Origin of the sequence: Arsenicicoccus sp. UBA7492 (genome assembly GCF_002479615.1) — a bacterium.
Classification (GTDB): Bacteria; Actinomycetota; Actinomycetes; order Actinomycetales; family Dermatophilaceae; genus Arsenicicoccus; species Arsenicicoccus bolidensis.
The window spans coordinates 164,175-221,845 of record NZ_DLOE01000048.1; the positions used below are offsets into that span (position 1 = coordinate 164,175).

General features: G+C 73.6%; 50 protein-coding genes, 1 pseudogene and 1 riboswitch (2 of these 52 cut by a window edge). Of the genes and pseudogenes, 26 read left to right on the top strand and 25 right to left on the bottom strand.

Going from position 1 to position 57,671, the window contains the following annotated elements; genetic code table 11:
- Nucleotides 1-133: the end of a hypothetical protein gene (locus B4E97_RS14985; protein WP_286960509.1), read on the top strand. Its footprint begins 236 nt before the window's first position; 133 of the gene's 369 nt are visible here — the last part of the coding sequence; its start codon lies off the left edge, out of view; the stop codon is at nt 131-133.
- Between the two features lie 128 nt (nt 134-261).
- Here the strand turns inward: B4E97_RS14985 and B4E97_RS14990 are convergent, their stop codons facing one another.
- The 5 genes from B4E97_RS14990 to B4E97_RS15010 form a co-directional block, all read right to left on the bottom strand.
- The gene (locus B4E97_RS14990) at nt 262-1,179 is read right to left on the bottom strand and encodes a TIGR01777 family oxidoreductase (RefSeq protein WP_286960510.1); all 918 of its coding nucleotides are present in this window, start codon (nt 1,177-1,179) and stop codon (nt 262-264) included.
- A gap of 81 nt (nt 1,180-1,260) precedes the next feature.
- Nucleotides 1,261-3,126, bottom strand: coding sequence for a 2-oxoglutarate dehydrogenase, E2 component, dihydrolipoamide succinyltransferase (gene sucB, locus B4E97_RS14995; protein WP_286960511.1), 1,866 nt, complete (start codon nt 3,124-3,126; stop codon nt 1,261-1,263).
- A 61-nt stretch (nt 3,127-3,187) separates the two neighbouring features.
- The gene (gene lpdA, locus B4E97_RS15000; protein ID WP_019284718.1) at nt 3,188-4,564 is read right to left on the bottom strand and encodes a dihydrolipoyl dehydrogenase; all 1,377 of its coding nucleotides are present in this window, start codon (nt 4,562-4,564) and stop codon (nt 3,188-3,190) included.
- A 154-nt stretch (nt 4,565-4,718) separates the two neighbouring features.
- Complete coding sequence (locus B4E97_RS15005; RefSeq protein ID WP_286960514.1) at nt 4,719-5,882, bottom strand: putative zinc-binding metallopeptidase; 1,164 nt, start codon at nt 5,880-5,882, stop codon at nt 4,719-4,721.
- Between the two features lie 213 nt (nt 5,883-6,095).
- Nucleotides 6,096-7,598, bottom strand: coding sequence for a leucyl aminopeptidase (locus B4E97_RS15010; RefSeq protein WP_029209933.1), 1,503 nt, complete (start codon nt 7,596-7,598; stop codon nt 6,096-6,098).
- A gap of 157 nt (nt 7,599-7,755) precedes the next feature.
- Between B4E97_RS15010 and gcvT the strand changes: the two genes are divergently transcribed.
- Together gcvT and B4E97_RS15020 are read left to right on the top strand one after the other, a co-directional pair.
- On the top strand, nt 7,756-8,874 hold the full coding sequence (gene gcvT, locus B4E97_RS15015; RefSeq protein WP_019284720.1) for a glycine cleavage system aminomethyltransferase GcvT: 1,119 nt from the start codon (nt 7,756-7,758) through the stop codon (nt 8,872-8,874).
- 124 nt (nt 8,875-8,998) lie between these two features.
- Nucleotides 8,999-9,901, top strand: a complete 903-nt coding sequence (locus B4E97_RS15020; protein WP_029209934.1) for a DMT family transporter — start codon at nt 8,999-9,001, stop codon at nt 9,899-9,901.
- Between the two features lie 98 nt (nt 9,902-9,999).
- On the opposite strand, the gene B4E97_RS15025 is transcribed toward B4E97_RS15020, so the two are convergent.
- From B4E97_RS15025 to B4E97_RS15050, 6 genes are read right to left on the bottom strand one after another with little or no spacing between them, the layout of a single operon-like run.
- Nucleotides 10,000-10,815 carry an adenosylcobinamide-GDP ribazoletransferase gene (locus B4E97_RS15025; RefSeq protein ID WP_239263333.1) on the bottom strand — a complete coding sequence of 272 codons (816 nt, stop codon included), beginning with the start codon at nt 10,813-10,815 and terminating at the stop codon, nt 10,000-10,002.
- Entirely contained in the window at nt 10,812-11,375 is a 564-nt protein-coding gene (locus B4E97_RS15030; RefSeq protein ID WP_286960517.1) for a bifunctional adenosylcobinamide kinase/adenosylcobinamide-phosphate guanylyltransferase, read from the bottom strand. The genes B4E97_RS15025 and B4E97_RS15030 overlap by 4 nt, the downstream gene beginning before the upstream one ends.
- On the bottom strand, nt 11,372-12,196 hold the full coding sequence (locus B4E97_RS15035; RefSeq protein WP_029209937.1) for an ECF transporter S component: 825 nt from the start codon (nt 12,194-12,196) through the stop codon (nt 11,372-11,374). The genes B4E97_RS15030 and B4E97_RS15035 overlap by 4 nt, the downstream gene beginning before the upstream one ends.
- Nucleotides 12,193-13,890, bottom strand: coding sequence for an ABC transporter ATP-binding protein (locus B4E97_RS15040; RefSeq protein WP_286960520.1), 1,698 nt, complete (start codon nt 13,888-13,890; stop codon nt 12,193-12,195). The genes B4E97_RS15035 and B4E97_RS15040 overlap by 4 nt, the downstream gene beginning before the upstream one ends.
- Complete coding sequence (locus B4E97_RS15045) at nt 13,887-15,005, bottom strand: energy-coupling factor transporter transmembrane component T (RefSeq protein WP_286960522.1); 1,119 nt, start codon at nt 15,003-15,005, stop codon at nt 13,887-13,889. The genes B4E97_RS15040 and B4E97_RS15045 overlap by 4 nt, the downstream gene beginning before the upstream one ends.
- Before the next feature lie 29 nt (nt 15,006-15,034).
- Entirely contained in the window at nt 15,035-15,850 is an 816-nt protein-coding gene (locus tag B4E97_RS15050; RefSeq protein ID WP_286960523.1) for an SCO2322 family protein, read from the bottom strand.
- Between the two features lie 386 nt (nt 15,851-16,236).
- On the opposite strand from B4E97_RS15050, the gene B4E97_RS15055 reads away from it, so the two are divergent.
- The 7 genes from B4E97_RS15055 (at nt 16,237) to cobM (ending at nt 23,927) form a co-directional block, all read left to right on the top strand.
- Nucleotides 16,237-17,439 (top strand): hypothetical protein, encoded by a 1,203-nt coding sequence (locus B4E97_RS15055; RefSeq protein WP_019286979.1) that lies wholly within the window; start codon nt 16,237-16,239, stop codon nt 17,437-17,439.
- A 146-nt stretch (nt 17,440-17,585) separates the two neighbouring features.
- The gene (locus B4E97_RS15060; RefSeq protein WP_286960526.1) at nt 17,586-18,764 is read left to right on the top strand and encodes a GTP-binding protein; all 1,179 of its coding nucleotides are present in this window, start codon (nt 17,586-17,588) and stop codon (nt 18,762-18,764) included.
- Between the two features lie 2 nt (nt 18,765-18,766).
- On the top strand, nt 18,767-19,171 hold the full coding sequence (locus tag B4E97_RS15065) for a cobalamin biosynthesis protein (RefSeq protein WP_286960527.1): 405 nt from the start codon (nt 18,767-18,769) through the stop codon (nt 19,169-19,171).
- A gap of 64 nt (nt 19,172-19,235) precedes the next feature.
- Complete coding sequence (locus B4E97_RS15070; RefSeq protein WP_286960528.1) at nt 19,236-20,327, top strand: cobalamin biosynthesis protein; 1,092 nt, start codon at nt 19,236-19,238, stop codon at nt 20,325-20,327.
- On the top strand, nt 20,324-21,823 hold the full coding sequence (locus tag B4E97_RS15075; protein WP_286960529.1) for a cobyric acid synthase: 1,500 nt from the start codon (nt 20,324-20,326) through the stop codon (nt 21,821-21,823). The genes B4E97_RS15070 and B4E97_RS15075 overlap by 4 nt, the downstream gene beginning before the upstream one ends.
- Nucleotides 21,820-23,052, top strand: a complete 1,233-nt coding sequence (gene cbiE / locus B4E97_RS15080) for a precorrin-6y C5,15-methyltransferase (decarboxylating) subunit CbiE (RefSeq protein WP_286960531.1) — start codon at nt 21,820-21,822, stop codon at nt 23,050-23,052. Before B4E97_RS15075 ends, cbiE begins: the two co-directional genes overlap by 4 nt.
- The gene (gene cobM, locus B4E97_RS15085) at nt 23,049-23,927 is read left to right on the top strand and encodes a precorrin-4 C(11)-methyltransferase (RefSeq protein ID WP_286960534.1); all 879 of its coding nucleotides are present in this window, start codon (nt 23,049-23,051) and stop codon (nt 23,925-23,927) included. Before cbiE ends, cobM begins: the two co-directional genes overlap by 4 nt.
- Here the strand turns inward: cobM and B4E97_RS15090 are convergent.
- Nucleotides 23,912-24,550 carry an SGNH/GDSL hydrolase family protein gene (locus B4E97_RS15090; protein WP_286960536.1) on the bottom strand — a complete coding sequence of 213 codons (639 nt, stop codon included), beginning with the start codon at nt 24,548-24,550 and terminating at the stop codon, nt 23,912-23,914. The genes cobM and B4E97_RS15090 overlap by 16 nt on opposite strands.
- 270 nt (nt 24,551-24,820) lie before the next feature.
- Entirely contained in the window at nt 24,821-25,933 is a 1,113-nt protein-coding gene (locus tag B4E97_RS15095; protein WP_286960537.1) for a cobalt-precorrin-5B (C(1))-methyltransferase, read from the bottom strand.
- Between the two features lie 25 nt (nt 25,934-25,958).
- On the opposite strand from B4E97_RS15095, the gene B4E97_RS15100 reads away from it, so the two are divergent.
- The 3 genes from B4E97_RS15100 to B4E97_RS15110 all read left to right on the top strand — a co-directional run bounded on the left by B4E97_RS15100 (nt 25,959) and on the right by B4E97_RS15110 (nt 27,859).
- Complete coding sequence (locus B4E97_RS15100) at nt 25,959-26,717, top strand: cobalt-precorrin-6A reductase (protein ID WP_286960538.1); 759 nt, start codon at nt 25,959-25,961, stop codon at nt 26,715-26,717.
- A complete protein-coding gene (locus B4E97_RS15105; protein ID WP_019286989.1) occupies nt 26,714-27,205 on the top strand; it encodes a hypothetical protein in 492 nt (163 codons plus the stop codon). Before B4E97_RS15100 ends, B4E97_RS15105 begins: the two co-directional genes overlap by 4 nt.
- Before the next feature lie 171 nt (nt 27,206-27,376).
- On the top strand, nt 27,377-27,859 hold the full coding sequence (locus tag B4E97_RS15110; protein ID WP_286960540.1) for a hypothetical protein: 483 nt from the start codon (nt 27,377-27,379) through the stop codon (nt 27,857-27,859).
- Between the two features lie 87 nt (nt 27,860-27,946).
- Here the strand turns inward: B4E97_RS15110 and B4E97_RS15115 are convergent, their stop codons facing one another.
- Genes B4E97_RS15115 through B4E97_RS15125 form a run of 3 tightly spaced genes read right to left on the bottom strand, consistent with a single transcriptional unit; the run spans nt 27,947 to nt 30,456 of the window.
- Nucleotides 27,947-29,269 (bottom strand): LssY C-terminal domain-containing protein, encoded by a 1,323-nt coding sequence (locus B4E97_RS15115; RefSeq protein ID WP_286960541.1) that lies wholly within the window; start codon nt 29,267-29,269, stop codon nt 27,947-27,949.
- Entirely contained in the window at nt 29,266-30,135 is an 870-nt protein-coding gene (locus B4E97_RS15120) for a hypothetical protein (protein WP_286960542.1), read from the bottom strand. Before B4E97_RS15120 ends, B4E97_RS15115 begins: the two co-directional genes overlap by 4 nt.
- A gap of 12 nt (nt 30,136-30,147) precedes the next feature.
- Complete coding sequence (locus B4E97_RS15125) at nt 30,148-30,456, bottom strand: hypothetical protein (RefSeq protein WP_286960543.1); 309 nt, start codon at nt 30,454-30,456, stop codon at nt 30,148-30,150.
- Nucleotides 30,457-30,704: 248 nt separating this feature from the next.
- Here B4E97_RS15125 and B4E97_RS15130 point away from each other — a divergent pair, with 248 nt between their 5' ends.
- Nucleotides 30,705-32,702 (top strand): phosphatidylglycerol lysyltransferase domain-containing protein, encoded by a 1,998-nt coding sequence (locus B4E97_RS15130; RefSeq protein WP_286960545.1) that lies wholly within the window; start codon nt 30,705-30,707, stop codon nt 32,700-32,702.
- A gap of 35 nt (nt 32,703-32,737) precedes the next feature.
- Nucleotides 32,738-34,024, top strand: a pseudogene (locus tag B4E97_RS15135) (lysine--tRNA ligase).
- 27 nt (nt 34,025-34,051) lie between these two features.
- On the opposite strand, the gene B4E97_RS15140 reads toward B4E97_RS15135, so the two are convergent.
- The 4 genes from B4E97_RS15140 to B4E97_RS15155 all read right to left on the bottom strand — a co-directional run bounded on the left by B4E97_RS15140 (nt 34,052) and on the right by B4E97_RS15155 (nt 37,775).
- Entirely contained in the window at nt 34,052-34,972 is a 921-nt protein-coding gene (locus B4E97_RS15140) for an NADPH:quinone reductase (RefSeq protein ID WP_239263290.1), read from the bottom strand.
- A gap of 50 nt (nt 34,973-35,022) precedes the next feature.
- Nucleotides 35,023-35,676, bottom strand: a complete 654-nt coding sequence (locus B4E97_RS15145) for a class I SAM-dependent methyltransferase (protein WP_084412277.1) — start codon at nt 35,674-35,676, stop codon at nt 35,023-35,025.
- Nucleotides 35,677-35,801: 125 nt separating this feature from the next.
- On the bottom strand, nt 35,802-36,341 hold the full coding sequence (locus B4E97_RS15150; RefSeq protein WP_286960547.1) for a DinB family protein: 540 nt from the start codon (nt 36,339-36,341) through the stop codon (nt 35,802-35,804).
- An 87-nt stretch (nt 36,342-36,428) separates the two neighbouring features.
- Nucleotides 36,429-37,775 carry a DUF222 domain-containing protein gene (locus B4E97_RS15155; protein ID WP_286960548.1) on the bottom strand — a complete coding sequence of 449 codons (1,347 nt, stop codon included), beginning with the start codon at nt 37,773-37,775 and terminating at the stop codon, nt 36,429-36,431.
- Between the two features lie 281 nt (nt 37,776-38,056).
- Between B4E97_RS15155 and B4E97_RS15160 the strand changes: the two genes are divergently transcribed.
- Complete coding sequence (locus B4E97_RS15160; RefSeq protein ID WP_019286999.1) at nt 38,057-38,356, top strand: hypothetical protein; 300 nt, start codon at nt 38,057-38,059, stop codon at nt 38,354-38,356.
- A 124-nt stretch (nt 38,357-38,480) separates the two neighbouring features.
- On the opposite strand, the gene cobJ is transcribed toward B4E97_RS15160, so the two are convergent.
- Genes cobJ through B4E97_RS15175 form a run of 3 tightly spaced genes read right to left on the bottom strand, consistent with a single transcriptional unit; the run spans nt 38,481 to nt 41,982 of the window.
- The gene (cobJ, locus tag B4E97_RS15165) at nt 38,481-40,040 is read right to left on the bottom strand and encodes a precorrin-3B C(17)-methyltransferase (RefSeq protein WP_029209954.1); all 1,560 of its coding nucleotides are present in this window, start codon (nt 40,038-40,040) and stop codon (nt 38,481-38,483) included.
- On the bottom strand, nt 40,040-40,669 hold the full coding sequence (locus tag B4E97_RS15170; RefSeq protein ID WP_029209955.1) for a precorrin-8X methylmutase: 630 nt from the start codon (nt 40,667-40,669) through the stop codon (nt 40,040-40,042). Before B4E97_RS15170 ends, cobJ begins: the two co-directional genes overlap by 1 nt.
- The gene (locus B4E97_RS15175; protein WP_029209956.1) at nt 40,666-41,982 is read right to left on the bottom strand and encodes a nitrite/sulfite reductase; all 1,317 of its coding nucleotides are present in this window, start codon (nt 41,980-41,982) and stop codon (nt 40,666-40,668) included. The genes B4E97_RS15170 and B4E97_RS15175 overlap by 4 nt, the downstream gene beginning before the upstream one ends.
- A gap of 134 nt (nt 41,983-42,116) precedes the next feature.
- Nucleotides 42,117-42,198, top strand: a riboswitch (cobalamin riboswitch).
- Between the two features lie 47 nt (nt 42,199-42,245).
- On the opposite strand from B4E97_RS15175, the gene cobN reads away from it, so the two are divergent.
- Genes cobN through B4E97_RS15220 form a run of 9 tightly spaced genes read left to right on the top strand, consistent with a single transcriptional unit; the run spans nt 42,246 to nt 55,911 of the window.
- Nucleotides 42,246-45,974, top strand: coding sequence for a cobaltochelatase subunit CobN (gene cobN / locus B4E97_RS15180; protein WP_286960551.1), 3,729 nt, complete (start codon nt 42,246-42,248; stop codon nt 45,972-45,974).
- Nucleotides 45,971-48,190 (top strand): VWA domain-containing protein, encoded by a 2,220-nt coding sequence (locus B4E97_RS15185; protein ID WP_286960553.1) that lies wholly within the window; start codon nt 45,971-45,973, stop codon nt 48,188-48,190. The genes cobN and B4E97_RS15185 overlap by 4 nt, the downstream gene beginning before the upstream one ends.
- On the top strand, nt 48,190-48,804 hold the full coding sequence (cobO, locus tag B4E97_RS15190; protein WP_029209959.1) for a cob(I)yrinic acid a,c-diamide adenosyltransferase: 615 nt from the start codon (nt 48,190-48,192) through the stop codon (nt 48,802-48,804). Before B4E97_RS15185 ends, cobO begins: the two co-directional genes overlap by 1 nt.
- Nucleotides 48,805-48,827: 23 nt before the next feature.
- Nucleotides 48,828-50,207: a cobyrinate a,c-diamide synthase gene (locus tag B4E97_RS15195; RefSeq protein WP_240483907.1), complete on the top strand. Its 1,380-nt coding sequence runs from the start codon at nt 48,828-48,830 to the stop codon at nt 50,205-50,207.
- Nucleotides 50,204-51,403, top strand: coding sequence for an aminotransferase class I/II-fold pyridoxal phosphate-dependent enzyme (locus B4E97_RS15200; RefSeq protein WP_286960556.1), 1,200 nt, complete (start codon nt 50,204-50,206; stop codon nt 51,401-51,403). Before B4E97_RS15195 ends, B4E97_RS15200 begins: the two co-directional genes overlap by 4 nt.
- The gene (gene cobT / locus B4E97_RS15205; RefSeq protein WP_286960557.1) at nt 51,400-53,175 is read left to right on the top strand and encodes a nicotinate-nucleotide--dimethylbenzimidazole phosphoribosyltransferase; all 1,776 of its coding nucleotides are present in this window, start codon (nt 51,400-51,402) and stop codon (nt 53,173-53,175) included. Before B4E97_RS15200 ends, cobT begins: the two co-directional genes overlap by 4 nt.
- On the top strand, nt 53,172-54,254 hold the full coding sequence (cobA, locus tag B4E97_RS15210) for a uroporphyrinogen-III C-methyltransferase (RefSeq protein WP_286960559.1): 1,083 nt from the start codon (nt 53,172-53,174) through the stop codon (nt 54,252-54,254). The genes cobT and cobA overlap by 4 nt, the downstream gene beginning before the upstream one ends.
- 38 nt (nt 54,255-54,292) lie before the next feature.
- The gene (locus tag B4E97_RS15215) at nt 54,293-54,514 is read left to right on the top strand and encodes a hypothetical protein (RefSeq protein WP_019287012.1); all 222 of its coding nucleotides are present in this window, start codon (nt 54,293-54,295) and stop codon (nt 54,512-54,514) included.
- A 2-nt stretch (nt 54,515-54,516) separates the two neighbouring features.
- On the top strand, nt 54,517-55,911 hold the full coding sequence (locus B4E97_RS15220; protein WP_286960560.1) for a serine hydrolase domain-containing protein: 1,395 nt from the start codon (nt 54,517-54,519) through the stop codon (nt 55,909-55,911).
- Between the two features lie 84 nt (nt 55,912-55,995).
- Here B4E97_RS15220 and B4E97_RS15225 read toward each other — a convergent pair whose 3' ends face one another.
- Together B4E97_RS15225 and B4E97_RS15230 are read right to left on the bottom strand one after the other, a co-directional pair.
- Nucleotides 55,996-56,832, bottom strand: a complete 837-nt coding sequence (locus B4E97_RS15225) for a methyltransferase domain-containing protein (RefSeq protein WP_286960562.1) — start codon at nt 56,830-56,832, stop codon at nt 55,996-55,998.
- On the bottom strand, nt 56,829-57,428 hold the full coding sequence (locus B4E97_RS15230) for a DUF3043 domain-containing protein (protein WP_286956635.1): 600 nt from the start codon (nt 57,426-57,428) through the stop codon (nt 56,829-56,831). Before B4E97_RS15230 ends, B4E97_RS15225 begins: the two co-directional genes overlap by 4 nt.
- A gap of 109 nt (nt 57,429-57,537) precedes the next feature.
- Between B4E97_RS15230 and def the strand changes: the two genes are divergently transcribed.
- Nucleotides 57,538-57,671, top strand: the start of a protein-coding gene (gene def / locus B4E97_RS15235; RefSeq protein WP_286960563.1) for a peptide deformylase. 535 nt of this gene lie beyond the right edge of the window; the window shows 134 of its 669 coding nt (coding positions 1-134); it begins with the start codon at nt 57,538-57,540; its stop codon lies off the right edge, out of view.

Genomic DNA, 57,671 nt, shown 5'->3' on the forward strand with positions numbered 1-57,671 from the left:
CGACGAGACGGGGCTCTACGCCGTGGGCGCGATCCTCATGGCCCTCGGCACGGGCGTCGGGTTGTCCGCCGTGGCGGCGATCGCCTCGATCGTCGGGCGTCGCAGCGGGGTCGGCAGTCACGCTCGAGGCTGAGGGCTGAGGGCTGAGGGCTGAGGGCAGAGGGCAGAGGGCAGAGGGTAGAGGGCTGAGGGCTGAGGGCTGAGGGCTGAGGGCTGAGGGCTGAGGGCTGAGGGCTGAGGGCAGAGCCTGAGGCGCCTGGGTCAGGCGCGGACCGTGAGGTCGTGCCAGGGACTCGCCACCTGGCGCACGGCATCCTCGACCCGGGCGTGGCGCCATACGAAGCCGGTCTGCTCGAGCACCCCTGGTCGGATCAGCTGGCTGCCGAGGATGTCGTCGGCCAGCTCGCCCAGCGCGAGCCGCAAGGCCGTCGCGGGCGCGGGGACGAACGCAGGACGGCCGAGGGCACGAGCCAGGGCCATCGCGATCTCGCCCTGCCGGGCGCTGCCCGGGGCGACGAGGTTGACCGGACCATGGACCCCGGTGTCGATCAGGTGCAGGAGCGCCCGCACCTCGTCCTCCATCGAGATCCACGGCCACCACTGGCGCCCGCTGCCGATGGGTCCCCCGAGCCCGAGGCGAGCCAGGGGGAGGAGCGGGCCGAGGGCACCGCCCTCGGCCGACAGGACCAGACCGGTGCGGGCGAGCGTGACCCGACGACCGTTCGTCTGCGCCGCGCAGGCCTCGAGCTCCCAGGCCTTGACGACCTCGGCCAGGAACGTGTGGCCCGGGGCGCTCGCCTCGGTCAGCTCCTCCTCGCCGCGGTCGCTGCCATAGATCCCGACCGCGGAGGCGTTGATGAGCGGCACCTGGTCGCCGAGACGGTCGAGGTGCCGCACGAGCGTCCGCGTTGTGCTCGTGCGGCTGGTGAGGAGCTCCCGCTTGTAGCGCGAGGTCCAGCGCCGGGCCACCGGTGCACCCGACAGGTTGACCACGGCGTCGAGGGGCTCGACCCCGTCGAGGTCGATGTGCCCGGCGGTCGGGTCCCATCGGATCTCGTCGGCGCTCGACGGCGGGCGGCGCACCAGCCGGATCACCTGGTCGCCCCGGGCCACCAGGGCGGTGCGCAGCTCGGTGCCGATCAGGCCGCTGGCGCCGCTGACCAGGATTCGTCGTGCCACGGGGTGCCTCCAGGTGTCAGGTGCAGAGATGGCTGCGGGCCGTGACCACCGGTGGTGATCACGGCCGGCAGACCGGATGGGTCAGAGCCCGAGCGAGGACTCGAACCGGCCCTCCTCCAGGCGCGCCTTGAGCGCCGAGAGGAACTTGCCGGCGAGCGCACCGTCGACTGCGCGGTGGTCGTAGGTGAGCACGAGGTACATCATCGAGCGGATCGCGATCGCGTCGTTGCCCTCGGCGTCGGTGACGACGGCGGGCCGCTTGACGATGGCGCCCGTGCCGAGGATGCCGACGTTGGGCTGGTTGATGATCGGCGTGTCGAGCAGCGAGCCGTTGCTGCCGATGTTGGTGATCGTGAAGGTCGCGCCACCCAGCTCGTCCGGCCCCACCTTGTTGGTGCGGGTGCGGTCGGCCAGGTCGGCGATCTTGCGGGACAGCCCGGCGATGTTGAGGTCACCGGCGTCCTTGATCACCGGCACGAGCAGGCCGCGCTCGGTGTCGACCGCGATGCCCACGTGCTCGGCGCCGTGGTAGACGAGGCTGTCGCCGTCGATGCTGGAGTTGAGCTGCGGGAAGGCCTTGAGGGCCTCGATCGCGGCCAGCGTGATGAACGGCAGGTAGGTGAGCTTGACGCCCTCGCGCTGCTGGAACTCACCCTTGGCGCGGGCCCGCAGGGACACGACGCGGGTCATGTCCACCTCGATGGCGGCCGTGAGCTGCGCCGAGACGGACAGGGACTCGACCATGCGCTGGGCGATGACCTTGCGCAGGCGCGGCATCTTCTCCGTGGTGCCACGCTTGGCGGCCGACGCGGGGTCGGCGGTCGGCACGGCGGTCGGAGCGCCACCACCGGCCGCGGGGGCCGGGGCTGCTGCCGGCGTGGCGGCCGCGGCGGGGGCAGCCTCCGGCTCGGAGGCCTCCTTGGCGGCGTCGAGGACGTCCTGCTTGCGGATGCGGCCACCCACGCCCGTGCCCTTGAGGCTGGACAGGTCGACGCCGTTGTCGGCGGCGAGCTTGCGGACCAGCGGGGTCACGTATGCCGAGGCGTCGGCGTCACCCTGGGACTCGGCGCGAGGCGCCGCGGCCTTGGGCTCGGACGACTGCTGCTGGGGGGCGTCCTGCTTCGGCTGCTCCTTGGGCTTCTCCTCGGCCTTCGCCTCCTCCTTGGGAGCCTCCTCCTTGGGAGCCTCCTCCTTGGGGGCGTCCTCCTTGGGCGACTGGCCCTCGGAGCCATCCCCGTCAGAGGAGTCGCCGCCGGAGGCCTCGCCACCGACGATCGCCAGCTCGGCGCCGACCTCGGCGGTCTCGTCCTCCTGGACGAGGATCTTGGTGAGCTTGCCCGCGAACGGAGAGGGGATCTCGGTGTCGACCTTGTCGGTGGACACCTCGAGGAGCGGCTCGTCGACCTCGACGTCGTCGCCCTCGGCCTTGAGCCACCGGGTGATAGTGCCCTCGGTGACGGACTCGCCGAGCGCCGGCATGGTGACCTTGTCGCCCCCGGAGACGGATCCGCCGGACGAGCCGCCGGAGCCGGAGCCCGACGTGTCGCCGGAGTCGCTCTCGTCGGCCGGCTCCTCCTGCTCGGTGGAGGGAGCGGCCTGGGTGGTCTCCTCGACCGTCTCCTCCGTCTCGGGCTGCGAGGACTCGGAGTCCTTGGCCTCCTCGGCGGCGGACTGGTCCTCGTCGCCGGAGTCGTCCTTGGCGGGGGCGTCGCCGTCACCGATCACGGCGAGGTCTGCACCGACCTCGACCGTCTCGTCCTCCTCCACCAGGATCTCCTGGAGGGTGCCCGCGGCGGGGGAGGGGATCTCGGTGTCGACCTTGTCGGTCGAGACCTCGAGCAAGGGCTCGTCAACCTCGACCGAGTCACCCACGGACTTGAGCCAGCGGGTCACGGTGCCCTCGGTCACCGACTCGCCAAGTGCGGGCATCGTCACGCGTTCAGACATGTGTGAGGTTCTCCTTCGGTGAGCCGTTGACGTTCGAGAGCCACCCTACTGCGACAAGGCGCTAGGAGTGCGCGTGGAGCGGCTTGCCCGCGAGAGCGAGGTGAGCCTCCCCGAGCGCCTCGTTCTGGGTGGGGTGGGCGTGGACCAGCGAGGCCACGTCCTCGGGCAGTGCCTCCCAGCCGTAGATCAGCTGGGCCTCGCCGACCTGCTCGCCCATGCGGGCGCCGATCATGTGCAGTCCGACGACCGGCCCGTCCTTGCGTCGGACGAGCTTGACGAAGCCCTGCGTCCCGAGGATCTGGGACCTACCGTTGCCGCCGAGGTTGTACTCGTAGGCCTCGACCTCCCCGAAGGCCTCCTCGGCCTGCTCCTGGGTGTAGCCCACCGACGCGATCTCGGGGTCGCAGTAGGTGACGCGGGGGATGCCCCGCTCGTCGATGCGCGCCGGCTCGAGCCCGGCGATGGCCTCGGCGACGTAGATGCCCTGGGCGAACCCGCGGTGCGCCAGCTGCAGCCCGGGCACGATGTCGCCGACGGCCCAGACGCCCTCGACGGACGTGCGGCAGTCCTCGGCCAGCACGTAGCCGCGGTCCGTCGCCACGCCGATCTGCTCGTAGCCGAGGCCGTCGGTGACGGGGCCCCGGCCGACGGCCACGAGCAGCAGCTCTGCCTCCAGCTGGTCGCCACCCTCGAGCGTCACGGTCACCTGGGCGTCGTCCTGCGTCGCGGACTCGAAGCGGGCGCCGGTGCGGACCGCGATCTTGCGCTTGCGGAAGGATCGCTCCAGCTGCTTGGAGATCGCCGGGTCCTCGGCCGCGACGAGCCGGGGGAGCGCCTCCACGATCGTCACCTCGGAGCCGAAGCTGCGCAGCGCCGAGGCGAGCTCGACGCCGATGACGCCTCCACCCAGCACGATGGTGCGGGCGGGCACCTCGTCGAGCCGCAGCGCCTGCTCGCTGGTCATGACCCGCCCCCCGATCTCGAGCCCGGGCAGCGTCTTGGCGTAGGACCCCGTCGCGAGCACGAGGTTGCGGCCGGTCAGGCGCCGTCCGTCGACCTCGACCGCGTCCGCCGCGACGACCCGTCCGGTGCCCTCGACATACGTCAGGCCGGCCGCCTTGACCAGGCCCTGGAGACCCTTGTGGAGGCGGTTGACCACGCCGTCCTTGTAGGCGTGGACGGCGGGCAGGTCGATCGACTCGAACGTCGCCCGCACCCCGAACTGAGCGCTCTCGCGGGCGCTGTCGGCCACCTCGGCCGCGTGGAGCAGGGCCTTGGTGGGGATGCAGCCGAGGTGCAGGCAGGTGCCGCCCAGCTTGGACCTCTCGACCAGGGCCACGGACAGGCCCAGCTCCGCGGCGCGCAGCGCGCAGGCGTAGCCCCCGCTGCCCCCTCCGAGGATGACGATGTCGTAGGTGTCCTGCTGCTGGTCAGCCATGGTGCGCTCCCTTGCGTCTCGGCCGTCGTTGGTCGGGATGGCCTCGAGGCGCTCGTGACGCCGCCGCAGCCGCCGTCATCCTCTCACCCACGCGTCTCCAGGGCGCAAGCGGAGTCGCGACTCCCGAGGCCGAGGCCGACGTCGAGGCCGACGCTCAGCCACGCGACGCCAGGGCACGCCAGGGCCCGCAGACCCTCGCGTCCAGGCGACCGTCCCGCGCCTCGGCGTCGAAGAACGCGCGCTTGGCCAGCCCCGCGGTGGACGCACCCTCCACGGGGGCGTCACGTGACGTGCCGTGGAGGCACCAGTAGGCGTAGCTCTCGGCGAAGTCCTCGGTGGGGTGCGTCGCCGCGTAGGCAGACACGAAGGACTCCGGGCCGGTGGCGTGGAAGGCCTGCAGCTCGTCCGCGGAGGGCTGACGGTGGTCGGCATACAGCCTGGAGATGCGGCTGCGCTGCTCGGCCGAGTAGGTGCCGGCGTAGAACGCCACGAGCGGGGTGCCGGCTGCCGCGCAGGTGCCGGCGTTGTCGATCACCCAGGGGCACCGGGGGTCGCGGGAGGGGCGGGTCCGGTCCGGGTAGAGGCTGACCACGTGCCCGACCTCGTGCGCCATGGTGAGGAGCTGCTCCTGCGCTCCGAGGCCGGTGGCGAACGCCAGCCGGTAGCGCGTCGGGTCGCTCGGGTTGGGCTCGAAGAAGCCTGTGCGGATCCCTCCCTCGCGGGAGGGGTCCTGGAGCACCTCGGGCGGGTAGTCGTAGAGCACGACCTGGTCCAGGGCGACGAGATGGGCCGCGGGTATGCCGGACCGCAGGACCTCCCACCGCCACCGGTCGCAACGATCGGCCGGGCCGAGGCCGTCGAGGGGGCTGAGGCGTCCGTCGCGAACGGCGTAGACGCGCTGCAGCCTGGCGCCCTTGCCGAGGCTGGCGGGGTCGGTGCTGTAACCCGTCCGCGCGGGGAGGCGAGGCGGCCGCGCACCCCTCGCCCGCGAGGACACGTCGGTGCAGGACGCCGGCAGCGGCCAGGTCAGCCTGGTGGCGCCCCGCACGTCCTCGGGAGTGGCGGCGCTGCCCGGGTCCACGTGCTTCGGCGCCGCCACGGTCGGCACGACCGGCACCTCGCGCGGGATGTCGGTGCGCGAGCGGAGCACGGCCTGCGGCGCGCGCCGGCCGTCGGCTCGGGCCTGGACCAGCTCCGGCAGCAGACCCCCGGCGAGGGTGCGGAGGCCGGACGCGTCGCGCGCCACGGCAGGCAGGACGACAGGCAGGACCACGGTCAGCACCAGGGCGAGGGCTGCGACGGCCCCGGTCGTCGCCACCGCGCGCAGCCGACCTGCAGGGCGCGGCTGCGAGGCGCGTCGTGGCTGGTCGGAGCGGTGGGGCACAGACGCATCTCACCGCAGCCCGGCGCCCCTTGGCACCGCGTCGCAGCAGGTCGGCATCCGTCCTGCCGAGCACTATCGCGCAGAGGGACGGCGCCCGTCACCAGCGTGACCGGGCGCCGTCCATCCGGGTGACGGGGCGCGTGAGCGTCAGTCGGCGCTCAGCACCTCGGCGAGACGGACCAGGGTGGCGACCCCGAAGCCCGTGCCGCCCTTGGGGGCGACGCCCCGAGGAGCCTGCTCGTTGAAGGACGGTCCGGCGATGTCCACGTGGGCCCACGGGATGCGGTCACCGCCGACCTCGGGGACGAACTCCTTGAGGAACAGTCCGGCGGTGAGCATGCCGCCGGCCGGGCCCGCCTTGTGCGCGATGTCCGCGACCTCGGTGTCCAGGGCCTTGCGGTATGCCGGGGGCAGGGGCATCGGCCACAGGTCCTCACCCATGTCGTCGCCGGCGCTGCACACGCGGGTGCGGAAGTCGTCGTCGTTGCCCATGACGGCGGCCACCTCGTGCCCGAGGGCCACGACCTGGGCGCCGGTGAGGGTCGCGATGTCGACGATCGTGTCGGGGCCCTCCTCGCCGGCGGCGCACATGGCGTCGCCGAGCACCATGCGCCCCTCGGCGTCGGTGTTGAGGATCTCGACGGTCATGCCGTTGCGCATGGTCACGACGTCCGAGGCGCGCTGCGCGGTGCCCGAGGGCATGTTCTCGGCCAGCCCGAGCCACCCGGTGACCTGGATCGGCAGACCCAGCTCGGCGATCGCGAGGACCGCGCCGGCGACCGCGGCGGCACCGGCCATGTCGGACTTCATGTTGGCCATGTTGTTGGCGGGCTTGATGTCCAGGCCACCGGAGTCGAAGGTCATGCCCTTGCCGACCAGCGCCAGGTGGTGCTTGGCCTTGGCCGGCTTGTAGGACAGGGACACGAGCCGCGGCGCGTGCGCCGAGCCCTGGCCCACCCCGACGATGCCGCCGAACCCGCCCTTGGCCAGGGCCTTCTCGTCGAGCACCTTGATCTTGACCTTGGACCCGGTGGTGCGCTCGCGGACGCTGTCGACGAAGGTCTGCGGGTAGAGGAGGTTGGGGGCCGTGTTGACCAGGTCACGGGCGTAGCCGACGGCCTCGGCGACCGCCGCGGCCCGCTTGACGGCGGCCTTGACGGCGGAGTCGCGTCCGCGGTCGGCCACGACGGTGATGGTCTCGATGACGGTCGGTGCGCTCGAGGTGCCGCGCTGCGCCGTGAAGCGGTAGGCGCCCAGGGCGGCTCCTTCGGCCACGGCGCCCACGGCCGTCGCCGAGCTGCCCGGGAAGGCGACGGCGACGGTGCCGGCGTCCTTGACGGCGCGGGTGGCGGTGGCGGCGGCGCGGCGCAGGGCGGCCTCGTCGACGAGCTTCTTCTTGGCTGGCTCGGCGCCGAGACCGGCGACCACGACGCGCGGGGCCTTGACCCCGGGCACGGCGGGCAGGACGACCGTCGAGTCGGGGGCGCCGGTGAACCCGAGCGTGGGCAGGGCGCCCGCGAGGTAGGACGTCGCAGCCTCGGAGAGGCCGGACGGGAGGACGGGTGACGCGTCGCCGCTGAAGGCACCGAGGACGAGGACGTCGACGGCGAGGTCTGCGGCGGAGCGCGCGGTGACGGTGAGCGAGGTCACGACAGCTCCTGTGGGGGATGGACGGTGCACGAGACGTGCGGGGTCGGTGGTGCGGATGGCAGGGAAGGACAGGACAGGACCGGCCCGAGGGAGGCCTTCCCGACAACCTAGCCTCCCGGCGCGGTGGACGCCCACCGCCCCTTGTAGTGTCGGCCCCATGACGGAAACTTCACTGAAGAAGTCCCCCCTCCACGAGAAGCACGTCGCGCTCGGCGCCAAGATGGCCGACTTCGGCGGGTGGCAGATGCCCATCGAGTACCCCGGTGGCGGCGTGATCCGCGAGCACACCGCGGTCCGGGAGCGCGTCGGGATCTTCGACGTCTCGCACCTCGGCAAGGCCAGGGTCGTCGGCACGGGCGCCGCCGACTTCTGCAACGCCTGCTTCACCAACGACCTGCGCAAGGTCGAGCCGCCCAAGGCGCAGTACACGATGTGCTGCGACGAGGAGAGCGGCGGGGTCGTCGACGACCTCATCCAGTACGTCAAGAGCGACGACGAGGTCTTTCTCATCCCCAACGCCGCCAACACGACCGAGGTCGTGCGCCGCATGCGGGAGAAGCTCCCCGAGGGTCTCGAGCTGACCAACCTGCACGAGGAGTACGGCGTCATCGCCGTCCAGGGACCCCGGTCCGAGGACGTGGTCAAGGCGCTCGGCCTGCCGACCGACCTGGAGTACATGTCCTTCGCCGAGGCGCAGTGGAACGGTCGTCCGGTGATCGTGTGCCGCACCGGCTACACCGGCGAGAAGGGCTACGAGCTGCTCCCGACGTGGGACAACACCCCTGCCGTCTGGGACGCCCTCGTCGAGGCCATGGAGCCCTTCGACGGTCTGCCGTGCGGGCTGGGTGCCCGCGACACCCTGCGCACCGAGATGGGGTACGCCCTGCACGGCCACGAGCTGTCCATGGACATCACCCCCAACATGGCGCGGGCCGGCTGGGCGGTCGGCTGGGGCAAGGAGTCGTTCTGGGGCAAGGAGGTCCTCGCGGAGCAGAAGGCCGCCAAGGACTGCCGGTTGTCCTGGGGGCTGCTGGTCACCGGCAAGGGGATCCCGCGCAAGGACTGCGTGATCAGAAGTGCGGGCGGCGAGGACGACGCAGTGATCGGTGTGGTCACCTCCGGCACGATGTCGCCGACCCTCAAGCAGGGCATCGCGCTGTGCCTGCTCGACCGGGGCGCCAAGGAGGGCGACGAGGTCGTCGTCGACGTGCGCGGCCGCGAGGTGGCGGCCACCGTCACCAAGCCGCCGTTCGTCCAGGGCGGCGCCGCGAGCTGATCGCCATACGTCACCTGCGAGGGCCTCTTGCCGTATGGCGAGAGGCCCTCGTCGCACGTCGCCGCCAGGAGCGTCGGCCGGACGGATCGCCGGACACGCACCGTGGGTCGCTAGCGTGAGCGGCGTGCTGCGCGGATACCTGCTCGTCCTGACCTCCGCCGTCGGCTTCGGGATCAACCCGTTGCTCGCGACGGCGGCCTATCGCGCGGGCGTCGACGTCCCCACGGTGCTCTTCTACCGCTTCGCGGTGGCCGCGCTCGTGCTGTGGGGGCTGTGCGTGGGCCGGGGGCTGGTGCGGCCGCTCCCACGTCGCGCGCTGGCGGGCCTGGGCGTGGCGGGGTTCGCGTACGTCCTGCAGGCCGCGACCTACTTCTATGCGGTGCAGCAGATCTCGGCGGGGCTGGCGGCACTGCTCCTCTACCTCTACCCCTGCCTGGTGGCGCTGGTCACGGCCCTGGCGGCACGCGTCGTGCCGTCGCGCGGCGTGGTCCTGTCGCTCGTGCTGTCCTTCGCGGGGATCGGGCTCGCCCTCGGCCGGGTGACCGGCGCGGGCAGCCTCTCCGGCGTGCTGGCAGGGGTGGCGACGGCGCTGTGCTACACGGCCTACGTGCTGCTCACCGACCACCTCGGCGCGACCGTCCCCCCGCTGCTGGCGAGCGCCTGGGTGTGCACCCTCGCGACCGGGTTCATCGTCGTCGCGACCGCTGCCACGGGCACCTTCGCCCCGGCGTTGGCCATGCGGTCCCCCTGGGCGGTGGCCGGGGTGGGCCTCGTCGGCGGGGCGCTCGCGATCGCGACCTTCTTCGCGGGGGTGGCGGCGGTGGGCGCGACCCAGGCGTCCATCGTGTCGACGGTCGAGCCGATCATCTCGGTCGTGGGCTCGGCGGTCCTGCTGGGAGCGGCGATGACCGGCTGGCAGTGGCTGGGTGCTGCCACGGTGCTGGCGGGGGCTGCCGTCGCCGTCCTGGCGCACGCCGAGCAGGAGCCCGAGATCGAGGCGCGCGAGGGATCGGCCGCACCGGGCTGACCACCGCCGGGCTGACCATCGCCGGCCTGACACGCGACGGCCTGACATATGGCGGCCTTACCTCCACGGGCCTGACCTGGCGCGATCCTCCACCGGTCTCAGACCAGGATGGCGGCCAGCACCAGCGCGAGGGTGAGCGACACCTCGATCGCGGCGCCGAGGACGTCGCCCGTGATGCCGCCGAGGCGGCGCACGGCCCGCTCCACCACGAGCCAGCAGCCCACGAGTCCCGCTGCGACGCAAGCAGGTCCGTGCCACCAGGCCGAGGCGGGACCCGAGGTCCAGGACGCCAGGACGGCCAGCGCCGACAGGACCGCCAGCGCCGCCCCGGCCTGCCACCGTGCGACGCTGCCGGCCACCATGTCGCCGAGGCCGCCCGGGCGCGCGCTCGGCACCCCGCGCAGGCACCCCCACGCAAGGACGTGCCGACTGACGACCAGGGCGACGGCGCCGAGCGCGATGCCGTGCCAGGTCGCGGCGAGCGCTCCGAGGCTCGCGGCCTGCAGGAGCAGGCAGAGCGCGATGGCGGTGGCACCGGACGGGCCGACGTCGCCGGTCTTCATGACCGCCAGGGCGCGCTCGCGGTCATAGCTCGACGACAGCCCGTCCGCGTAGTCCGCCAGCCCGTCCTGGTGCATGGCCCTGGTGAGGAGCACGAGCAGCGCCACGGCGACGCCCCCGGTGACGAGGCTCGGGGCGTCCGCCCAGCGCGCCACGAGCGCCCACCCGACCCACGACGCGAGCAGGGGGAGCGTGGCGAGCGGCGCGACGAGCATGGCGACGCCGGCCACGGGGCGGTCCACGCGGCGTGGTGGGGGCACGGGCACCGCGGAGAGCATCCCCCAGGCCAGGCGCACCCCGTCCGTCCACGTCCCGCTCGCGGGAGCCCCCGTGCCGCCGGTCGCCCCGCTCACGGGACCACCGGCGCCGCCGACAGGTCGAGCACGCGCCCGGCCACCACGAGCACCACCCGGTCCGCGATCGCGGACACAGCGGCATTGACCCGCCCCAGCTCGTCGCGGAACATCCGGCCCGAGGCGTGCTCGGGCACGACGCCCCACCCGACCTCGTTGGTGACGAGGACGACGTCGACCCCGGCGCGGGCGTCGGCGCGGGCTCTGGCAAGAGCACCGACGAGCGACTCACGCGCCAGACCGACGGCCTCGGCGGCCGCCACCGGGTCGTCCCACGCCTGCGCGTCGTCGACGAGCCGGGTCACCCAGGTGCCGAGGCAGTCGATCAGCAGCGGGGTGCTCGCCCCGGCCACCACTGCGGCGAGGTCGGCCGACTCGACCGTGGTCCAGCAGGCAGGGCGGTGCTCGCGGTGCGCGGCGACCCGGCGGGCCCACTCAGCGTCGCCGTCGACGGGCACGAGGCCGGGCGCCACGTAGGCGACGGGCCGCGAGGCGGGGACGAGGCTCTCGGCATACCGGCTCTTGCCGGACCGGACCCCGCCGGTGACGAGGGTGATCATGCTGCCTCCTGCGGGATGGGGACGTCCTTGTCGACGAAGGTGGGCGACGCGTCGAAGCGCGCCCGGCGCACCGCCCGCCGCAGCACGCGGTCGATGGCAGGCCCGGCCCACCACACGAGCACGGCGGTCAGGATGCCCCGGGGCAGGTCCCAGCCGAGCGAGGTGAGGACGTAGAACGTGGCGTAGTGCGCCACGTTGGTCGCGAGGTCCCCGCCGGGCACGAAGCCGGCGCCCTCGGGGGCCATGGTGGTGGCGAGGAAGGGCCAGAACCAGAGGTTCATGACCACGCCGTAACCCAGCCCCGCCACCAGGCCGTAGACCGCGAGCAGGCTCCGCCGACCCCACCGTCCGAGGCGGGCGGTGGGGAGCAGCCCGGCACCGAGCGCGACCCAGCCGGCCGTGATCATCTGGAACGGCACCCACGGACCGATGTTGCCCGTGAGCAGGCCCCCGGTGAGCAGGGCGAGCGCGCCGACCACGAAGCCGGGGGCCGGGCCGAGCACCGCGCCGGCCATGACCAGCAGGAAGAACATGGGCTCCAGCCCGGCCGTCCCCGCGGACAGGACCCGCAACCCACCCCCGGCGGCGCACAGCACGCCCATCACGGCGACCGTCTTGGCGTCGAGGCCGTCGGCGGTGACCTCGGCCAGGCAGACGAGCGCGAGCAGGCCGAGGAGGGCCGCAAAGACCCAGGGCGCGTCATGGGCGTGCGCGAGCACCTCGGGGGAGCTCGTGACGAACGGCCACAGGAAGGCCGCGGCGCACACCACGCTGACGAGCAGCAGCGTGAGGGCCGAGGTGGGGCGCAGCCGGAGGTTCACGAGCGCCCCCGTATGACGCCCGCGCGGGTCGCCAGGTCCGTGGCCGCCGGGACCGTGAGCACCGACAGCGGGTGCAGGACCTTGGCCACCTGCGGGGCGAACGCGGTGGAGGCCGAGAGCACCTCGTCGGCGGGGCCGTCGGCCACGACCTCGCCCTCGGCCAGCAGCACGACGCGGTCCGCGACGTCAGCAGCGAGCTCGACGTCGTGCGTCGCGAGGACGACGGCGTTGCCCTCGGCGGCCAGCTGGTCCAGGACCGCGACGAGCCGGGCCTTGGCGGTGTAGTCGAGCCCCCGGGTCGGCTCGTCGAGCAGGACCACGGGGGGCGCGCCGGTGAGGACCACGGCGAGCGCCAGCAGCAGTCGTTGGCCCTCGGACAGGTCACGGGGGTGGCGGTCGTCGAGGTCGGCGGGCTCGCTCGGCCCCAGCAGGCGGGACAGCAGGGCCCGGCAGGTCCCCGGCACGGCGCCGAAGTCGGTGTCGGCCTCGCGGCACTCCCGCGCCACGGTGTCGGCGTGCAGCAGCGTGCCGGCGTCCTGGGGGACCAGCCCGACGTGCCGCACCAGCTCGCGGGCCCGAGCGCCCGCGGGGTCCAGGCCGTCGACCCGGACGCGCCCCCGGGACGGACGGAGGGTGCCGGTGAGCACCCGGAGCAGGGTGGACTTGCCGACGCCGTTGCGGCCCATGAGGGCCAGCACCTGACCGGCGTGCGCGTCGAGGTCGACGCCGGCGAGGACCGGTCGGCCGTCCCGCACGACCGCGAGGCCGTCGACGGCGACGAGGGGCTCGCCGGGGGTCCGGTGGCCGACCGCAGACCGTGCTGCTGCGGTGGCCGGTCGCCCGGCCTTGATCAGTCGGGCCGGCGCGGTCTGTCGGGCCGCGGCCTCGAGACGGTCGCGCAGCGGACGCACGGCCCGGCGGGCGTCGCGCACCGACAGCGGCAGCGGCGACCAGCCCAGGGCCCGTCCGAGCCCGACGACGGGTGGGTGCACGACAGATCGGCCCATCGCCGCCGCGGGAGCCAGCACGTCCGAGCACGCGGACCCCTCGACGAGCACGATGCCGTCGGCGTGGTGCACGACGCGCTCCAGGCGGTGCTCGGCGACCACCACGGTCATGCCGAGGTCGTGGACCAGCCGGGTCACCGACGACAGGACGTCCTCGGCGGCGACGGGGTCGAGGGCGGAGGTGGGTTCGTCGAGGACGAGGACGCGGGGGCCCGCCGCCAGCACGGCACCGATGGCGACCCGCTGCTGCTGTCCACCGGACAGGGTCCGCAGACCCCGGTGGCGCAGGTCGGCGAGGCCGAGCAGGTCGAGCGTCTCCTCCACGCGGCGGCGCATCGCGGTGGGGGACAGGCCGATCGCCTCCATGCCGTAGGCCAGCTCGTCCTCCACCGTGTCCGTGACGAACGATGCGGCGGGGTCCTGCACGACCATCCCGACGATGTCGGCCAGGTCGCGGGGCCGGTGGGTGCGGGTGTCCCGACCGGCGACCTGCACCCGCCCGGAGACGGTGCCGCCGCTGAAGTGCGGGACCAGCCCGTCGAGGCTGCGCAGCAGGGTGGACTTGCCGGATCCGGTCTCGCCGACGACCAGCACCAGCTCGCCCTCGTCGACGTGCAGGTCGGCGTCGCGCAGCGCCGGGCGGCTCGCGCCGTCGTAGGTCACGGTCCAGCCCTCGACGCTGATCACGCCGCCACCTCCTGCCGCGGGCGCTCGGGCTGCCCGGGCCGGGCTGCGGGAGCCTCGGTCCGCGGCAGGGGAGGCGCGGCGACGGCGGCCAGAGCGGCGCACGCGACCGCGACGAGCGCCGGGACGACCAGGGGTGGGGCGGTGAGCGGGACGGTGGGCATCGTGAGGCCCGGCACCTGCCGCGTCGCCAGGGTGATCAGGGTCAGGGCCGGTATGGCGCCCGCCAGCGTCACGCCCCACTCGGGCCATCCCCAGGGGTCGCGGCGGTAACGGGTCCGGGTGTCGTGGCGGGAGCCGAGGAGCAGGGCCCCCGCGCTGACCAGGACGCCGAGGACGAGCAGCGGCCAGCCGAAGGCGGACGCCGCCGACCCGTCGAGGAGGCCGTAGAGGCCGGCGACCAGGCCGATCAGCCCGACGACGGTGACGACGCCGGACCAGCGAGGGGTGCCGCCCGCCCGGGTGTGGCGGCCGTAGCCGCGGGCCTCCATCGAGGCCGCCAGGTCCAGGGAGCGGTCGAAGGCCGCCTCGAGCACGGGCACCATCGTGCGGGCCAGCTCGCGGGGCCCGCGTCCGTCATGGCCGCGCAGGCGACGGGCGGTGCGGACGGCACGGGCGTCCACGACCATCCGCGGGGCGAAGGACAACGCGACCACGACGGCGGTGCCGACGTCGTAGAGGGTGGCCGGGACGTAGCGCAGCAGGCGCCGCGGGGAGGCCAGGGCGTTGGCGGCGCCGATCGCGGCCAGCATCGCGGCGAGCTGCAGCCCCTGCCAGAGGGCCGCCAGCACGCCCTCGAGCGTGACGGGGCCGCCCAGCCGGAGGCTGCCCGCCGCCTCCGGGAGCGGGACCTCGGGCAGGGTGACGAGCACGACCTGCCCGGTGACCCCGCCGCCGAGGACGATCGACAGGCCGACCCGCAGCCCGATGGCGACGAGCCCGAGCACGAGGAACATCGTCAGGGGCGCGTCGGCGTGCGGGTCCTCGCGCAGCGCCACCACGAGCACGGCGACCGCGACGACGGCGAGCAGGAGCAACGGGTTGTCCGTGCGGGAGGCGGCCGTGGCGAGCCCGGCGGCCCACAGCCACCACGCGACGGGATGGACCCGTCGCGGCACGCGTGCTCGCCCGGACGTCACGGGGTCCGTCAGCGCCCGTCCGTGCGGCGCCGGCGCGCCATGGCCCACGCCGCGGCCGCCAGGAGCGCCAGGACAGCGAGCACGCCGACGACATACGCGGTCGTGCTGGAGGACGAGCTCGATGACGCGGGTGCGGCGGCGGACGAGGAGGCGGCCGCGCCCGAGGCAGAGGTCGAGCCTGCAGACGAGGCCGGGCGGACGTCGATGGTCACCGGCTGGTCGGCGGCCTTGGCGGCGGCGGGCACGTCCTTGACGGTGTCGCTGCAGCCGCTCGCCGGGTAGCCGTCGATGCCGCAGACCATGGCCTTCTCGACGCGGGGCTTGGCGGCCGCCGCCAGGACCTGGGCCCCGGTCGCCGCCGTGGGCACCGCCACGCAGGTGGCGTAGGGGGCCGGCATGGTCGCGCCCTGCTCCCGTGCGTCCGCCGCGCGACCGAAGTCCACGACCACGCCCACGCGCTTGCTCCCGGACACGGCCGGGGTCGAGCCGCAGGCCTGGTCGAACGTCACGACCGCCCGCGGCAGCCGCGGGGTGCTCGTGTCGCCCAGGGCGAAGCGGTAGCCCTCGACCGACCCGTCGGCCGGCGTCGTGCCGTCGGGCCCCTTGGTCGCGAAGCCCCACGTGCCGCTGGTCAGCTGGTAGTAGCCCCAGAAGCGGTAGGAGTCCGCCGCGTGCGCGGGCGCCGCGAGGGCGACCGTCGACACGAGCGCCGACAGCAGCGTTGCCAGGAACAGGGCGAGCACCGCGGTGAACGGCGTGGCGACGTTCCCACGTGCCCTGCGGGCACGGCCGGCACGAGAGATGGAGCGGGACGTGGGGGACACGGGCGACCTTCCTTGGCGGGCGTGGGCCGCCTCGGAACTGCCCGGGACGAGCTCCACCCGCATGCCACGGCGGATAGACGGAGCCGACGCGCAGGACGGGCGGTCCGGCTGCTCCAAGCCACGGATGGCGCCAGGAGGTCACGGTTGCGGGTCAGCGCCGGAGTCTCACCGGCTTCCCCGCCCTGCGGTGTTCGGTGCCCGCAGCCTACCAACGGGAACCCTGACCCGGCCCCGGGGGTTGGTAGGGGTGGACCGGCAACGACCAGGGTCGCGACAGGGTGGACCCTGGCCGGATCGGGTTTCGCCGGCCCGGATCGACGAGTAGGTTCGAGTCAGTGGCCGGCCCGCCAGGGCCGCCGACACCAGGATCCAAGGGGGACACCAGGATGGACACGCGCAGCAGGATCATCGCCGGCCTCGTCGCCGCGCCGCTGGCGATCGGGACGCTCGCCGCCTGCGGGGCAGGCACGACCGGCAGCGACGCCAAGGCGGCCGCGGCGGTCGGGTCGGACGCCAAGGGAGCGTTCTTCTCCGCCTACGACAAGACCGGTGACAGCAAGCGCCAGCGCGTCACGACCAAGCTCGAGGCGAGCCCGGACACGATCATCAAGCTCGCGTCGAGCATGGGCAGCGGCAGCGGCGGGTCCACCAGCACGCCGAGCGTCTCGCCCAAGATCGCCCAGCTGATCTCCGGGTCGTCCATCGTTGTCGACATGCAGTCGACGGGGGCGGCGCTCAAGGACGAGACCGACCCGACCAAGATCAACACCGCGATGTCCTGGAAGACGGACTCGGACCTGTTCAACCTCAGGACCGCCGCGCAGGACACCTTCGTCAAGCTCGACCTGGCCAAGATCGCCGACCAGACCGGCGCGTTCTCCATGGCCGACGTGCAGGGCGCGCTCGGGCAGGCGCCGACCTGGATCAAGGACGCGGTCAACGGCAAGTGGGTGGGCTTCGACAAGGGCACCGTGGAGCAGCTGGCGAAGTCGAGCGGCGGCGCCGCAGCCACCACCAACCCGACCCAGCTGACGCCGGACCAGACCAAGCAGCTGACCGCCGCCGTCAAGAGCAACCTCGACACCAACAGCACGTTCACCAGCGAGGGTGACACGGTCAAGGTGCAGGTCAAGATCCAGCCCTTCCTGACCCAGATGTTCCAGGACGGCAAGCGGATCGCGCCCAAGCAGTTCACCGACCAGATGGTCAAGGACGCCACCAAGAGCCTCGGCGAGTTCAAGGCCGGCTCGGTCCTGGCCTTCGACGCCACGATCGCCGACGGTCGCTTCACCGCCGTCAAGGGCGACGTGATGCAGGTCCTGAACTGGTTCGACGAGACCAAGGCCAAGGACGCCAAGAGCAAGAAGGAGCTGCAGGACCTCAAGGCCAAGAACCTGCACCTGACCCTGGTCTCCCAGATCTCCGAGCTCGACCGTGACGTCACCAAGCCGGAGGGCGCCCGCATGGTCACCAAGGCCGAGCTGGAGCAGCTCGGTGGCATGGGTGGCTCGATGGGGAAGTCGTCGTCCGGCTCGGGTTCGGGCTCGGGCTCGGCGTCCGCGGTGCCGTCGGCCCCGGCCGCAGGCTGACCAGGTCGGCGCGCGCACCACAGACCGCAGCACCCGCCGCGACACCAGCGCGAGAGCCCGTCCCCGGCGAGGGGGCGGGCTCTCGGCATACGGTCCGGTCCGTCGACCGACGACCGCAAGTCAATGAGAGTGATTATCATGACCGTATGACGACCAGCCCCACCACCGCCCCGACGCTCCCCGTGACCGTGCTGTCCGGATTCCTCGGAGCAGGCAAGACCACGATGCTCAACCACGTCCTCGGCAACACCGAGGGCCTGCGGGTCGCGGTGATCGTCAACGACATGAGCGAGGTCAACGTCGACGCCGCGCTCGTCGCGGACGGCGCGGGGTTCTCCCGCACCGAGGAGCGCTTGGTCGAGATGACCAACGGGTGCATCTGCTGCACCTTGCGCGACGACCTGCTCGTGGAGGTCGATCGGCTCGCCCGGACCGGCCGGTTCGACCACCTCGTCATCGAGTCGAGCGGCATCTCCGAGCCGATGCCGGTCGCGGCGACGTTCGCCTTCCGACGGGACGACGGCGCCGCCCTGATGGACGTGGCCGAGCTGGACACCATGGTGTCCGTCGTGGACGCCTCGAGCTTCCTGGAGGAGCTGGCGCTGGCGGACTCCCTGGTCGAGCGCGGCATCGACGCCTACGAGCACGACACGCGGACCGTCGCCGACCTCCTCGTCGACCAGGTCGAGTTCGCCGACGTGGTCGTGCTCAACAAGCTCGACCTGGTCACCGGCGCACGGGCCGACCTGCTCGAGGCCACCGTCCGTCGCCTCAACCCCGAGGCGCACGTCGTGCGGACGACGCGGTCGGTCGTGCCCGTGGGAGAGATGCTGGGCGCCCGCCGGTTCGACCTCGCCCGGGCCGAGCAGGCGCCGGGGTGGGTCAAGGAGCTCAACGGGGACCACGTCCCCGAGACCGAGGAGTACGGCATCTCGTCCGTCGTCTACCGCTCAGACCGCCCGTTCCACCCGGGGCGCCTGTGGGACCTCGTCGACGGGCTCGACACCGGGGCGCACGGACGCGTCCTGCGCTCCAAGGGTTTCTGCTGGCTCGCCACGCGCCCGCGGGTCATGGGGCTGTGGTCGCAGGCCGGCGGGGTCGCGCGGTTCGAGCCGGCGGGGGTGTGGGACGAGGAGGCCGGCCTCGAGCCGGGTCAGGAGATCGTCCTCATCGGTCAGGACCTGCGTCCGGACGAGCTCGTCGCGGCGCTCGACGCCTGCCTGCTCACCGACGCCGAGCGCGACGGCGGCCCGTCGGTCTGGCGCGAGCTGGCCGACCCCCTGCCCGCGTGGGACGACGACCTGTGCACGGTGGCAGGATCGTGACCATGACCGAGCTGATCCTGGGGGTGGGCACCCGGTCCGGCGCCCCCGTCGACGAGCTCGTCGCCCTGGCCGACGGGCTGGTCGAGGGGCTCGAGGACGAGCTGGTCGACGGTCCCGCCGACGGCGACGAGGTCGTCCCCCGCGACGCGGTGGTCGCCGTGGTGACGTCCACCCGCAAGCGGACCGAGCCTGCCGTCGTCGAGCTGGCGAGGCGCCTCGGCGTGCCCCTGCAGACCCACGACGACGAGACGCTCGCGTCTCAGCCCGTCGCGGCGCCCAGCGAGGTCGTGCGTCGCCACGTGGGCGCCCCCAGCGTCGCCGAGGCGGCGGTGCTGGCGGCCGGCGGAGTGGTGGTCGCCCGGGCCCGGTCCGCGACCGCGACGGTGGTCCTCGGACGCCTGCCCTGACGCGCTCCGACCCGCCCCTCGGGTCGTGGCGGGGGCAGGCTCAGCGGATGGATAGGGTGTGCGGGTGCAGTGGCTGGAGCGTGTCGGACCGCGGGCGGGGGGCCTGGTCCTGGGGTATGCCGCCGACCTCGCCCTCGCCGACCCGCGCCGGGCCCATCCGGTCGCGGCGTTCGGGACGCTGGCGAGCCGGCTCGAGCGCCTCACCTATCGGGACGGACGACCTGCCGGGGTCCTGCACGTCGCCCTGCTCGTCGGGGCGGTCACGGGTGCGGGCGGGCTGGTCGAGCGCGGGCTGCGCGACCGGCCCCTGCTCCGTATGACGGCCACCGCCGTCGCCACCTGGGTCGTCCTCGGCGGCACCAGCCTCGCGCGCGAAGGTGACGCCATGGCCCGGCTCCTCGACGCCGACGACCTGCCCGGTGCGCGAGACCGCCTGAGCCACCTGTGCTTCCGCGACCCGGACGGTCTCGACGCGGACGAGCTGGCCCGGGCCGCCACCGAGTCCCTGGCCGAGAACACCTCCGACGCCGTCGTCGCCCCGCTGCTGTGGGGCGGGCTGCTCGGCGTGCCCGGCCTGCTCGGCTACCGCGCGATCAACACCCTCGACGCGATGATCGGCTACCGCAACCGCCGCTACCGCGAGTTCGGCTGGGCCGCAGCCAGGCTCGACGACCTCGTCAACCTGGGGCCGGCCCGCGCGTGCGCCGTGCTGACCGTGGCACTGGCCCCGTGGCACGGCGGTGACCGGGCCGAGGCCCTGCGCGCGTGGCGCGAGGACGCCCCCCACCACCCGAGCCCCAACGCCGGTCCCGTCGAGGCGACCTTCGCCGGGGCGCTGGGCGTGCGGCTCGGGGGCGTCAACCGCTACGACGACGAGGTGGAGGATCGCGGCACGCTGGGTCGCGGACGCGCGGTCGTCACCGCGGACCTGGCTCGGGCGGTGCGTCTCTCGCGGACCATCGGCGCGGCGGCCCTGGCCGTGGCGGCGGTCGTCGGAGCGGTGGCGGACGGCATACGACCGGTCCGAGGGCCCGTCGGCCCGGCGCACCGCCTCGCCGAGGGCGGGGACGGGACCACCATGACAACGACGACAACCACAACGACGACAACGACAACGACGACGACAACGACGACGACGACAGGCGGGCAGGCATGACCAGGGGGCTGCTCGTCGCCGGGACGACGTCCGACGCGGGCAAGTCCCTCGTCACAGCGGGGATCTGCCGCTGGCTCGCGCGCCAGGGCGTGCGCGTCGCGCCCTTCAAGGCGCAGAACATGTCCAACAACTCGATGGTCTGCCCCGACGGCTCCGAGATCGGGCGCGCCCAGTGGGTGCAGGCCCTCGCGTGCGGCGTCACGCCCGAGGCCGCGATGAATCCCGTGCTGCTCAAGCCCGGCTCAGACCGCCGCAGCCACGTCGTCCTGCTCGGGCAGCCGTGGGGTGAGCTGCAGGCGGGGGAGTGGGCGACGGGGCGCCGGGCGCTGGCCGAGGCGGCGTTCGAGGCCTTCCGCGACGTGTCGTCCCGCTACGACGTCGTCATCGCCGAGGGCGCCGGGTCGCCCGCCGAGATCAACCTGCGGTCCGGCGACTACGTCAACCTCGGCCTGGCCCGGGCCGTCGACCTGCCCGTCGTCGTGGTCGGCGACATCGACCGCGGGGGCGTGCTCGCCGCGTTCTACGGCACGCTCGGGATCCTCGACCCCGAGGACCAGGCGTGCATCAAGGGCTGGATCGTCAACAAGTTCCGCGGCGACCTCGGGCTGCTCGAGCCCGGCCTGCGCATGCTCGAGGAGCGGACCGGGGGCCGGCCCGTGCTGGGCGTCGTGCCCTACCTGCAGGACGTCTGGCTGGACTCCGAGGACGCCCTGGCCATCTCGGGGTGGTCGCGCGCCGGGTCCCGCACCGGCGCCGGCTCGCCCGCCGACTCGCCAGAACCCTTGCGGGTGGCGGTGATCCGCTTCCCCCGCGTCAGCAACGCCACGGACGTGGACGCCCTCGCGATCGAGCCCGGCGTGCAGGTCGAGGTGACCGCCGACCCTGCCGTCGTGGCGGCCGCCGACCTCGCGGTCCTGCCCGGGTCACGCGCCACGCAGAGCGACCTGGCCTGGCTCCGCTCCCGCGGGCTCGACCGGGCCGTCGTCGAGCGCGCCCGGGCCGGGCGTCCGGTGCTCGGGATCTGCGGTGGCTACCAGATGCTCGCCGACCAGATCCACGACCCGTATGCCGTCGAGAGCCCCGCTGCCGCAACGGTGCCCGGCCTCGGGCTGCTGCCGACGCGGGTGACCTTCGCCCGCGAGAAGCACCTCGGCACGCCGACCGGACGCTGGGGCGGGCACGACGTCACCGCCTATCTCATCCACCACGGCGTGAGCGAGCGCACGGACCTGCGGGGCGAGGCGGACGTGCTGCCCTTCCTCGACGGGTGGCAGCGTGACGCCGTGTGGGGCACGACCTGGCACGGGGCCTTCGAGAACGACGGGTTCCGGCGCGCCTTCCTGCAGGACGTGGCGGCCCGCACCCGCCCCGGCTGGGCTCCGGCCCCGGACGCCTCGTCCTTCGCGGTGCAGCGGGTTGCCATGCTCGACCGCCTCGCCGACGCCGTCGAGGACCACCTGGACACCCTCGCCCTCGAGGAGCTGATCGGATCGTGAACCCCGTCACCGTGGTCGGCATCGGCGCCGACGGCTGGGCCGGGCTCGGCGAGCCCGCCCGCGCGGCCGTGTCGTCCGCCGACGTCGTCGTCGGCAGCACCCGCCAGACCGACCTCGTCGCCGGCCACCACGAGGCGCGGGTCGTGCCGTTGCCCGTGCCGCTGCGCGAGGGCCTGCGTCCCCTGCTGGACAGCCTCGGGAGGCCTGGCGACGAGGTGCACGTGGTGGTGCTCGCGAGCGGCGATCCCATGCACCACGGCATCGGCCGCACCCTCGCGGAGGTCCTCGGCCGCGAGCGCGTCACCGTGATCGGTGCCCCGTCGTCGCTGTCGCTGGCCTGCGCCCGGCTCGGCTGGGGCCTGGAGGACGTCGACGTCGTGTCGGCGGTCGGCCGCCCCCTCGAACGTCTCGCCCTCGTGGCCCACCCCGGCCGGCGCATCCTCGTGCTGTCGCGCGACGCCCTCACCCCGCAGGCCGTCGCCACGTTGCTCACCGAGCACGGGCTCGGGGACAGCCTCGTCTGGGTCCTGTCCGACCTCGGCGGCCCCGACGAGCGCGTCGTCGAGGGGGTGGCGGGGTCGTGGCACGCCGTCCCCGGCAGCCCGCTCAACATCGTTGCGGTGCAGTGCCTCTCGTCATACGACTCCCTCGCCGGGCTGGTCCCCGGGCTCGCCGACGAGCTCTACGAGACGGACGGGCAGCTCACCAAGCAGCACGTGCGCGCGGCGACCCTCGCCGCCCTGCGCCCGGCACCGGGCGAGCTGCTCTGGGACGTCGGCGGGGGGTCCGGCAGCATCGGGATCGAGTGGATGCGGGCCCACCCGACCTGCCGCGCCATCACGGTCGAGCCCCGTAGCGACCGGATCAAGCGCATCCGTCGCAACGCCGACCACCTCGGCGTCCCCGGCCTGCAGGTCGTCGAGGGGCTGGCGCCCGGCGCGCTGGCCGGGCTGCCGCGCCCGGACGCCGTCTTCGTCGGGGGCGGGCTCACCGCGGAGGGCCTGGTCCCCGCCGTCCTCGACGCCCTGCGGCCCGGCGGACGGCTCGTCGCCAACACGGTCACCCTCGACTCGGAGTCCGTGCTGCTCAGCATGTTTCGCCGGTATGGCGGATCCCTGACCCGTCTCGAGGTGTCGCACGCCGACGCGGTCGGTGGCTTCACGTCCTGGAACCCCGCCCGCCCGGTGACGCAGTGGTCCGTCATACGACCCGAGGAGCTGCCCGCATGACCGTCCACTTCATCGGCGCCGGTCCCGGCGCCCCCGACCTCATCACCGTCCGCGGCCTGCGGCTGCTGCAGTCCTGCCCCGTCGTGCTCTATGCCGGAGCCCTCGTCCCCGACGAGCTGCTCGCCGAGTGTCGCCCGGGCGCCCGCCTCGTCGACACGGCGCACCTCGACCTCGACCAGATCATGGGTGAGCTCGTCCGCGCCCACGAGGCCGGGCAGGACGTCGCGCGCCTGCAGTCGGGGGACCTGTCGGTATTCTCCGCCGTCGCCGAGCAGGTGCGGCGGCTGGAGGCCGCGGGGATCGACTACGTCATGGTGCCGGGGGTGCCGGCCTTCGCCGCCGCCGCCGCGGCGCTCGGTCGGGAGCTCACCGTCCCCACGGTGGGGCAGACGATCATCCTGACCCGGTTGTCGCGCAACGCCTCCGCCATGCCCGAGCACGAGACGATCGCCACCCTGGGCCGGTCCCGCGCCCTCATCGCCCTGCACCTGGCGACCCACCTGGCCGACGAGGTGGTCGAGGAGCTCGCGCCGCACTACGGCCTCGACTGTCCCGCAGCGGTGGTCGCCATGGCGAGCCGCCCCGAGCAGGTCGTCTGGCGCGGCACGCTCGGCGAGCTGGGCGACGCGGTGCGCGACCACGGGCTGCGCCGCACCGCCATCATCCTCGTGGGTCAGGTGCTGGCCGCCTCGGAGTTCCGCGACTCGCACCTCTACTCCACCGAGCGCGAGCGCCACGACTGCGCCCTGCCACCGCCGATCGCGCCGCCCATCACGCCGGCGTCGCCGTCGGTCCCGCCCATCACGCCGGCGTCGCCGCCGGACCCGCCGGCGTCACCGTCGGTCCCGCCCGTAGCCGGTCAGCGGGGGACGTAGCCCACGACCCCCGGATAGACGGCGGCCGCCAGGTTGCGCTGCCCGCTGTCGTCCGGGTGCACGCCGTCCGCCAGGTAGTCGTCGGGGCCGGTCGCCCCCGCGACGTCGATCAGGCTGATCGCCCGGCCGCGGGACCGCTCGCTCGCGACGACCTGCGACAGGGCTGTGTTGTGGGCCACCACGTCCTCGGCCGGCGCCGCCGCGTCGGGGATGAGCGTGGTGACCACGACGCGCACCGAGGGGCGGTCGGCGTAGATCGTCCGCAGGAGCCCGACCATGCGGTCGGTGGCCACCGTCGGCCCGTGCCCCTGCTCGAGGTCGTTGGCGCCGGCCATCAGGAGGACGAGGTCGGGCTGGTGCGTCCGCACCGTCGCACCGGCCAGCGCCGCGAGCTCGTCGTTGCGCAGCCCCGGGTGACCCTCGTGGTCCGCGTCGGTCAGGGGATAGCCCGCCTGGCGCCGCGACCCGACGTAGTCCACGTGCTTGCCCGCCTGCTGCAGGCGTTGGAGCAGGTAGCCGCGGTAACCGGGCATCGTCCCCTGGTCGGTGATCGAGTCGCCCATCGGCATGATGCGCATCGGGCGCAGGCGCAGGGAGACGACGACCGTGCGCGGGGTGGGCACCGGGCGCCCGGGGGCGGGGCGCAGCGCGAACGGTGACCGTACGGCCGAGGCGTGTGACGGCGAGGGAGCCGCAGCCGCGACGGTGAGGGGGCGCGGAGGGGCGAGGGGGCGAGGGAGACAGGGAGGGCGACGGCGACGACAGCGACGTCGACCAGGGCCGGGGGAAACCACATGTGACGACTCCTAGGGGGCGAACGTCGTTCACCCTAGACCGGGTCGAGCGCCTCGGGCGGCCGCCAGTCAGGCGACCTGACCCGGCATCGCCGGAGGTCAGGCCGGGTCCGCGCGCCCCACGACCGTGCCCGCGCGGTCGATGCAGATGACGTCCACCAGGACCGGCGCGCCCTCCAGGACCTCGAGGGCGGCCTGGCGGGCGGCATACGCGACCTGATCCCCGAGGGGGACCCCGGCCTCCTGGCACAGGGTGAGCGCCTCGAGGCCGGTGTTGACCTCGTGCAGCCGCGCCACGAGATCGGCCGGGGCGCCGGCGCCCTCGGCCAGCGACGCCAGGTGGGCCTTGTCGACCTGCGAGCGCCCCGAGTGCAGGTCGAGATGGCCGTTCGCGAGCTTGGAGAGCTTGGCGAACCCGCCGCAGATGGTGAGCCGCGGGCGGGGATGCTGCCGGAGGTACTTGAGCACCGCCCCCACGAAGTCGCCCATGTCCAGCAGCGCCGGCGTGGGCAGGTCGTAGAGCTCGGTCACGACCCGCTCCGAGGTCGACCCGGTGCAGCCCGCGACGTGCTGGAGCCCCATCGCCTCGGACACGTCGATGCCGCGGCGGATCGAGTCGATCCACGCCGCGCAGGAGTAGGGCACGACCACGCCCGTCGTCCCGAGGATCGACAGCCCGTCGAGGATCCCGATGCGGGGGTTCCAGGTGTGGCGGGCCATCTCGACGCCCTGGTCGACACTGATCTCGACCACCACGTCCGGATCGGCCTCACCGCCGGCGACCTCGCGCAGGGCCGCCCGCATCAGCGTGCGCGGCACCGGGTTGATCGCGGGCTCGCCCACCGCGAGCGGCAGCCCGGGCAGGGTCACCCGGCCGACGCCGGGACCGCCGCGGAAGGTGACGCCTGATCCCGGGTCCCCGTGGCTCACCCGCGCGCGGATGATCGCGCCGTGCGTGACGTCGGGGTCGTCGCCGGCGTCCTTGGTCACGGCCGCCTGCGCCCAGCCGTCGCCGCGGTCCTCGGCCGTGAGCGCGAATGCGGGGGTGCGCCCCCTGGGCAGCGAGATCGTCACCGGGTCGGGGAAGTCGCCGGTCAGCAGCGCCGCGTAGGCCGCCTTGGTCGCCGCCGTCGCGCACGCCCCCGTGGTCCAGCCGGGACGCAGCCCCGTGTGCTCCAGCTGGGCCTCGCGACCGCCCCCCACCTGCTCCATGACGGCATTGTCGCACTGTGGTTCGATGGGTCGCGTGACCACGCGGACGCTCCTCCTGGGCGGGACCGGCGAGGCCCGTCACCTTGCCGGGCTCTTCGCCGAGCGCTCGGGCTCGTATGCCGTCACCTACTCCCTCGCGGGGGTGACCAGTGCGCCGCGGGTCCCTGACGTGGACGTGCGCGTGGGTGGCTTCGGGGGAGTCGCGGGGCTGGCGGCATACCTCCGCGCGGAGCGCGTCGACGTGGTCGTCGACGCCACCCACCCCTATGCCGCGCGGATGAGCGAGCACGCGGCGCAGGCCTGCTCGCAGGTCGGCGTGCCCCTGGTGGCGCTGCGGCGACCGGGGTGGCAGGAGCAGGACGGCGACGACTGGCACCGGGTGCCGACCCTCGAGGACGCGGCGCACATCGCTGCGTACCTGGGTCGGCGCCTCTTCCTGACGATCGGGCGCCAGGAGGTGGGGGAGTTCACGTTCCTGCACGACACCTTCTGCCTCGTGCGGTCCGTGGACGCGCCGGAGGTCCTGCCGGCGTACTCCCACGTCGTGCTGGCCCGCGGGCCCTTCACCGTCGAGGGGGAGCTGGAGCTGCTGCGCGAGCACGCCATCGACGTGATCGTCTCCAAGGACAGCGGAGGCACGGCGACCGCCGCCAAGCTCGAGGCGGCCCGCCGGCTCGGCCTGCCCGTGGTCCTCGTCGACCGCCCCGCGGGGCCCGACGTGCCGACCGTGGAGGACCCCGAGGCCGCGGTGGCGATGCTGGAGTCGCTAGCGTCGCTGGGGTGACGACCATCTCGTACGCCGAAGCCCTGGCGGCGCTGCGCCGCTCGGCCCTGGGAGCGCGCTCCCGCTGGTCCCTCGCCCTGTTCACGTGCGGGTCGGTCGTGGTCGGGCTGCTGGCCGCCGACGGGTGGCGCAACGAGCAGATGGGGGTCGGCTGGTGGCTGAGGCTCGTCTGCGTCCTGCTGCTGGCCGTGGCCGTCTGGCGGGAGGTGAGGGACTGGCTGCGCCGGCGTCGGCTGGCGGCCGCACCCGATGGTCTGCACACGATGACGGTGGCTCCGGAGGTGCACACCACCCACCACCGCCTCGTCGGCGCGTCCGGTGACGTGTGGGACCTGCCGTGGTCCGGGGTGCACGCGACGACGGGCCAGCAGGTGTGGGTGACCCCGCTGGAGGCGGGGCGGCCGTGCTACCTCGTCGTGCCGGGGGCCGAGACCCGGGTCGCCTACGTCGCGAAGGGGGCGACGCGGGTGCCGGCCGAGGCACGCTGACGCGCGTCGTCTGCCACGGCAGAGGCGCGGCGGGCGTCGGGGCTCGTCAGGCGCGCAAGCAGCGACGGCGGGCGCGCCTGTGGAGAACGCACGTGGCGGTCGGCGCGGTCGGCATACGCTCAGGTCGAGCACCACCGTGCCACACCACGTCCACCGGAGGCAGACGACCCCATGACGCACGACGAGGCCCTCGCTGCGCTGCGTCGGCAAGGCAGGGGCCGCTTGCTGACGTGGCAGGTGATCCTCTGGTGTCTGCTCGCCGTGTCGTTCGGCGTGCAGGCCTGGGGCCGCCTGGGCGCGGACCGGTCCGACGGCCTCGGCTGGTCGATGGTCGTTCTCGCGCTCGGCAACGCCGGGATCGTGCTCTCCCAGCTCCCTGCGCTGCGGAGCCGGCGCCGGGTGGTCGACGAGGCGTCGGCGCTGATCGAGTGCCGGGTCGCACCGCAGCGGCCGTTGTCCGGGGTGCGGCTGGTGGATCCACAGGGCAAGGAGTGGGACATCACCTCCGACCAGGTCTACGCGCCCGCGGGTCACCAGGCGTGGCTGACCTCGCTGGAGCCGGGCAGGCCGGCCTTCGTGGTGGTGCCGGGCGTCGCGCCGCAGGTCGTCTACCTCGACCGCGGGCCCGCGCTGGCGGCCATCGGCCACCGCTGACCGCACGCGTCGGTCTGGCGGGGTTGGCGAGGCAGCATCAGCCGGTCGGTCCTCAGCTCCATGGAGACCCAGTATGCCGACCGCCCGTCATCGGACGCGGGCGTGACGTCGCGGGCTGGTCCACTGGCGGGCGGACAGGCTCGTCAGGGCGTAGATCGTGAGCAGGTCCGCCGACAGGCTGAGCATGCTGCCGAGCGTCTGGTTGGGATTCGAGAAGGCCTGGGCGAACTCGGTCATGAGGGTGACGGTGAGGAGCACCACCAGGCACAGGCGCGCCCACCGCCGCCCGAGATAGGTCTTCCACGCCAGCAGGGCGAACATCGCGACGATGAGGGCGTAGTACGCCAGCAGCGCCACCGTGGTCGTGGTGCGCAAGTCGCTCTCGACGCTCTCGCCCAGCACCCCCGACACGTCGCCGGCCGCGAGCCGGACCACGCTGATGCCCACGGTGACGCCGAGCGCGATGGCGCCGAGCACCACGGCCGCGATGATCGAGAACGGGCGGCGGCCCACGTCGTGCAGCGCGTCCAGCGGCTCGGGGACGAGCTCCTCGGGCAGGTCCGTGACGTGCGACACGTCCACGACGGGCAGGTCACCGTCGGTGGCGACCGCGTCCCCGCCGCCGTTGCGGTGGTGGTAACCGGTGGAGAAGTCCTCGATCACGGTGACGGACGACTCGGGAACGGCGTAGGCGACGGTGTCGACGATGTAGTCGCGCTCCACGTCGATGTCGCGGTCGATCTTGTGGGTCACCTGCAGGGTGAACAGCGACAGGCCGACCGAGCGGTCGTAGGTGCCGGCGGCGAGCCAGTCGACCTGGTGCCCTCCGGGGAGCAGCCACCCCTCGGGACAGGGCCAGAAGCGCACGTGGTGCCGTTGGGCCGGGTTGCCCTCGACCTCCTGCTGGTAGGCGAAGGCCTGGATCTCGCCGAAGAGCAGCAGCGGGCTGACCGGCGCCTCGGGATAGCTGCGCCGGCTCAGCGAGGACGAGACGATCCGGGCGCTGGAGGTGAGGTCGACCGGGTCGGCGAGCACCCAGCCGGCCCGCTGCATGGCCGCGTGGATCTGCTCGGCGCTGCCGGTGAAGGCGAGGTTGACCGGATCTCCGAGGAGCCCATCGGTCGTGCGGGCCCGCCCGATGAAGTAGTCGGGGACGTACATCGTGGTGAGGATCCGGTGCAGGCGGGGGAGCGCCAGGTAGGCCATCACCGCCCAGAACAGCACCAGGTAGGACACGTGGACCAGGCTCGTCGTGCTCTCGCGCAGCAGCACGACGCCGAAGGCGAAGGTGAGGCCGGTCGTGACCGCGAAGAAGAGGTTCTCGATCAGGTCGACGAGGCGCCGGCCCCGGATGCTGCCGTCGTTGACCTTGGTCGGCGGGCGCTCGTAGACGGGGGCCGGGCGGGTCACGGCTGCCGCTCGGCCCGCTGCTCCGCTGCCAGCTGGTCGGCGCACTCGCACTGGTGCCGGGCCGCGACGTACGCGTCGCAGACGTCCAGCCCCTCGCGCATCTCGCGCAGCACGGGCTCGACGAAGTTCGTGCGGTAGGCCGGGTCGGCCCCCGCGCTGGCGACGAAGCTGAGGGCGCCGAGTCCCGCGAGCACCAGGCACACCTGGACCATGGGGCGGTTGATCGTGTTGGGGAGGATGGCCAGGAAGCCCTCGAACTGGGCGGGCGCCTTGCCGATCCACTGCGTGGCGGTGCCCTCCGTGATCGACAGCGCACCGAAGGCGAGGAAGCCCACGAAGACCAGGATGGCCAGGAGGGTCACCTGGATCATGGTGACCAGCACGCTGACGAGCAGGACGTTGAACCGCTCGGCGCGGCGGACGGGGTGCGCCTCGGCCTCGGGGTCCTTGGCGTGGTCCTCCAGCATCCGGCCGAGCTCGTCGTTGGCGTTGCCGGCGGCCAGCGAGATGCTCAGCAGGGCGATCACGGCGACGGCGGCCCAGGTGCGCTGCATGGTCAGCTGCGCCGCCACCTGCCAGATCTCGGCGTTGTAGAAGAAGAACAGCATCGTCAGCATCAGCAGCGGGATGACCCGGCTGATCATGGGGCCGAGGGAGTCGAGCTCCCGCCAGGCGCGGCGCGCGGCCCGGCGGAGCATGGTGCCCATGCCCCAGTACGCCGCCGCCAGCACGAGCAGGGTCATGCCCAGCCGCTCCGGGACGGCCGGGCCGTGGCGCAGCGCCGGCAGCAGGTGCTGGGTGGCGAGGGCGACGATGGCGGCCAGGGACACCGCCGTGCCGACCACGCGCGGCAGCCGGCGCAGCACCAGGGACGAGATTCACCAGACCAGAGGGCTGGCGACGGCGAACATCAGGGCGACGCTGCCCGCGATCGCGCGGGGATCCTCCGCGGACAGGTCCTCGTCGCCCACGCCGACGAACAGGGTGTCGAGATAGCCGATCGACACGGTGACGACGAGTAGGCAGAGCAGGGCGGGCGCGCAGCGGGCGAGCAGGCCGCGTCGGCGGGCCCCGCTCTCCAGGACGAGCGGCAGACCGCGTCGTCGCAGCTCGCGGCGCAGCACCTCGAGCCGTTCGCTCGACGTGGCACCGGTCGACGCGGCATACCTGCGCTGGTCATCCCCCATGGGCCACATTGTGGCGCATGACCTGCAGTGTTCCGACCCACCATCGCGTATGGCGAGCCGGGGTCGTCCCCAACCACGGGCGGAGCTGGGGCGTCGTACGACGTGGAGCCGTCCGGGCAGCCTGGCGTCAGATCGACGCGAGCCGCCCGCCGGTGCCGATGATCACCCCCACGCGCGACGGAGATGCACCCGAATGATCGCTACGCCTCCTAGTCATGTCCCACATGACGCAGAGTAATCGGGGGGGCTTGGGGACGACGAGCCGGCTGCCCAAGATCGCCGGGGACGTGGTGACCTGGGGAGCCGTCTGGTCGGCGCTCTCGATCCTCCTGCAGGGATTCAGCTGGCCGATGTGGGTGGACGAGGCGTTCTCGCTGATCGCCGTCCCCACGTCGCCCAACCTGTTCGTCGCGGCGCTGCTGCTCATCGTCGGCGAGGCGCTGCACCGGCGGCTGCGGGTGGCCTGGTGGATCGTCGTGCTGTTCCAGGGGCTGGCGGCGCTGACCTTCCTGTCCGGGCTGGCGTTCGTGTTCTCCGACTTCGACGAGCTGATGAACGACGCCGAGCTGTGGGGCGACATCCCGCCCACCGTTGGGTTGAGCGGGTATGTCATCAGCACGATCGCCACCACCGTGATCTTCATTCTCTTCCTTCGTCGCCGTGCCGCCTTCCCCGCGCAGCGTCCTGCGGGGTCGCTCCGCGAGGCGCTGCTCACCCTGGTCGGTGGCCTGCTCGCGGTGCTGGCGCTGACGTTCGGCTTGTCCTGGCTGGCGTCCGGGACGCTCGCGGGGCCCGGTGAGCGGCTGTGGTGGTCCCTCCAGCGCACGCTGGGCCTGTCGCTGCCGTTCGGGCCCCAGGCCGGCGCTCACGAGGCGTCCCCGTGGCTGGGCACCCTGGCCGGCGTCCTCGCAGCGGGTGTCCTGCTGCTCGCGATCTGGCGCTTCATCCACTCCGCGCGGCGCGCGGAGCTGATGACCGCTGCGGAGGAGCTGCGCCTGCGCGCGCTGCTGGCCAGCAACGGCGAGCAGGACTCCCTGGCGTACTTCGCGACGCGGCGTGACAAGTCCCTCGTCTTCGCACCCGACGGGTCCGCCGCCATCGCCTATCGCGTGGTCGGCCCCGTGTGCCTGGCCTCCGGCGACCCCATCGGGCCGAGCGAGGACTGGCCCAAGGCGATCAACGCCTGGCTCGAGCACGCGCGGCTGCACGCCTGGCACCCCGGCGTCCTGTCGGCGTCCGAGCACGGGGCCACGGCATACGTCGCTGCCGGTCTGCGCGCCCGCAACCTGGGCGACGAGGCCGTCGTCGACGTCGACCGGTTCACCCTCGAGGGGCGGGCCATGCGGCCGGTCAAGCGGGCCGTGGCCCGCGTGCGCGCCGCCGACTGCGACATCACGGTCGAGCGGCACGCGGACCTGCCCGCCAGCACCCTCGACGAGATCGTCCGCCTCGCGGAGCAGTGGCGCGGGGACGAGCCCGACCGTGGCTTCTCGATGGCGCTCAACCGCCTCGGCGACCGGGCCGACGGCCGCTGCGTGGCCGTCATCGTGCGTGCCAAGGACGGGGCGATCTGCGCCGTGCAGTCCTTCGTGCCGTGGGGGACCCGCGGGCTCTCCCTCGACCTCATGCGCCGGTCGCCGGCCGCACCCAACGGCGTCAACGAGGCCATGGTCGCCGCTCTCGTCGAGGCCGCACCGGACCTCGGGGTCCGGCACGTCTCGCTGAACTTCGCGATGTTCCGGTCGGTGTTCTCCGGCGCCGACAAGGTCGGGGCAGGCATCGGCGTGCGGATCGCCGACCGCATCCTCATGGTCGCCAGCCGGTTCTGGCAGCTCGAGTCCCTCTACGAGGCGAACGCGAAGTACCTCCCGCGCTGGGAGCCGCGCTTCGTGTGCTTCGAGACCGTGGGGGTCCTGCCGCAGATCGGCCTGGCAGCCGGTGCCGCCGAGGGCTTCCTGCCCGGCCGCGTCGTCACCCCCGACCGGACCGGCGAGGACCTCACCGTCGTCGACGGGGGAGAGCCCCGACCGCTCGCGGACCTGATCCTCGACCAGGACCGCGACCTGCTCACCCCGCCCCGTCCCACGCGGCGCATCGGCGAGCAGCAGCAGGTCCGGCTCGACAAGCTGACCACGCTGCGCGAGGCCGGGATGGAGCCCTATCCCGTCGGGTGCCCCGGACGTGCAGCGTCGCCGACGCCCTCACCCTCGTGGATGCCGCGGGCTCTCCCGGCGTGGTCTCCGTGACGGGCCGGGTGCGCGCCATACGAGACCTCGGTGGTGTGCTGTTCTGCATCCTTGAGGAGCACGGGGCCCGGATCCAGGGCGTCCTCGAGCGGGACGCCGACAACGGGCCGGACGTGCCGCTGTGGCGGCGCACGGTCGACATCGGGGACCACGTCTCGCTCACCGGGCGCCCCGGCCGCAGCCGCAACGGCGAGGCCTCGATCCTCGTGTCGTCGTGGGTCATGGCCTCCAAGTGCCTGCGCCCCATCCCGGACGCCCGCACCGGGTTCACCAACCCCGAGGCCCGTGCCCGGCAGCGCTATCTCGACCTCATCGTCAACGCCGAGTCCTCCGCCATGCTCCCGGCCCGCTCGCGCGCCGTGGCGGCCATCCGCCACGGCTTCGCTCAGCGCGGCTACATGGAGGTGGAGACACCGATGCTGCAGGCCGTCCACGGCGGCGCCAGCGCGCGCCCCTTCCGCACGCACGTCAATGCCTACAACGCCTAGCTCTACCTGCGCATCGCCCCCGAGCTGTTCCTCAAGCACCTGTGCGTCGGCGGCATGGACCGGATCTTCGAGCTCAACCGCAACTTCCGCAACGAGGGCGCCGACGCCACCCACAACCCCGAGTTCACGTCGGTCGAGGCGTATGCCGCCCACGGTGACTACAACACGATGCGCGAGCTCACGCGCGAGCTGATCATCGAGGTCGCCACCGCCACCCACGGCGAGCCGGTCGCGGTGCGTCCCGGCGCCGACGGCACCGTGGAGCGGATCCGCCTCGACGGCGAGTGGCCCGTCATCAGCGTGCACGAGGCCGTGTCGCGGGCGGCCGGGGTCAACCTGACCTCGGCCTCCACGGTGGAGGAGGCCCGGGCCGTCGCCGACCGGCACGGCGTGCACTACACGCCGGCCATGACCTCGGGCGAGGTCGTGCTGGAGCTGTACGACGAGCTCGTCGAGGGCCAGACGACCTTCCCGACCTTCTACACGGACTTCCCGCTCGAGACGTCGCCGCTCACCCGGACGCACCGCACCGACCCCCGCCTCTCCGAGCGGTGGGACCTCGTGGCGTTCGGAGCCGAGATCGGCACGGCCTACAGCGAGCTGGTCGATCCGGTCGACCAGCGCCAGCGGCTCACCGAGCAGTCCTACAAGGCCGCCGCCGGCGACCCGGAGGCGATGGAGATCGACGAAGGCTTCCTCACCGCGCTGGAGTACGCCATGCCGCCGACCGGCGGTCTCGGCATCGGAGTGGACCGGCTCGTCATGATGCTGACGGGCGCGAACATCCGAGCCACCCTGGCGTTCCCGTTCACCAAGCCGTCCGAGCGCGGCTGACCCAGGTGCGGGGGCGGGCTCCGGCGCTCAGCCGAGGTCGACCAGGATCCGCTCGCGGCTCCCGGCATCGACCAGGTCGTGAGCCGCGGCGATCCGCTCCAGGGGGAGTGGGCGGGCGACGGGGATGGTGAGGGCGCCCGCCGCGGCGGCAGCCGTGAGCTCTCGGACGGCGTCGGCCCTGGCCTCGGGCGGGAAGTCGTCGCTGCCCAGCAGGCGGATCGTGAGGTTGTCGAACAGCATGGGCCAGAAGGGGATTCGCGGTTCCGCCTCGACGGTGCCGTAGGCCGCGACCACGCCGCCCTGCCGCAGCACCTCGGCGTCCAGCGCGACGTTGGCGGAGAACGCCACCTCGACGACGCAATCGACGCCCTCGGGTGCGATCGCACGGATCGCCGACGCGGGGTCGTCGTCCAGGGCGACGGCGTGGTCCACGACATCGAGCGCGGCGTTCAGGTCCGCGGAACGCCGCACGCTGCCGATCACCGTGGCGCCCCCTCGACGCGCCAGCTGCGCGGCGATGCGCGAGACCGCGCCGAGCACGCCGTGGACGAGCACCACCTGCCCCGCCACCGGTCCGTCGCCGTAGACGCTGCGGTGGGCCGTGATGCCGGGAATGCCCAGGCAGGCGCCGAGCTCGTCGCTCACCTCGTCCGGCAGATCCACGGCCAGGTGCTGCGGCAGGACGACATAGGTCGCGGCCGTGCCGTTCGCTCGATAGCTCTGGGCGCCGTGGACCCAGACCCGTCGTCCGACCCGGGCCGGGTCCACCCCGGGCCCGACCGCATCGACCACCCCGGATCCGTCGCTGTGCGGGATGACACGGGGACACGGCATGGCCGCTCCCGTCCAGGCGAGTCGCTTCTTGGTGTCGCCCGGGTTGACCCCGGACAGGCGGACCCGCACGCGCACCTCGCCCGGCCCGGGCTCGGGGTCGCGCAGCTCGCCCACGACGAGCACCTCCGCAGCCGGACCAGGACGGTCGTACCACGCCGCCCGCATCAGCCGACCTGAGCCCGCCGTGTCGCGCGCAGCACGATGTCGCTCTTGTGGTGGGACCCTGCGCCGAGGGCGACGTCGCGATCCCGCTGCTCGTGCACGACGACCTCCCACTCCTCGCCCAGCGCGGCGGCGACGTCCGCCGGGGCGACGTACTCGTCCGGGTCGAAGCCGTGGGAGAGCGAGAGCTCACGGTCGATGTCACCGTGGTGCACCACGAGGAGGGTCCCGCCCGGGGCGACCAGCTCCGCGAGGCGCTGCTCCGCGTCGTGGGTGGGCACCTTCATCAGGGCGGGATACATGGCGCTGACCAGGTCGAAGGACCCCTGCTCCAGATCGGCCTCGAGCAGGGGCGCGGCGACCCCGGTGATCGTCATGCCGGCCTGTCGTCCGGCTGCGAGGGTGCGCTCGACGGCCCGGGACGAGATGTCCAGCGCCGTGACCTCCCAGCCCTGGTGCGCGAGCCACACCGCGTCCGCGCCCTCCCCGCACCCCACGTCCAGCACCCGGCCAGGCGCAAGGTCCTTGCTCTCGACGACGAGCGCCTCGTTGGGGTTGCCGCTCCAGACCTGCTCTCCCGAGTAGCGCTCGTCCCAGTCCTCCGCGGTCTGCGCCATCGGCGCTGGATGGTGGTGGTGCTCCTCGTGCTCGCTCATGGCGCCATTGTGCCCTGCCCTCCCGCGGGGTCCCGTCTTCCGGTCAGAGGTCTCCGCGGGCGCTTCGTGTCAACGGCCGCTCCGCGCGTGCTTCGTGTCAACGGCCTCCACGTTCGGGCGCCCGCTCAGTAGCCCGTCCGACCGTCGACGGCCTCCCGCAGCAGGTCCATGTGCCCCAGGTGGCGGGCGTACTCCTCGATCAGGTGGGTCAGGATCCACCGGAGGTTGACCTGCTTGCCATGCCGGAGACCGCGGACCGGGGCGTCCAGGTCGGACCAAGCCTCGGCGTTGGCGCGGGTGATCGCCAGCTCCTGCTCGTATGCCGCGACGTCCGCCGCAGCCGTCGCGGTCGAGGCTCCGTCGAACACGGCATCAGGCTGCCCGGGCCGGGTGTAGCGGTCCTCGAACCCTGGCTCGTCCAGCAGCACCTTGCGCAGCCAGTAGGCCTCGACCTCGGTCAGGTGCCGGATGACGCCGATCAGGCTGAGGGTCGACGGTGGGACCGAGCGCCGGGCCAGCTGCTCGGTGTCGAGACCGGCGACCTTGAGCAGCACCGTCTCACGATAGAGCTCGAGCCAGGAGTCCAGGCCGGCACGATCGCCCGCCAGCATCGGAGGGTCGCTGCGGTGATCGGCGCGCTCGGGAACGACGGCGGTGTCAGGCATGCCCGCACCGTAGTCGTGCGGACGACGCGGGCGCCAACAACCTGGGTCGGGGATCATGACCGACGATCTCGATCTTGGCCGATGCGCTCAACCGGTTGCACGGCGTGGTGGGGCGGTGTGCCGTCCGCCCGTCGGCGTGATCACGGTGAGCGCCCCGTCCGGGTCGAGGTGCCGGGCGAACCCGGGGGCCTCCATCGCGTAGTTGTGCGCCTCGCACATGCCGACCGCGTTGTCGGCGCTGGTTGGACCGCCCTCGGCGTACGGCTCGGCATGGTCGATGTGGCGGATGGGCGCGTCGCAGTAGGGGACCCGACAGGTCCCGTCCCGCCACACGACCAGCCGCCGCACGACCCCCGTGAAGGTCCGACGCTTCGCGTCGATGGAGGCCAGCTCGCCCGTCTCGGGATCCGCGTAGAGCCGGCGCAGCCACACGCTGGCGGCGTGACAGCCCTGTGCCTGCTCGCCCTCACTCGTCTGGCCGCCGAGGACCAGGGCTCGGGCCAGTGGACCGGGGATGGGCCCGTAGCCCGGGACGGTGGCGGCGTCGTCATCGCCGTCGAGGAGGGTGCGATCGGTCATGATCAGGCCCACCTCGACGTCGATCGTGTCGGTGGACCGCCCGGTCACCAGCTCGACGAGGGTGTCGGCCATGACTTGGGCCCGCGTGCGCTGGTCCTCGGCGCCGCGCGGCGCGTCAGCCGCCCGGATCAACGCGGCGTGCACGGCGACCCCCTCCTTGACCGGGAGCAGGGCGGTGAGCTGCACCATGCAGTCCGGGGCGGGGCGGGTGGAGACGTAGCGATCGGCGGCGGCCTTGGCCGCTGCCCGCATGGCGGCCTGCGGGTCCAGGGCGTAGGCGATCGCGCGAGCGCGCTTGCCCGCCTGGGCCCAGGTGAGTCCAGGCAGCTCGGCCGCCAGCTCCCGGTCAGCACGCAGGCGGTCGGCGCGGCTCAGCGGCGCCAAGGCGGTCACCACCTGAGCGGCCGTGCCCTCGTCGATCAGGCCGGCCGCGTGCAGCAGCCCGCACCGCGGCAGGTGGTGGCGGAGGCTGCGGGCGATGCCGAGGCGTCGTGACGCGGATCCGGCCGAGGCACGCGTGGCGAGCCCGACCTCGGCCGCGAGACCGGCGGGCGTCCGGTCCTCGGGCGTGCCCTGCTCCGCGCGGCGGGTGGCCTCGAGCCCGAGCATGACCCTCAGCTGGGCCGCTCCGGCCGCGTGACGGATCCGCTCCAGCAGGGTGAGCTGATCGACCGCGTCGGCAGGGTCGTCGCCGCCCTCGATCCGGCGGATCAGGTGCAGGATGTCCGGCAGCGTGCCCGGCACGGGGTGCTCGCCCCAGGACGAGCCGCGGAACGCGTCGTGCACCTCCGGTGCCAGCTCGGCCGTGGCAGCGCCCCCGATGGGCACCGCGTCGGCCGTGAGCTCAGGACTCATGGTCGCCTCCTCGTCGATCGACGGATCCCGCCCGGCGGACGGGATCCACGTGAGACGTGAGGGACGCGTGCAGCAGCACGGGTGAGGCGACGTCTTCAGGTGCTTCTCACCCTAGAGGCCACCACTGACAGACCCCCCCCTCCCCCCCCGGGGGTGTAGACCTCACCACCCACGACGACGGGCGGCTCGTGTCGACCGCCAGCGCGCGACCGTGCTGTCTACCTCGCCGCGTAGAGTCGCTCGTCCGAGCCGTCTGCTCCGCCCGACCCAAGGACCACGCCGTGCCTGACCGACCTGAGATCGTCTGCATCTGCGGCTCCACCCGCTTCGTGACCGAGATGCGCGCGGCCAACCGCGACCTGACCTTCGCCGGCGTCATCGTCGTCGCGCCCGGAGAGGCCGACGAGGTGGTCACGGACGAGCAGAAGGCCGCCCTGGACGCCCTGCACCTGCGCAAGATCGACCTGGCTGACCGGGTGCTGGTCGTCAACCCCGGCGGCTACGTGGGGGAGTCCACGCGCAGGGAGATCGCCTATGCCGAGGCCACCGGCACACCCGTCGAGTTCACCGATCCGGTATGACGGGCCGCCCGACCGGTTCCGTGACCCGCCTTGGCCGCCTTGGCCGCCTCGGCCGCCTCGGCCGGGCCAGGGCGCGCATGGCGTTCTTGGGCACCACGCCCCGGAGGTAGGGCTGACTGCGTGATCAGTCCGGGTAGCGGCGTGGCGTCCAGGCCACGACCTGCGCCTCGCCGCCGGGCCGACGCGTGACCATCCGCGTCTGCGACGAGCCCACGAGCAGCAGGGTCCGCATGTCGATCTCGTCGGTGGGCAGGTCCTCGAGCCTCAGGACGCGCACCCGCTCGGTGGGTCCTCCGACGTCGCGCGCGACGACCACGGGGGTGTCGGGGGAGCGCAGCGAGAGGGCGAGGGACTTGAGCTGCACGACCTGCTCGCGCCGCGACCGGGACGCGGGGTTGTAGATCGCGACGACGAGGTCCGCCGACAGCGCGGCACGTATGCGCGACGAGATGACCGACCACGGCTTGAGGCGGTCCGACAGCGAGATGGTGGCGTAGTCGTGGCCCAGCGGTGCACCCGCCCGCGCGGCTGCGGCGTGGGCCGCCGTCATCCCCGCGCAGACACGCACCGGGACGTCGAGATACGGCTCGTCGCAGGCCACCTCGAGCACCGCGGTCGCCATCGCGAAGACGCCGGGGTCTCCGGAGGACACGACGGCGACGTGCCGTCCGCGCCGAGCCAGGTCCAGGGCGAAGGCGGCGCGCTCCGACTCGACCTTGTTGTCCGACTCGTGACGGATCTGCCACGGCCGCACGGGAACTCGCTTGACGTAGGTCGTGTAGCCAACGAGATCCGTTGCGGCGGCCAGGACTCCGCGTGCCTCGGGGGTGAGCCACTCGGCGCCGGCCGGCCCCGTGCCGACGACGGTGACCGATCCGAGCGGCACCGGGGCGCCGATGGGGGCCACGGGGGCGGGTGTTCTCGGCATACGGCTCGGCAGCACGACCACCGAGAAGTAGGGCACCTCGGCGGGGTTCACGTCCCGCGCGGGCAGGGCCCGCTCGCCGGTCATCGTCGCGCGCTCGACGTAGATCGCGTCGTCGAGCCGACCCGCCCGCTCCAGGGCGTCACGGACGCGGCCGAAGGTGCGGCCGAGCTTCATCACGACAGCCGCGTCGGTCGACGAGATCGCCGCTGCGAGAGAGTCGTCCGCGAGCGTGCCGGGGATGACGGTCAGCAGCTCGGTGTCCTCGACGAGCGGCACGCCCGCGGCCGCGGCCGCTGCGGTGATCGAGGTGACGCCGGGGATGACGGTGGTGTCGTATGCCGCAGCCAGCCGCTGGTGCAGGTGCTGGTAGGAGCTGTAGGTGAGGGGGTCGCCGAGGGACAGCACGGCGACGGTCCGCCCGGCGTCCAGGTGGGACGCGAGGCGGACGCGGCACTGCTCGTAGAAGGCGGCCAGCTGGGCGTCGTAGTCGTCGCAGTCCTCCGTCGTGACGGGGTAGACGAGCTGCTCCTCGACGACGCCCTCGCGCAGGTAGGGGTCGGCGATCTGCCGAGCCGTCGACCGGCCGTGCCGGGCGGAGTGGTAGACGACGACGTCGGCGCTCTCGATCGCGCGAACCGCCTTGAGCGTCAACAGCTCCGGGTCGCCGGGCCCCAGGCCGACGCCGATCAGCCGACCGGCGGGGCTGGCGGGGCTGGCGGTGCTGGTGTCACGGGCGGATGGGAGGTCGGCCGGCATCACTCGACCTCGGACGCGATGGCGTTGAGCGCCCCGCAGGTGATGGCCGAGCCGCCGCGACGACCGTGCACGACGAGGTAGTCCAGGCCCAGGGTGTTGGTGGCCAGGGCCTCCTTGGACTCCGCCGCCCCGATGAAGCCGACCGGGATGCCGACGACCGCGGCGGGGCGAATCGCGCTGTGCTCCACCAGGTCCAGCAGGTGGAAGAGCGCCGTAGGAGCGTTGCCGATCGCGACGACGGCACCGTCGAGGCGGTCGCCCCACAGCTCGAGCGCGGCGGCCGAGCGCGTCGTGCCGAGATCGGCGGCGAGCCCCGGGACCCGCGGGTCGTTCAGGAGGCAGAGCACCTCGTTGTCGGCAGGCAGCCTCGTGCGCGTCACCCCGGACGCCACCATCTGGGCGTCGCACAGGATCGGCGCGCCGGCCTGCAGCGCGGTGCGAGCGCGCTGGATCACGCTGGGGGAGTAGGCGATGTCGTCCACCAGGTCGACCTGCCCGCTCGCGTGGATCATGCGCACCGCGACGTAGGCGACGTCCTCGGGCAGCTGGTCGAGCCGCGCCTCGCGCCGGATCGTGGCGAAGGACTGGCGATAGATCTCGGCGCCGTCCTTGATGTAGTCGTGCGTCACGCGATGCTCCCCGCGGTCGTCAGTAGGGCGATGGCCTGGCCGGAGGAGACCTTCTCACGACTGGGTCCGTCCTGGGGCGCGTGGGAGCCGTCGTGGAGGAAGAGCTCGTAGGCGTCGGCCTCGGACGCGACGACCGCGTGGTGCGGCGTGGAGGGGTGGCCGCACTGACGGGCGCAGCCGGACCACATCACGGGCAGGCCGTCCAGCGGCTGGGTGCCGAGGGAGTCGACGAGGTCGCGAGCGCGGGCCTGCACGTCGGCGTGCGACCGGGCGCACAGCGGCAGGCCGGTGCACGCGTGCACGTCCAGCCAGGGGTTGGTCGGGTCGGTGGCCCACCCGGTCCCGGCCAGCGCCGCGAGCAGGGACGGAGCCTCGTGACCAGGCACACCTCGTATGACGATCGCGTGCCACGGCGTCACGCGCAGCTGCCCGTCGCCGTGCTCGGCCACGTCGCAGGCGGCCCGCCACCCAGCGGTGGAGATCGCGGCCATCGGAGCCTTGGCGAGCACCGCGACCCCGCCGTCGCCGTCAGGGACGGCACCTGCGAGCCGCGGCTGCTGCGAGGCACGCCGCACCGCGTGGTCCGCGTGCCCCAGCGTGCCGCCGACCCGGTCGTGCAGGTCGTCGCGAGCGTCGGCGCCGAGGTCGTCGACGTTCCAGACCTCCTCGCCGTGGTCAGCGCGCACCGCCAGCCAGGTGCGGCAGACGTCGGCGAGCGTGGCTGCCACGGTGGCCGGGTCGGCGAGCGGGCCCACGGCATAGGTGTTCTCGTCGCGGCCCGAGCCCAGGGCGAGGACGAGCTGGTCGTGGTGGACCTGGGCCGTGAGGTCGAGCGGCAGCGAGGCGACGTCCCCGGTGCCGTCGTCCAGACCGACGAGGAAGCGACCGGCCAGGCCGACGAGCTCCGGTGCGGCACAGATGGCCTGGTCGAGCGCGCGGGCGACCGGGATGACGTCGGCCCGACCGTCGATGCCGGTCATCGGGCTGACGACGATGTTGCGGGTCCGCTCGTGGGTGCGAGAGGGCAGGAGCCCGGCCGGCTCGACGCGAGAGGGGAACTCGCCTGCCTGCGCCTCGTCGAGACCGCGCATCTGAACGTTGGCGCGGGTGGTGAAGAGCACGTGCCCGTCGCCGAGCTCGTCAGCAAGCTCGCCGACCAGGCGGGCCTGCTCGACCGTCATGGGTGATCCGGCGAGGCGGACGCGCGCGATCTTTCCGTCCGACGCCTCGAACATCCGCAGCGCCCCGGGGCACTTGTCCGGCACGGAGTGACGCTCGAGGACGGGTGGGACGGCAGAGCCTGTGGTCACCATGGTCGTCGAGCATAGTGACCGGGGAGCCACGCCCCGTGAGCGGGGTGGCGGGGCCCCGGGCGTCGTCATACGGGCTGCTAGGCTCCGGACCAGCCGGGACGACCGTCTCGGCCACACCGCTGACGGCATCAGCGGAGGAAGCCGGTGTGACTCCGGCGCGGTCCCGCCACTGTGTGCGGACCCGGGTGCTCCCCGCGGTCCGTGAGCCAGGAACTCCCGCCGTCTCCGCCACCCACGGGCGAGGACACCCGGGAGAGGACCCCATGCTGGCGTTGCTGTCCACGTCGGACACCGACCTGCGGAGCGCACGAGCGGCCGACGGCCCCGTGACCTGGCGCTATGCCAACCCCAACCGCGTCTCGATGCACGAGCTCGACGAGCTGCTGGACGGCACCGACCTGGTGGTCGTGCGTCTCCTCGGAGGCCGCCGCGCCTGGGAGGAGGGCCTGGACCACCTGCTGGCCGGCTCCCGACCCGTCGTGGTGCTGACGGGTGAGCAGGCCCCCGACGCCGAGCTCATGTCGGCCTCGACGGTCCCCGCCGGGGTGGCGGCGCAGGCCCACGCCTACCTCGCGCACGGCGGCGCCACCAACCTGGCCGAGCTGGGCTCGTTCCTGTCGGACACGATCCTGCTGACGGGGCACGGGTTCGCGCAGCCCGAGCCCGCGCCGTCCTGGGGGCCGCTCGACGACACCGTCGCGCTGGAGGCTCCCGAGGGTGACGACCGGCCGTGCGTGGCCGTCCTCTACTACCGGGCGCACCAGACGAGCGGCAACACGACCTTCGTGCGTGACCTGGCCGAGGCCCTCGAGGCTGCGGGCTCGCGCCCGCTCCCGCTGTATGTCGCCTCCCTGCGCGCTCCGGAGCCCGAGCTCATGCGGACCCTGCGCCAGGCGGACGCGGTCATCACGACCGTCCTCGCGGCGGGTGGGACCACCCCGGCCGCGGCCCAGGCCGGCGGCGACGAAGGTGCCTGGGACGCAGGCGCGCTCGCCGACCTCGACGTGCCGGTGATCCAGGGGCTGTGCCTCACGAGCAGCCGGGCGGAGTGGGTGGACAACGCCGACGGCACGACGCCTCTGGACGCGGCGACCCAGGTCGCGGTGCCGGAGTTCGACGGGCGACTCATCACGGTCCCGTTCTCCTTCAAGGAGACCGACGAGGATGGCCTGCCCACCTACGTCGCCGACCCGGAGCGATGCCGCCGCGTCGCGGGCATCGCCCACGCCCACGCCCGCCTGCGTCACGTCCCGGTGGGGGAGCGGCGGCTCGCCGTCGTCCTCTCCGCCTATCCCACCAAGCACGCCCGCATCGGCAACGCCGTCGGCCTCGACACCCCGGCGTCGACGCTGGCCCTGCTGCGTCGCCTGCACGAGAGTGGTTGGGACATCGGCCCGCTCGCGGGCGAGGGATCCCTGCCGGGTCTCGAGTCCGGCAACGGCGACGACCTGATCAAGGCGATCATCGCGCGCGGCGGCTACGACCAGGCCTGGTTGACCGAGGACGAGCTCGCGTCGAACCCCTTGCGCGTCAAGGCCTCTGACTACCACCGCTGGTTCGCCGGGCTGCACGAGGACTTCCGCGCCGCCGTGACCGAGGCGTGGGGCGAGGCGCCCGGCGAGATGTACCTCGACACCTCGCGCGCACCGCGCTCCGCTCGTCGGGGGCGCAGCGACGACGCCGGGCGCGTGCGGGGCAACGACCACGGGGACCAGGGGGATCTCGTCTACGCGGGGCTGCAGGCCGGCAACGTCGTGGTCCTCGTCCAGCCTCCGCGCGGCTTCGGGGAGAACCCGATCGCGATCTACCACGACCCCGACCTCGCGCCGTCCCACCACTACGTCGCGGCCTACCGCTGGCTCGAGGCCGACCAGAGCGACGGCGGATTCGGCGCGCACGCCATCGTCCACGTCGGCAAGCACGGCAACCTCGAGTGGCTGCCCGGCAAGGGCGCTGCCCTGTCGGCCGACTGCGCGCCCGACGCAGTGCTGGGCGACCTCCCGTTCGTCTACCCCTTCCTCGTCAACGACCCCGGCGAGGGCACCCAGGCCAAGCGCCGCGGGCACGCCACGCTCGTCGACCACCTGGTCCCGCCCATGACCAGAGCCGACTCGTATGGCGACATCGCCCGCCTCGAGCAGCTCCTCGACGAGTACGCCACGGTCTCGGCCATGGACCCGGCCAAGGCGCCGGCCGTGCGCCAGCAGATCTGGACCCTCATCCAGGCCGCCCGCCTGGACCACGACCTCGGCCTGACGGACCGGCCGGAGCTCGACGACACCGACGCCTTCGACGAGTTCGTGCTGCACGTCGACGGCTGGCTCTGCGAGATCAAGGACGTCCAGATCCGCGGCGGCCTGCACGTGCTCGGGCAGGAGCCCGTCGGCGAGGCCCGCGTCTCGCTCGTCCTCGCCATGCTCCAGGCCACCCAGATCTGGGGCGGCAACCAGCACCTGCCCGGGCTGCGCACCGCCCTCGGCCTGGACGAGTCCGCCAAGAAGCGCGGCGAGACCGACGACGTCGAGGCCGCCGCGCGAGCCCTGGTGGAGGGCATGGAGGCTCGCGGCTGGACCGCGGACGCCGTCGACGCCGTGCTCGCCGAGATGCCGGAGCGCCCGGGGGCCGATCGCGACGCCATACGAGCCGTCCTGACCTTTGCCGTCGAGGAGGTCGTGCCGCGGGTCGCGGGCACCGCCGGCGAGCTCGACGCCGTCCTGCATGCCCTGGACGGCGGGTTCATCCCGAGCGGCCCGTCAGGGTCCCCGCTGCGGGGCCTGGTCAACGTGCTGCCGACCGGCCGCAACTTCTACTCCGTCGACCCGCGGGCCATCCCGAGCCGTCTCGCCTACGAGACCGGGGTGTCCCTCGCGGACTCGCTGGTGCGGCGCTACGAGCAGGACAAGGGTGAGTTCCCCGCCTCCGTCGGACTGTCGCTGTGGGGGACGTCCGCCATGCGCACCGCCGGCGACGACATCGGAGAAGCCATGGCGCTCATGGGGATCCGGCCCGTGTGGGACGACGCCTCGCGCCGCATCACGGGTCTCGAGGCCGTCCCGCTCGAGGAGCTCGGACGCCCCCGCGTCGACGTCACGCTGCGCATCTCCGGGTTCTTCCGCGACGCCTTCCCGCACGCCGTGGGGCTGCTCGACGACGCGGTGCAGCTGGCCGCGTCCCTGGAGGAGGGTGAGAGCGACAACTACGTGCGTGCGCACGTCCAGGCCGACCTCGCGAGCGGCACCGAGCACCGCAAGGCGACGACGCGCATCTTCGGGTCGCGTCCGGGGACCTACGGCGCAGGCCTGCTGCAGCTCATCGACTCGCGCGACTGGCGCACCGACGCGGACCTCGCCGAGGTCTACGAGGTGTGGGGCGGCTACGCCTACGGCCGCGAGCTCGAGGGCGTCCCGGCGCGCGACGAGATGCGCTCGGCCTATCGCCGGATCCGCGTGGCTGCCAAGAACGTCGACACCCGCGAGCACGACATCGCCGACAGCGACGACTACTTCCAGTTCCACGGCGGGATGGTCGCGCACGTCCGTTCCATCACCGGGGACAGCCCCGAGGCCTACATCGGCGACTCGACCCGCCCCGAGCACGTCGCGACGCGCACCCTGGTCGAGGAGACCTCCCGCGTGTTCCGCGCCCGCGTGGTCAACCCCAAGTGGATGTCCGCGATGCGGCAGCACGGCTACAAGGGCGCCTTCGAGATGGCGGCGACCGTCGACTACCTGTTCGGCTACGACGCCACGACCGGGGTGGTCGCCGACTGGATGTACGACCGCCTCACCAAGGAGTACGTCCTCGACGAGACCAACCGCGCGTTCCTCGCGGAGGCCAACCCGTGGGCGCTGCACGGCATGACCGAGCGGCTGCTGGAGGCGGTCGAGCGCGGGCTGTGGGAGTCGCCCGACCCGCAGGTGCTGGCCGAGCTGCGCGCGGCCTACCTCGACGCCGAGGGTGACCTCGAGGGCGCGGCCGGGGCCGCGCGATGACGGCCGTCGACACCCAGGCCTTCCCGTTCAGCGCCGTCGTCGGGATGGACGACATGGGCCTGGCCCTCTGCCTGTCCGCCGTCTCGCCCTCCATCGGTGGCGTCCTCGTCCGCGGCGAGAAGGGCACCGCCAAGTCCACGATGGTGCGCGCCCTCGCCTCGGTGCTGCCCCCCGTGAAGGTCGTTGCGGGCGACCGGTTCTCGTGCGACCCCACCGCTCCCGACGCCGGGTGCCCGGACGTCGCGCTGCACGGCGACGGCGCGATCACGCGGCCCGTCCGCCTGGTCGAGCTGCCCGTCGGCGCGTCCGAGGACCGGGTGGTCGGGTCGCTGCACCTCGACCGCCTCCTCGCGAGCGGCCAGGTCGCCTTCGACCCCGGTCTGCTGGCGCAGGCGCACCGCGGCGTGCTCTACGTCGACGAGGTCAACCTCCTGCCGGACCACCTCGTCGACACCCTCCTGGACTCGGCCGCGATGGGGCGCGCCCGCATCGAGCGCGAGGGCGTGTCCGTCTCGCACGCAGCGCGATTCGTCCTCGTCGGCACCATGAACCCCGAGGAGGGCGAGCTGCGTCCCCAGCTGCTCGACCGCTTCGGGCTGGCCGTCGACGTCACCGCCTCGCGCGACCCCCGCGTCCGCGTCGAGGTCGTGCGGCGCCGCATGGCCTACGAGGACTCTCCCGTGAGCTTCATCGGCACGTATGCCGACCGCGAGGCCGCCCTCGCCGACCGGATCGCGGCGGCGCAGGACCGCCTGCCCCACGTCCGTCTCGGGGACCAGGCCATCGAGCGGATCGCCGCCATCTGCGCGGCCTTCGACGTCGACGGCATGCGCGGCGACCTGGTCACGGCGCGCACGGCGGTCGCCCACGCGGCCTGGTGCGGGCACGACGAGGTCGGCGTGGAGGACATCCGCGTGGCCGCCCGCCTCGCGCTGCCGCACCGCAAGCGGCGCAACCCCTTCGACGACGGTGGGGACCACGACCTCGAGGACATCCTCGACGACAACCTCCCCGAGCCGGACGGTGACGACGACGGGCCTGACGGCGGCGGCGACGGTGGTGGAGACGGCGGTGGAGCCGACGACGATGGTGCCGACGACGATGGTGCCGACGACGATGGTGCCGAGGTCGATGCTGCCGACGGAGACGGCTCCCGGGACGGCGACCTCGACGGGGGATCCGGCGCCGAGACCCCTCCGCCGACCGGTCAGGTCCCGACGGATGACGGGCCCGGCGACGACGCCCCCATCCCGCCCAACCGCCAGGATCCGAGCGGCGACGCCACGGGAGCGGACCAGCAGGCAGACGACGACGGCGCGTCCGGCGGCCCGGCGCGTGGCCGCGGCACGACGGGGGAGCGGGCCGGATCGGCATACCGCGCAAGGCTGCTCACCCTGCCCACCGCGGGCACCGGTGTGGCAGGCCGACGCTCGACGGCCGACACGACGACCGGGCGCCACGTGCGCGCCGTGGCGCCCGACGACCCACGGGGACAAGGGATCTCGCTGACCGCGACGGTGCTCAGGGCCGCGTCCCGCGCGACGACGGCACGGGCCGTGGGCGACCCGCTGGGGGTGCGCCCGAGCGACCTGCGCCGCAGCGTGCGCCGGGGCAAGGAGGGCAACCTCGTCGTCTTCGTCGTCGACACGTCCGGCTCGATGGGCGCGGCCCAGCGCATCCGCGAGGTCAAGACGGCGTGCGTGTCGCTGCTGCTCGATGCCTACCAACGACGCGACAAGGTGGCGGTCGTGACCTTCGCCGGAGCGCGGGCCGACCTCGTGCTGCCCCCGACCACGAGCGTCGAGCTGGCCGAGCGACTGCTCGCACGGGTGCCGACCGGGGGGCGGACCCCGCTGGCCGAGGGGCTGCAGAGCGCCTACGAGGTGGTGCGCCGCGAGCACGCCAAGGACCCCCACCGTCGTGCGCTGCTGGTCGTGCTCACCGACGGACGCGCGAGCTCCGGTGGGCGCCAGGCGATCCCACGAGCCCACCGGGTGGCCGACGGCATCGCCCACGCGGGGATCGCCAGCGTGGTCGTGGACTGCGAGCAGACGCGGGCGGGCTTCCGCCTGGGGCTGGCTCGCGAGCTCGCCGGGCACCTGCGCGCCGAGCTGATCGACCTGCAGGGCGTGGCGGCCGAGGAGCTGGCCGGCGCCGTCCGACACCGAGACCGCCTCTCCACCAGCGTGACCCGAGCCCCGAGGAGCGTGGCCTGATGCCCCAGGGAGTCCCCACCACCGTCCCGCAGGACGGCCTCACCACGAGACAGCGCCGCAACCGACCGCTCGTGGTCGTGCACACCGGCGAGATGAAGGGCAAGTCCACCGCGGCCTTCGGGCTCGCACTGCGCGGCTGGAACCAGGGCTGGCGGGTCGGGGTCTTCCAGTTCGTCAAGAGCGCCAAGTGGAAGGTCGGTGAGGAGAACGCCCTCAAGGCCCTCGGCCGCCTCCACGAGCAGACCGGCGAGGGCGGCCCGGTCGAGTGGCACAAGATGGGCGAGGGCTGGAGCTGGACCCGCAAGGCGGGCTCCGACGAGGACCACGCCCAGGCCGCGCTCGAGGGCTGGCGCGAGATCCAGCGTCGCATCGCCGCCGAGGCGCACGACGTCTACGTCCTCGACGAGTTCACCTATCCCATGAAGTGGGGCTGGGTCGACGTCGACGAGGTCGTCGCCACGCTGCGGGACCGACCCGGCCACCAGCACGTCATCATCACGGGTCGCGACGCCGACCCCCGGCTCGTCGAGGCCGCCGACCTGGTCACCGAGATGACCAAGGTCAAGCACCCCATGGACGCCGGGCAGAAGGGCCAGCGAGGCATCGAGTGGTAGCCCCGTCGACGCGGCTGCCCCGCGTGGTGATCGCCGCCCCCGGGTCGGGCAGCGGCAAGACGATGATCACCACGGGCATGCTGGCTGCCCTGTCCCGCAAGGGGATCCAGGTGTCGCCGCACAAGGTGGGTCCCGACTACATCGACCCGGGCTATCACGCGGCCGCGTGCGGTCGGGTCGGGCGCAACCTCGACCCGCACCTGCAGGGCGTCGACCGCGTGGTGCCGCTGCTGCTGCACGGCGCGACGGTCCCGACCCTGGCGGACGTGGCGGTGGTCGAGGGCGTCATGGGGCTCTTCGACGGCCAGCTGGGCGCACGGGGATTCGCGTCGACGGCCCACATCGCGACGCTCACCGCCTCGCCCGTCGTCCTCGTCGTGGACGGCGCGCACACGTCGCGCTCGGTGGGCGCGACGGTCCTGGGCTACTCACGGTTCGACCCCGCGGTGCGCATCGCCGGCGTCATCCTCAACAACATCGCCTCGCCGCGTCACGAGGCCGAGGCGCGGGACGGCATCGAGGAGACGGGGATCCCGGTCATCGGCTGCGTGCCCCGCGTCCCCGAGGTCGTGGTCCCGTCGCGGCACCTCGGACTGGTCCCCGCCGCCGAACGTTCGCCGGAGGCCGCGGCCGCCGTCGACGCCCTCGCCGACATGGTGAGCGCGCACGTGGACCTCGACGCCTTCCTCGAGATCGCTGGTGCCGCACCGGATCTCGAGGGGGAGCCCTGGTCGCCGTCCGACGCGCTCGGCCCCCTGGCCGCGCCGGCCGGGTCGCGAGGACGCGTCGCGGTCGCCGGTGGACGGGCCTTCACCTTCGGGTATGCCGAGACCACCGAGCTCCTCGCCGCCGCCGGGCTGGCGGTGGAGGTCTTCGACCCGCTCGTGGACGCCGAGCTGCCCTCTGGCGTGTCGGGACTGGTCATCGGGGGCGGCTTCCCCGAGGTCCACGCGCTCGAGCTCGCCGCCAACGTGCCTCTGCTGCGGTCCATCCGGGAGCTGGCCGAGGCAGGAGCGCCGGTGAGCGCCGAGTGCGCCGGACTGCTCTATCTCGGGCAGACCCTCGACGGGCACCGGATGGCCGGCGTCCTGCCGACGCACGCGGAGTTCGGCCACCGTCTCACGCTCGGCTACCGGTCGGCGGTGGCGCTGACCGACTCGGTCCTCGGACCGGCCGGCGCCCGGGTCACGGGCCACGAGTTCCACCGCACGCAGGTCGTGTCCGGCGACACCGACCACGCGCCGGCGTGGGCGTGGGCCGACCGCGACGGCGGCCACCGGGCCGAGGGGGTCGTGCAGGGGAGCGTGCACGCGTCCTACCTGCACGTCCACTGGGCCGGGCAGCCGCACCTGGCCCGCTCCTTCGTGGGCCGGCTCACCGGTGCGCTGGTGGACGCACCATGACGACCCCCGACCAGCCCCCGCACCCCGCAGCTGGCCATCACGGCGACATCGACGCGCGCGGCGCCCGCCTGGACCTGGCCGTCAACGTGGCCGTGGACCAGCCGCCGGCGTTCCTCGCCGAGGCGATCGCCCGCGAGATCCCGCGCCTGGCCGCCTATCCCGACGCCGCGCCGGCGACCGCGGCCCTGGCGGCCGAGCTCGGGGTGCCCACCGAGTGCGTGCTCCTGACCAACGGGTCCGCCGAGGCCTTCACCCTCGTCGCCCACCTCACGCGATGGCGCGCACCACTCGTCGTCGAGCCGCAGTTCACCGAGCCCGGGCAGGCGCTGCTGCACGCCGGGTCGGCGTTCACCGCCCACCTGCTCGACCGGGCCGACCGCTGGGCGCTCGACCCGGCCGCGATCGAGGCGGGATGCGGCTCCGCAGCGAGCCCGGTGGCGCCCGACCTCGTCGTCGTCGGCAACCCGACCAACCCCACCTCACGGCTGCACCCACGCGCCGAGCTGCTCCGCCTGGTGGATCCCGCCACCACCCCGCCCGATCGCGTCCTGCTCGTGGACGAGGCCTTCCTCGACGTCGCCACGGACCCGACGCAGACGCTGGTGCGGGACGCGGCGTCCGGCACCCACAGGACCAACGCCCCCCTGACCAGCGCCGGCCATTCCAACGCCGACCTGACCAACGCCGGCCTGACCAGCTCCGGCCATACCAGCGGCGACCGGACCAGGCCGATCATCGTGACCGGCAGCCTCACCAAGACCTACGGGCTGGCCGGCCTGAGGGCGGGCTACGTCGTGAGCTCGCCGGACGTCGTCCGTCGGCTGCGCGACCACCAGCCGCACTGGTCGGTGAGCTCGCTCGCCCTCGCCGCCGTGCTCGCCGTCTGCACCCCGCAGGGCCGCGACTTCCGCGACGCGCAGCGAGAGCGCCTGCGCCGCAACGCCGCCCACCTCGCCGACACGCTGCGCGCGCGAGGTCTGCACGTGCCCGTCGATCCCGACGGACCGTTCGTCCTCGCCCAGCACCCCCGCGCCGCCGCCCTGCGAGAAGGACTGCGGGCCAAGGGGATCGCCGTGCGACGAGGCGACACCTTCCGGGGGCTCGACGACACCTGGCTGCGGTTCGCCGCGCGAGACGCCGGCCCCGTGTCCGAGCTGGCGGGCGGCATACGGGCCGTCCTGGAGGAGATCCCATGAGCACCAACGCCTTCGACGACGCGCGACGCAGCGCCGTCTACGACGTCATCCGCGAGCGACGGGACATCCGCTCGACGTTCACCATGGACCCGATCGACGACGCAGCCCTGACGCGGGTGCTCGCCGCCGCGCACATGGCGCCGAGCGTCGGGTTCAGCCAGCCGTGGGACTTCGTGCTGGTTCGCGACGAGGAGCGACGACGGCGCATCCAGCGCCTCGCCCAGCGGCAGCGCGACCGGTTCGCCGCGAGCCTGCCGAGCGAGCGGCAACGGATGTTCGACGGGCTCAAGATCGAGGCCATCTGCCAGACCCCGCTCAACGTCGTCATCACCTGCGACCCCACGCGCGGCGGCCCGCACACCATCGGACGCCACGCCGACCCCCGGATGACGAGCTTCTCCACGGCCACCGCGGCCCAGAACTTCTGGCTCGCCGCCCGCGCCGAGGGTCTCGGCGTGGGCTGGGTGAGCTTCTTCGACCCGCACGAGCTGGCCCGCGAGCTGGGCCTGCCCGAGCACCTGGAGGTCGTGGCCTACCTGTGCGTCGGCCACGTCAGCGCGTTCCCGCCCGCCCCCGAGCTTCAGACGACGGGCTGGGCCCGCCGCCGGCCGCTCGCGTGGGCCGTGCATGATGAGAACTGGTCCACCCGCACCCTTCCCGGAGGAGCTCCCGTGTCCCTGCTCGACGAGACGATCGCCGCCATCACGCCTGCCGACGCCGCGGTCCTCGCGAGGGCGCAGGAGCGCCAGGCGCAGCTGACCAAGCCCCCCGGGGCGATGGGGCTGCTGGAGTCCACCGGCGAACGCGTCGCGGCGGCGTGCGGCACCTGGCCTCCGGCACCGCCGTCCCCCGTGGCCCTGGCGGTCTTCGCCGGCGACCACGGGGTGCAGGCCCACAGCGTCTCGCCCTGGCCGCAGGAGGTCTCCGTGCAGATGGCGGCCAACATCGCGACCGGCGGGGCGGTGTGCAACGCGGCCGCCCGCCAGGTCGGTGCCGAGGTCGACGTGATCGACGTGGGCCTGGCCACTGACCTGCCCGCCATGCCCGGCCTGCTCGTGCGCAAGGTCGCCCGCGGCACCGCCGACATGACGCAGGGCCCGGCCATGACCCTGGAGCAGGTCCACGAGGCCATCGAGGTCGGCATCGACGTCGCCCGCGACCTGGTCGCCCAGGGCAACCGCCTGCTCCTGGCGGGCGAGGTCGGCATCGGCAACACGACCCCGGCCGCCGCGCTGATCTCGGTCTTCACCGGGCGCGCGCCCGAGGAGGTCACCGGTCGTGGCGCCGGGCTGGACGAGGCCGGCCGCGCCGCCAAGGTCGCCGTCGTCGAGCGCGCCATCCGCACCAACGGCGCGACCAGCGAGGACCCCGTCGCGGCCCTCGCGGCCGTGGGAGGCCTGGAGCACGCCGCGATCGTCGGCTTCCTGCTCGCCGCCGCGGCGCAGCGCACCCCCGTGATCCTCGACGGCGTCATCGTCTGCTCCGCCGCGCTGGTGGCCCAGGCCCTCGCTCCCGACTGCGTCGACTACCTCGTCGCGGGGCACGCCGGCGTCGAGCCCGGCATCCTGGCCGCGCTGTCGACCCTCGGGCTCGAGGCCCTCGTCGACCTCGACCTGCGGCTCGGGGAGGGCACCGGCGCCGCCCTCGCGGTCCCGCACGTCCAGCTCGCCGTCCGCATGCTCAGCGAGGTCGCGACCTTCGAGTCCGCCGGGGTGAGCGGCAAGGACGCCGAGGCCGGACGGGACGTGGCGGACGTCGAGGCCCACGCATGACCGCACCGGGCTGGCGGCTCGCCGGCGTCCCGGTCCTCGTGGCCGGTGGGGGGGCCGGGGCCTTGGCCGAGGTCGTCCAGCTGCGCGAGCGGGGCGCCGACGTCACGGTCGTCGCGCACGAGCTCGTCCCTGCGCTCGAGGACCTGGTCGACCGCGGCCTCGTCGCGCGCGGTGCGGACGTGACCGAGGCCGAGGTCGTGGCCGCCTCGCGCCTGGTCGTCGACGCCCGCACCCCCGCGGAGCGGTCCGAGGGGCCGGACGTGCTGCAGCTCGCCGCCGTGGCGGGCATCCCGGCATACGGCCTGGAGACGGACGGGCAGGCGACCGGGCAGGCGACCGGGCAGGAGGCCGGGGAGCGCGCCGGCTCGGTGGTCCTCGTGGGCGGCGGCCCCGGCGACCCCGGACTGCTCACCAGACGCGGGTATGACGCCCTCTGGGCAGCCGACGTCGTCGTCACGGACCGCCTCGCGCCGGTGAGCCTGCTCGCCGACCTCCCCGCGCACGTCGAGGTCGTGGACGTGTCAAAGATCCCCCGCGGCCGCTTCACGCCGCAGGAGGAGATCAACCGCGTCCTGGTGGAGCACGCCCTGCGCGGACGACGCGTGGTGCGGTTCAAGGGTGGGGACTCGTTCGTGTTCGGGCGCGGCTACGAGGAGGTCCTGGCCTGCCGCGAGGCCGGCGTGCCGGTCGAGGTGGTCCCCGGCGTCACGTCGGCCGTGTCCGTCCCCGAGCTCGCCGGCATCCCGGTCACCAACCGCGGGACGGTGCAGGGCTTCACCGTCGTCAGCGGGCACGCGGCCCCCGACGACCCGCGCAGCACCGTCGACTGGGACGCCCTCGCGCGCGCCGGCACGACGATCGTCGTCCTCATGGGCGTGGAGACGCTGCCGCGGATCGCCGTGGCGCTCCTGGCCGCCGGCCGTGACGACCGGACGCCCGTCGCCTGCGTCATGGACGGCGGGCTGCCCTCGATGCGCACCGTTCGCACCACCCTGGCAGCCCTCGCCGCCGACGGTGTGCCGGAGGGTCTGGTGCCCCCGGCGGTCACCGTCGTCGGAGACGTCGCCGCACTGTCCTGAGCGCCCACCGTGCCACCGCCCGGACTAGGGTTGGCGCCATGAGCAACGACGCCTACACCTGGTCCTACCTCGACGCCGAGGGCCGCCCGACGACCTCCGAGGCGCTGCCGGCGCTGACCTTTCCCAGCCAGGGCGAGGCCGAGGCGTGGTTCGCCCAGGAGTGGGAGGACGTCAAGGCCGCGGGCGTCGACGCGGTGACGCTGCTGCGCGGCGAGGACGTCGTCTACGGACCCATGTCGCTGCAGGCGATGGGGGAGTGACGGTGGCCGACCCGCTGCCCGCCGACCTGGCCCGCTCCCTGCAGCACCTGGTCGGCACGGCGCAGCACGAGTGGCGCAGCCCCGGCGTGAGCGCCGGGGTGGTGCGGGACGGGCGCCTGGTGTGGTCGACGCACGTGGGCTCGGCCCGGCTGGACGGGGAGCTCGTCCGCGGCGCCGAGGACGGTGATCGGGGCGCCCCCGCGCGCAACGCCGTCGACGACACCCAGTACCTCATCGGGTCGGTCACCAAGACCTTCAGCGCCGTCACCATCATGGCGCTGCGCGACCGGGGCCGGCTGTCGGTCGAGGACACGCTCGACGACCTGCTGCCCGGCACGCCGTTCGGCGACCTGACGCTGCGGTCGCTGCTTGCCCACGCCTCCGGCCTGCAGCGCGAGCCCGCCGGCCACCTGTGGGAGTCCTTCGAGGCCCCCGACGAGGACGGGCTCCTGCGTGACCTGGTCCGCGCCGAGCGCGTCCTGCCCCCGCAGCGGGCCTTCCACTACTCCAACCTCGCCTACGCGCTGCTCGGGCAGGTGATCGCCCGGGTCGAGGAGCGACCCTGGCAGGACGTCGTGCGCGAGGTCGTGCTCGACCCGCTCGGTATGACGCGCACCGGTCTCGTGCCGGACGAGCAGGACCGGGCGCACGGCTACCAGATCCACCCGCACGCGCGCACGGCGACCCTCGAGCCGGTGATCGACCTGCGCTCGACCGCCCCGCTCGGCGGCCTGTGGTCCACCGTCGCCGACCTGGGTCGTTACGCCGCGTTCTGCTCCGACCCGGGACGCTTCGACGTCCTGGCGCCGGAGACGGTCACCGAGATGTGCAGCCCGGTGATCATGGCGGACCCCGACGACTGGACCACGGGCCAGGGGCTGGGCTTCGGACTCTTCCGCCGGGGCGAGCGCGTCTTCGCAGGTCACGGTGGCGCCATGCCCGGCTTCCTGACCGGCCTGCGCTTCCGGCCCCGCGACCGGGTGGGGGCCGTGGTCTTCGCCAACGCGACGTCCGGTCCGGCACCCCTCGGCCTCGCGACCGACCTGCTGTGCGCCCTGCTGGACCACGAGCCCACCACGCCCTGCGTGTGGACGCCGTCGCGGCAGGACGACGAGCGTGGCGAGCTGCTGGGGCGGTGGTGGAGCGAGGGCTCGCCCCTGGACTTCGAGATCCGGGGGGACGCCCTGTGGTCCACGATGCCGGGGTCTCGCGGCGCCCTCGACGACACGCGCTACGAGCAGGTGGACCGCGATCTCTACCGAGCGGTCGAGGGACGCGAGCGCGGTGAGCGCCTGAAGCTCGTCCGCGACGCCGACGGACGGATCACCAAGCTCTACTTCGCGACCTACGCCGTCACGCGCGAGCCGCTGGCCTTCGCCGAGCTCCAGAGCAGGTAGCGGTAGCGACGAGCGATGCTCGCTGTGGTCCGGCGCCGGTCCTGAGGAGGGCCTGAGCAGGTCCTGACCAGGTCAAGGACAGGTCTAGAGCACCGGCCCGCGGCCCTCGCCGCGACGCCCCACGAGGTGCATCAGCGTGCCCATCCGGCGATACGGCTCGGTGCGGCCGAGGCGCTCCTCCACCGCCAGGATCTCGGCGAGCTCGCCCGGGTCCTCGGGGACCGGGGTGTCGACCGCCACGCCGTCGGTGAACGTCCGGATGCCGTACCAGTACTCCAAGGAGCACCGGATCCCTCCGAAGAACGCGCCGAGCCGCTCCAGCGAGTCGGCCCGGCAGCCGACACCGAGCTCGTTGGTGTAGCGCGGGTCGCGCCGGTCCCACCCTGACCGGTCGACCTCGTCCAGCACCGTGCGCGCCTGGGCGAAGTCGCCGCGCAGCACATGTCGCCAGGCCATGGCTCCGGCGTTGCGCGCCACCACGGAGACGATGCCGTCCACATGGACCCGCCGTCCCAGCGCACGGAGGGCGGGGTTGGGGTCGTCGACATACATGAGGACGCCGTGGCAGAGCACGGCGTCGAACGTGCGGCCCTCGAGGGCCGCCATGGTGTCCAGGGTCTCGAGCGAGCCGTCCAGGACGGCTATCCGGCCGCGGACGGCCGCCGGCTCGGCGGCGAGCGCATCCTCGCAGGCGGCGCGCATCTGGGGGTCGGGCTCCACGGCGACGACCTCGTAGCCCTGGCGGGCGAGGTGGATCGCCTGCGTCCCCTGGCCGGCGCCCACGTCGAGGACGCTCGCCGGGGGTAGGGCGAGGTGCACCTCGAGCTGGCGGCGGACGAGCTCCTGGCGCACGACGTTGCGCAGCAGCCCCTGGCGGTCGAGCCAGCGGTCGCGACCGGCGTCGAAGCCCGCCTCGGTCACCGGGGCTTCTCGCCCCGCTTGACCTGCGCACGGGGCACGCGCGTCGGGCGCAGCTGGAAGGCGCGCATCCCGGAGTAGAAACCGGCGCGCGGGGGCCAGATCTCGCCCGGGTGGGTGGCCGCGAACTTCCGCTTCATCGCGTAGTGCACGAGGGTCTGCTCGACGACGCCCAGCAGGATGACGCCGTAGGTCAGGACCATGACCGCCGTGATCAGGCCGGGGTTCTTGAGCTGCCCCACCAGCAGCGACAGGATCATCGCCACGATCAGCGCGGGCATCGTGAACTCCGCGATGTTCCACCGCGCGTCGATGTAGTCGCGCATGTAGCGGCGCGCCACGCCCCGGTCGCGGGGGAGCAGGGCCCACTCCTCGCCGCGCATCATGGCCTGCTGCTGCTTGGCGCGCTCCTCGCGGGACACGGCGCGGTCGCGCTGCGCGGCGGCCTTGCGGTCCGTCTCGATGAGCGGTCGCCGCCGGGCGGCCTCGGCCTCGCGCCGCTTGGGCGTGGGGCGGTTCTTGGCCCCGGGGCGGTCCGTGTGGGCCTGCTCCTCGAGCTGCTCGAGGGTCGCGGCCTCGGTCTTCTTGCGTCCTAGCACGAGGGTCAGCCTATCGGCCCACGAGGTCGCCGGCCGCACGGCTCACGGACGCCCGCTCGCCCGACGGTAGGCTCGACCTCGCCGATCGCCCTGCCGAAGGAGTCCTCGCATGTCCGTCCGTCCCGTCGTGATCTACGGCGAGCCCGTGCTGCACCGTCGCGCGGAGGCGGTGACCGAGTTCGACGACGCCCTCCGGGAGCTCATCGAGGACATGTACGCCACGATGGACGCCGCCAACGGCGT

Coding starts and splice junctions, on each gene's coding strand:
- cobN (WP_286960551.1), top strand. CDS start 42,246: ATGCTGGCGTTGCTGTCCACGTCGGACACCGACCTGCGGAGCGCACGA.
- B4E97_RS15155 (WP_286960548.1), bottom strand. CDS start 37,775: ATGAGTCCTGAGCTCACGGCCGACGCGGTGCCCATCGGGGGCGCTGCC.
- lpdA (WP_019284718.1), bottom strand. CDS start 4,564: ATGGCTGACCAGCAGCAGGACACCTACGACATCGTCATCCTCGGAGGG.
- cobM (WP_286960534.1), top strand. CDS start 23,049: ATGACCGTCCACTTCATCGGCGCCGGTCCCGGCGCCCCCGACCTCATC.
- B4E97_RS15030 (WP_286960517.1), bottom strand. CDS start 11,375: ATGATCACCCTCGTCACCGGCGGGGTCCGGTCCGGCAAGAGCCGGTAT.
- B4E97_RS15065 (WP_286960527.1), top strand. CDS start 18,767: ATGACCGAGCTGATCCTGGGGGTGGGCACCCGGTCCGGCGCCCCCGTC.
- gcvT (WP_019284720.1), top strand. CDS start 7,756: ATGACGGAAACTTCACTGAAGAAGTCCCCCCTCCACGAGAAGCACGTC.
- B4E97_RS15060 (WP_286960526.1), top strand. CDS start 17,586: ATGACGACCAGCCCCACCACCGCCCCGACGCTCCCCGTGACCGTGCTG.
- B4E97_RS15100 (WP_286960538.1), top strand. CDS start 25,959: ATGGGTCGCGTGACCACGCGGACGCTCCTCCTGGGCGGGACCGGCGAG.
- B4E97_RS15175 (WP_029209956.1), bottom strand. CDS start 41,982: ATGGTGACCACAGGCTCTGCCGTCCCACCCGTCCTCGAGCGTCACTCC.
- B4E97_RS15055 (WP_019286979.1), top strand. CDS start 16,237: ATGGACACGCGCAGCAGGATCATCGCCGGCCTCGTCGCCGCGCCGCTG.
- cobA (WP_286960559.1), top strand. CDS start 53,172: ATGACCGCACCGGGCTGGCGGCTCGCCGGCGTCCCGGTCCTCGTGGCC.
- B4E97_RS15075 (WP_286960529.1), top strand. CDS start 20,324: ATGACCAGGGGGCTGCTCGTCGCCGGGACGACGTCCGACGCGGGCAAG.
- sucB (WP_286960511.1), bottom strand. CDS start 3,126: ATGTCTGAACGCGTGACGATGCCCGCACTTGGCGAGTCGGTGACCGAG.
- B4E97_RS15095 (WP_286960537.1), bottom strand. CDS start 25,933: ATGGAGCAGGTGGGGGGCGGTCGCGAGGCCCAGCTGGAGCACACGGGG.
- B4E97_RS15150 (WP_286960547.1), bottom strand. CDS start 36,341: ATGCCTGACACCGCCGTCGTTCCCGAGCGCGCCGATCACCGCAGCGAC.
- B4E97_RS15215 (WP_019287012.1), top strand. CDS start 54,293: ATGAGCAACGACGCCTACACCTGGTCCTACCTCGACGCCGAGGGCCGC.
- cobO (WP_029209959.1), top strand. CDS start 48,190: ATGCCCCAGGGAGTCCCCACCACCGTCCCGCAGGACGGCCTCACCACG.
- B4E97_RS15185 (WP_286960553.1), top strand. CDS start 45,971: ATGACGGCCGTCGACACCCAGGCCTTCCCGTTCAGCGCCGTCGTCGGG.
- B4E97_RS15200 (WP_286960556.1), top strand. CDS start 50,204: ATGACGACCCCCGACCAGCCCCCGCACCCCGCAGCTGGCCATCACGGC.
- B4E97_RS15110 (WP_286960540.1), top strand. CDS start 27,377: ATGACGCACGACGAGGCCCTCGCTGCGCTGCGTCGGCAAGGCAGGGGC.
- B4E97_RS15145 (WP_084412277.1), bottom strand. CDS start 35,676: ATGAGCGAGCACGAGGAGCACCACCACCATCCAGCGCCGATGGCGCAG.
- cobJ (WP_029209954.1), bottom strand. CDS start 40,040: ATGCCGGCCGACCTCCCATCCGCCCGTGACACCAGCACCGCCAGCCCC.
- cobT (WP_286960557.1), top strand. CDS start 51,400: ATGAGCACCAACGCCTTCGACGACGCGCGACGCAGCGCCGTCTACGAC.
- B4E97_RS15125 (WP_286960543.1), bottom strand. CDS start 30,456: ATGGGGGATGACCAGCGCAGGTATGCCGCGTCGACCGGTGCCACGTCG.